General features: G+C 54.7%; 50 protein-coding genes, 1 pseudogene and 1 riboswitch (1 of these 52 cut by a window edge). Of the genes and pseudogenes, 31 read left to right on the forward strand and 20 right to left on the reverse strand.

The features are described 5' to 3' along the window. The 5 genes from C0557_RS27275 to C0557_RS07635 all read right to left on the reverse strand — a co-directional run. On the reverse strand, positions 1-5,533 hold a 5,533-nt coding region (locus C0557_RS27275), incomplete at its 3' end, for a hypothetical protein (RefSeq protein ID WP_217273283.1). Between the two features lie 322 nt (positions 5,534-5,855). Next, positions 5,856-6,197, reverse strand: a complete 342-nt coding sequence (locus C0557_RS07620; RefSeq protein ID WP_074775469.1) for a tryptophan synthase subunit beta — start codon at positions 6,195-6,197, stop codon at positions 5,856-5,858. A gap of 37 nt (positions 6,198-6,234) precedes the next feature. Further along, positions 6,235-8,172 (reverse strand): EAL domain-containing protein, encoded by a 1,938-nt coding sequence (locus C0557_RS07625; RefSeq protein WP_208658038.1) that lies wholly within the window; start codon positions 8,170-8,172, stop codon positions 6,235-6,237. 9 nt (positions 8,173-8,181) lie between these two features. Further along, on the reverse strand, positions 8,182-8,886 hold the full coding sequence (lapG, locus tag C0557_RS07630; protein ID WP_208658039.1) for a cysteine protease LapG: 705 nt from the start codon (positions 8,884-8,886) through the stop codon (positions 8,182-8,184). Positions 8,887-8,895: 9 nt separating this feature from the next. After that, positions 8,896-10,575 carry a Mur ligase gene (locus C0557_RS07635; protein WP_208658040.1) on the reverse strand — a complete coding sequence of 560 codons (1,680 nt, stop codon included), beginning with the start codon at positions 10,573-10,575 and terminating at the stop codon, positions 8,896-8,898. A gap of 104 nt (positions 10,576-10,679) precedes the next feature. Between C0557_RS07635 and C0557_RS07640 the strand changes: the two genes are divergently transcribed. Together C0557_RS07640 and C0557_RS07645 are read left to right on the forward strand one after the other, a co-directional pair. After that, on the forward strand, positions 10,680-11,582 hold the full coding sequence (locus C0557_RS07640; RefSeq protein WP_253073793.1) for a S9 family peptidase: 903 nt from the start codon (positions 10,680-10,682) through the stop codon (positions 11,580-11,582). Further along, on the forward strand, positions 11,536-14,865 hold the full coding sequence (locus C0557_RS07645) for a CapA family protein (protein ID WP_208658041.1): 3,330 nt from the start codon (positions 11,536-11,538) through the stop codon (positions 14,863-14,865). The genes C0557_RS07640 and C0557_RS07645 overlap by 47 nt, the downstream gene beginning before the upstream one ends. A 161-nt stretch (positions 14,866-15,026) precedes the next feature. Here C0557_RS07645 and C0557_RS07650 read toward each other — a convergent pair whose 3' ends face one another. Next, positions 15,027-15,485, reverse strand: a complete 459-nt coding sequence (locus C0557_RS07650; protein WP_208658042.1) for a DUF3828 domain-containing protein — start codon at positions 15,483-15,485, stop codon at positions 15,027-15,029. Further along, complete coding sequence (locus C0557_RS07655) at positions 15,485-15,853, reverse strand: hypothetical protein (protein WP_074775480.1); 369 nt, start codon at positions 15,851-15,853, stop codon at positions 15,485-15,487. The genes C0557_RS07650 and C0557_RS07655 overlap by 1 nt, the downstream gene beginning before the upstream one ends. Before the next feature lie 293 nt (positions 15,854-16,146). Between C0557_RS07655 and C0557_RS07660 the strand changes: the two genes are divergently transcribed. Then, positions 16,147-17,049, forward strand: coding sequence for an alpha/beta hydrolase (locus C0557_RS07660; protein ID WP_208658043.1), 903 nt, complete (start codon positions 16,147-16,149; stop codon positions 17,047-17,049). Between the two features lie 54 nt (positions 17,050-17,103). Here the strand turns inward: C0557_RS07660 and C0557_RS07665 are convergent, their stop codons facing one another. Then, on the reverse strand, positions 17,104-17,697 hold the full coding sequence (locus C0557_RS07665) for a hypothetical protein (RefSeq protein ID WP_208658044.1): 594 nt from the start codon (positions 17,695-17,697) through the stop codon (positions 17,104-17,106). Between the two features lie 206 nt (positions 17,698-17,903). Continuing rightward, positions 17,904-18,527: a glutathione S-transferase family protein gene (locus C0557_RS07670; RefSeq protein ID WP_208658045.1), complete on the reverse strand. Its 624-nt coding sequence runs from the start codon at positions 18,525-18,527 to the stop codon at positions 17,904-17,906. A 221-nt stretch (positions 18,528-18,748) separates the two neighbouring features. After that, positions 18,749-18,847, forward strand: a riboswitch (guanidine-I (ykkC/yxkD leader). 57 nt (positions 18,848-18,904) lie between these two features. Between C0557_RS07670 and C0557_RS07675 the strand changes: the two genes are divergently transcribed. From C0557_RS07675 to C0557_RS07720, 10 genes are all read left to right on the forward strand, one after another. After that, a complete protein-coding gene (locus tag C0557_RS07675) occupies positions 18,905-19,963 on the forward strand; it encodes a putative urea ABC transporter substrate-binding protein (RefSeq protein WP_208658046.1) in 1,059 nt (352 codons plus the stop codon). Positions 19,964-19,981: 18 nt separating this feature from the next. Next, positions 19,982-20,797: an ABC transporter permease gene (locus tag C0557_RS07680; RefSeq protein WP_007374057.1), complete on the forward strand. Its 816-nt coding sequence runs from the start codon at positions 19,982-19,984 to the stop codon at positions 20,795-20,797. Continuing rightward, positions 20,794-21,570: an ABC transporter ATP-binding protein gene (locus tag C0557_RS07685; RefSeq protein WP_208658047.1), complete on the forward strand. Its 777-nt coding sequence runs from the start codon at positions 20,794-20,796 to the stop codon at positions 21,568-21,570. Before C0557_RS07680 ends, C0557_RS07685 begins: the two co-directional genes overlap by 4 nt. 4 nt (positions 21,571-21,574) lie before the next feature. Continuing rightward, on the forward strand, positions 21,575-22,291 hold the full coding sequence (locus tag C0557_RS07690) for an urea amidolyase associated protein UAAP1 (protein ID WP_208658048.1): 717 nt from the start codon (positions 21,575-21,577) through the stop codon (positions 22,289-22,291). Positions 22,292-22,302: 11 nt separating this feature from the next. Beyond that, positions 22,303-22,935: an urea amidolyase associated protein UAAP2 gene (locus C0557_RS07695; RefSeq protein ID WP_007374060.1), complete on the forward strand. Its 633-nt coding sequence runs from the start codon at positions 22,303-22,305 to the stop codon at positions 22,933-22,935. A gap of 152 nt (positions 22,936-23,087) precedes the next feature. Beyond that, on the forward strand, positions 23,088-26,690 hold the full coding sequence (gene uca / locus C0557_RS07700) for an urea carboxylase (RefSeq protein WP_208658049.1): 3,603 nt from the start codon (positions 23,088-23,090) through the stop codon (positions 26,688-26,690). Beyond that, complete coding sequence (gene atzF / locus C0557_RS07705) at positions 26,687-28,486, forward strand: allophanate hydrolase (protein WP_208658050.1); 1,800 nt, start codon at positions 26,687-26,689, stop codon at positions 28,484-28,486. The genes uca and atzF overlap by 4 nt, the downstream gene beginning before the upstream one ends. A gap of 103 nt (positions 28,487-28,589) precedes the next feature. Further along, complete coding sequence (locus tag C0557_RS07710; protein ID WP_007374064.1) at positions 28,590-28,973, forward strand: biofilm formation regulator BssR; 384 nt, start codon at positions 28,590-28,592, stop codon at positions 28,971-28,973. Positions 28,974-29,113: 140 nt separating this feature from the next. Beyond that, a complete protein-coding gene (locus C0557_RS07715) occupies positions 29,114-30,220 on the forward strand; it encodes a PQQ-dependent sugar dehydrogenase (protein ID WP_208658051.1) in 1,107 nt (368 codons plus the stop codon). Positions 30,221-30,456: 236 nt separating this feature from the next. Next, complete coding sequence (locus tag C0557_RS07720; RefSeq protein WP_208658052.1) at positions 30,457-31,074, forward strand: protein phosphatase CheZ; 618 nt, start codon at positions 30,457-30,459, stop codon at positions 31,072-31,074. A gap of 309 nt (positions 31,075-31,383) precedes the next feature. On the opposite strand, the gene C0557_RS07725 is transcribed toward C0557_RS07720, so the two are convergent. Beyond that, on the reverse strand, positions 31,384-32,289 hold the full coding sequence (locus tag C0557_RS07725; protein WP_007374068.1) for a flagellin: 906 nt from the start codon (positions 32,287-32,289) through the stop codon (positions 31,384-31,386). 763 nt (positions 32,290-33,052) lie between these two features. On the opposite strand from C0557_RS07725, the gene C0557_RS07730 reads away from it, so the two are divergent. Together C0557_RS07730 and C0557_RS27390 are read left to right on the forward strand one after the other, a co-directional pair. Further along, on the forward strand, positions 33,053-34,009 hold the full coding sequence (locus C0557_RS07730) for a LysR substrate-binding domain-containing protein (protein WP_253073794.1): 957 nt from the start codon (positions 33,053-33,055) through the stop codon (positions 34,007-34,009). A 291-nt stretch (positions 34,010-34,300) separates the two neighbouring features. After that, entirely contained in the window at positions 34,301-34,654 is a 354-nt protein-coding gene (locus tag C0557_RS27390; protein ID WP_253073795.1) for a hypothetical protein, read from the forward strand. Between the two features lie 42 nt (positions 34,655-34,696). On the opposite strand, the gene C0557_RS07740 is transcribed toward C0557_RS27390, so the two are convergent. Continuing rightward, on the reverse strand, positions 34,697-35,326 hold the full coding sequence (locus tag C0557_RS07740; RefSeq protein ID WP_208658054.1) for a glutathione S-transferase family protein: 630 nt from the start codon (positions 35,324-35,326) through the stop codon (positions 34,697-34,699). 233 nt (positions 35,327-35,559) lie between these two features. Between C0557_RS07740 and dacC the strand changes: the two genes are divergently transcribed. Further along, on the forward strand, positions 35,560-36,762 hold the full coding sequence (dacC, locus tag C0557_RS07745; RefSeq protein ID WP_208658055.1) for a serine-type D-Ala-D-Ala carboxypeptidase: 1,203 nt from the start codon (positions 35,560-35,562) through the stop codon (positions 36,760-36,762). Between the two features lie 30 nt (positions 36,763-36,792). Here the strand turns inward: dacC and deoR are convergent, their stop codons facing one another. Together deoR and ybjG are read right to left on the reverse strand one after the other, a co-directional pair. After that, entirely contained in the window at positions 36,793-37,551 is a 759-nt protein-coding gene (deoR, locus tag C0557_RS07750) for a DNA-binding transcriptional repressor DeoR (protein WP_208658056.1), read from the reverse strand. Positions 37,552-37,616: 65 nt separating this feature from the next. Beyond that, the gene (gene ybjG / locus C0557_RS07755) at positions 37,617-38,225 is read right to left on the reverse strand and encodes an undecaprenyl-diphosphate phosphatase (protein ID WP_074775517.1); all 609 of its coding nucleotides are present in this window, start codon (positions 38,223-38,225) and stop codon (positions 37,617-37,619) included. A gap of 273 nt (positions 38,226-38,498) precedes the next feature. Between ybjG and C0557_RS07760 the strand changes: the two genes are divergently transcribed. Continuing rightward, positions 38,499-39,731 carry an MFS transporter gene (locus C0557_RS07760; protein ID WP_208658057.1) on the forward strand — a complete coding sequence of 411 codons (1,233 nt, stop codon included), beginning with the start codon at positions 38,499-38,501 and terminating at the stop codon, positions 39,729-39,731. A 31-nt stretch (positions 39,732-39,762) separates the two neighbouring features. On the opposite strand, the gene C0557_RS07765 is transcribed toward C0557_RS07760, so the two are convergent. Beyond that, positions 39,763-40,965 carry an MFS transporter gene (locus C0557_RS07765; protein WP_208658058.1) on the reverse strand — a complete coding sequence of 401 codons (1,203 nt, stop codon included), beginning with the start codon at positions 40,963-40,965 and terminating at the stop codon, positions 39,763-39,765. Between the two features lie 80 nt (positions 40,966-41,045). On the opposite strand from C0557_RS07765, the gene C0557_RS07770 reads away from it, so the two are divergent. Next, a complete protein-coding gene (locus C0557_RS07770; RefSeq protein WP_043954092.1) occupies positions 41,046-41,588 on the forward strand; it encodes a TetR/AcrR family transcriptional regulator in 543 nt (180 codons plus the stop codon). Between the two features lie 323 nt (positions 41,589-41,911). Then, complete coding sequence (locus C0557_RS07775) at positions 41,912-42,904, forward strand: alpha/beta hydrolase (protein WP_208658059.1); 993 nt, start codon at positions 41,912-41,914, stop codon at positions 42,902-42,904. A 208-nt stretch (positions 42,905-43,112) separates the two neighbouring features. Here the strand turns inward: C0557_RS07775 and C0557_RS07780 are convergent, their stop codons facing one another. Continuing rightward, positions 43,113-44,798, reverse strand: a complete 1,686-nt coding sequence (locus C0557_RS07780) for an aspartate:alanine antiporter (protein ID WP_074775533.1) — start codon at positions 44,796-44,798, stop codon at positions 43,113-43,115. Positions 44,799-45,072: 274 nt separating this feature from the next. On the opposite strand from C0557_RS07780, the gene ybjM reads away from it, so the two are divergent. Next, complete coding sequence (gene ybjM, locus C0557_RS07785) at positions 45,073-45,432, forward strand: inner membrane protein YbjM (RefSeq protein WP_208658060.1); 360 nt, start codon at positions 45,073-45,075, stop codon at positions 45,430-45,432. 33 nt (positions 45,433-45,465) lie between these two features. Here the strand turns inward: ybjM and C0557_RS07790 are convergent, their stop codons facing one another. Beyond that, positions 45,466-45,729: a GrxA family glutaredoxin gene (locus C0557_RS07790; protein WP_208658061.1), complete on the reverse strand. Its 264-nt coding sequence runs from the start codon at positions 45,727-45,729 to the stop codon at positions 45,466-45,468. 177 nt (positions 45,730-45,906) lie between these two features. On the opposite strand from C0557_RS07790, the gene nfsA reads away from it, so the two are divergent. The 11 genes and pseudogenes from nfsA to C0557_RS07845 all read left to right on the forward strand — a co-directional run bounded on the left by nfsA (position 45,907) and on the right by C0557_RS07845 (position 55,130). Continuing rightward, positions 45,907-46,629 (forward strand): oxygen-insensitive NADPH nitroreductase, encoded by a 723-nt coding sequence (gene nfsA / locus C0557_RS07795; protein ID WP_208658062.1) that lies wholly within the window; start codon positions 45,907-45,909, stop codon positions 46,627-46,629. Between the two features lie 73 nt (positions 46,630-46,702). Beyond that, positions 46,703-47,605, forward strand: coding sequence for a 30S ribosomal protein S6--L-glutamate ligase (rimK, locus tag C0557_RS07800; protein WP_074775539.1), 903 nt, complete (start codon positions 46,703-46,705; stop codon positions 47,603-47,605). An 84-nt stretch (positions 47,606-47,689) separates the two neighbouring features. Next, positions 47,690-48,175: a YbjN domain-containing protein gene (locus C0557_RS07805; protein WP_208658063.1), complete on the forward strand. Its 486-nt coding sequence runs from the start codon at positions 47,690-47,692 to the stop codon at positions 48,173-48,175. 351 nt (positions 48,176-48,526) lie between these two features. Then, positions 48,527-49,639 carry a spermidine/putrescine ABC transporter substrate-binding protein PotF gene (gene potF, locus C0557_RS07810; RefSeq protein WP_043954086.1) on the forward strand — a complete coding sequence of 371 codons (1,113 nt, stop codon included), beginning with the start codon at positions 48,527-48,529 and terminating at the stop codon, positions 49,637-49,639. 140 nt (positions 49,640-49,779) lie between these two features. Continuing rightward, positions 49,780-50,913, forward strand: coding sequence for a putrescine ABC transporter ATP-binding subunit PotG (gene potG, locus C0557_RS07815; RefSeq protein ID WP_208662834.1), 1,134 nt, complete (start codon positions 49,780-49,782; stop codon positions 50,911-50,913). 9 nt (positions 50,914-50,922) lie between these two features. Next, positions 50,923-51,876, forward strand: a complete 954-nt coding sequence (gene potH / locus C0557_RS07820) for a putrescine ABC transporter permease PotH (protein ID WP_074775543.1) — start codon at positions 50,923-50,925, stop codon at positions 51,874-51,876. Continuing rightward, the gene (gene potI, locus C0557_RS07825; RefSeq protein WP_007374092.1) at positions 51,873-52,727 is read left to right on the forward strand and encodes a putrescine ABC transporter permease PotI; all 855 of its coding nucleotides are present in this window, start codon (positions 51,873-51,875) and stop codon (positions 52,725-52,727) included. The genes potH and potI overlap by 4 nt, the downstream gene beginning before the upstream one ends. Before the next feature lie 116 nt (positions 52,728-52,843). Next, positions 52,844-53,263 carry a YbjO family protein gene (locus tag C0557_RS07830; protein WP_208662836.1) on the forward strand — a complete coding sequence of 140 codons (420 nt, stop codon included), beginning with the start codon at positions 52,844-52,846 and terminating at the stop codon, positions 53,261-53,263. A 41-nt stretch (positions 53,264-53,304) separates the two neighbouring features. Continuing rightward, entirely contained in the window at positions 53,305-54,432 is a 1,128-nt protein-coding gene (rlmC, locus tag C0557_RS07835) for a 23S rRNA (uracil(747)-C(5))-methyltransferase RlmC (RefSeq protein WP_208658064.1), read from the forward strand. 65 nt (positions 54,433-54,497) lie between these two features. Next, a pseudogene (locus C0557_RS27580) lies at positions 54,498-54,766 on the forward strand (type II toxin-antitoxin system RelE/ParE family toxin). A gap of 22 nt (positions 54,767-54,788) precedes the next feature. Then, a complete protein-coding gene (locus C0557_RS07845; protein ID WP_208658065.1) occupies positions 54,789-55,130 on the forward strand; it encodes a HigA family addiction module antitoxin in 342 nt (113 codons plus the stop codon). Between the two features lie 50 nt (positions 55,131-55,180). Here the strand turns inward: C0557_RS07845 and artJ are convergent, their stop codons facing one another. From artJ to artI, 4 genes are all read right to left on the reverse strand, one after another. Then, positions 55,181-55,915 carry an arginine ABC transporter substrate-binding protein ArtJ gene (gene artJ / locus C0557_RS07850; RefSeq protein WP_074775551.1) on the reverse strand — a complete coding sequence of 245 codons (735 nt, stop codon included), beginning with the start codon at positions 55,913-55,915 and terminating at the stop codon, positions 55,181-55,183. Between the two features lie 170 nt (positions 55,916-56,085). Then, positions 56,086-56,754 (reverse strand): arginine ABC transporter permease ArtM, encoded by a 669-nt coding sequence (gene artM, locus C0557_RS07855; RefSeq protein WP_208658066.1) that lies wholly within the window; start codon positions 56,752-56,754, stop codon positions 56,086-56,088. Then, positions 56,754-57,470, reverse strand: coding sequence for an arginine ABC transporter permease ArtQ (gene artQ / locus C0557_RS07860; RefSeq protein WP_007374099.1), 717 nt, complete (start codon positions 57,468-57,470; stop codon positions 56,754-56,756). Before artQ ends, artM begins: the two co-directional genes overlap by 1 nt. Positions 57,471-57,476: 6 nt before the next feature. Beyond that, positions 57,477-57,671: the 3' end of an arginine ABC transporter substrate-binding protein ArtI gene (artI, locus tag C0557_RS07865; protein ID WP_035885879.1), read on the reverse strand. The gene runs 537 nt beyond the window's last position; only the last 195 of its 732 coding nucleotides appear in the window; its start codon lies beyond the right edge, outside the window — the gene reads right to left on this strand; the stop codon is at positions 57,477-57,479.

Genomic DNA, 57,671 nt, shown 5'->3' on the forward strand with positions numbered 1-57,671 from the left:
CATCCGCATCCGCATCCGCATCCGCATCCGCATCCGCATCCGCATCCGCATCCGCATCCGCATCCGCATCCGCATCAGCGTCGGCATCCGCATCAGAGTCTGCGTCGGAATCGGCATCCGCGTCAGAATCCGCATCCGCATCGGCATCAGAATCTGCATCCGCATCCGCATCAGAGTCTGCGTCGGAATCGGCATCCGCGTCAGAATCCGCATCCGCATCGGCATCAGAATCTGCATCCGCATCCGCATCAGAGTCAGCGTCGGAATCTGCATCCGCATCGGCATCTGTGTCGGCGTCAGCATCGGCATCTGCGTCGGTATCCGAGTCGGCATCCGCGTCGGAATCCGCATCGGAGTCTGCATCCGAATCAGCATCGGCATCGGCGTCTGCGTCTGCGTCCGAGTCGGAATCTGCATCGGCATCAGCGTCGGAATCGGCATCCGCGTCAGAGTCTGCATCCGCATCCGCATCCGCATCCGCATCGGCATCAGCGTCTGAATCGGCATCGGCATCGGCATCGGCATCCGCGTCGGCATCAGCATCCGCGTCGGCGTCCGAATCCGCATCTGCATCAGCGTCCGCATCGGCATCAGCGTCCGCATCGGCATCAGAGTCTGCATCGGCATCGGCATCGGCATCGGCATCGGCATCGGCATCCGAGTCTGCATCCGAATCGGAATCAGCGTCTGCATCGGCATCGGCATCGGAGTCTGCATCGGCATCCGCGTCGGCGTCCGAATCCGCATCTGAGTCGGAATCTGCATCAGCATCGGAGTCTGCGTCAGAATCGGCATCAGCGTCCGAGTCGGCATCAGAGTCCGCATCGGCATCAGAGTCTGCATCGGCATCGGCATCGGCATCGGCATCGGCATCGGCATCGGCATCCGAGTCTGCATCCGAATCGGAATCAGCGTCTGCATCGGCATCGGAGTCTGCATCGGCATCTGCGTCGGTATCCGAGTCGGCGTCTGCGTCGGCATCCGCATCAGCGTCCGAATCCGCATCAGAGTCCGCGTCGGCATCAGAATCGGAATGTTGATCAGAATCTGAGTCCGCATCTGCATCGGCGTCAGAGTCTGCATCTGCATCAGAATCTGCATCCGCATCCGCATCCGCATCCGCATCGGAATCAGCGTCCGCGTCGGCATCTGCATCTGCGTCTGCGTCGGCATCTGCATCTGCGTCTGCGTCGGCATCTGCATCCGCATCCGAGTCCGCATCCGCATCGGCATCGGCATCAGAATCCGCATCGGCATCGGCATCAGAATCCGCATCAGCATCGGCATCCGCGTCGGAATCTGCATCCGCGTCCGCATCTGCATCTGCGTCGGCGTCTGCATCGGCGTCCGAATCAGCATCTGCGTCCGAATCGGCATCGGGATCAGCGTCCGCGTCTGCGTCGGCATCTGCATCTGAGTCGGCATCTGCATCGGAATCAGCATCCGCATCGGCATCCGCGTCGGCATCTGAATCCGCATCAGCGTCGGAATCGGCATCAGCATCAGCATCAGCATCGGCATCGGAGTCCGCATCAGCATCCGCATCCGCATCCGCATCAGCGTCGGAATCAGCATCCGCATCGGAGTCTGCATCCGCATCAGCGTCTGAATCCGCGTCGGAATCTGCATCTGCGTCGGAATCCGCATCCGCATCGGTATCAGAGTCTGCATCTGCGTCCGCATCAGCGTCGGAATCTGCATCAGCATCGGCATCCGCATCAGCGTCCGCGTCGGAATCGGCGTCTGCATCGGAATCCGCATCTGAATCGGCATCGGAGTCCGCATCGGCGTCCGAGTCCGCATCGGAGTCCGCATCGGCGTCCGAGTCCGCATCCGAGTCCGCATCTGCGTCCGCATCCGAGTCCGCATCTGCGTCCGCATCCGCGTCCGCATCGGCGTCGGAATCCGCATCCGCGTCCGCGTCGGCATCAGAGTCAGCATCCGCATCAGAATCCGCGTCGGAATCTGCATCCGCGTCGGAGTCTGCGTCCGCATCCGAGTCGGCATCCGCATCAGCATCAGCGTCGGAGTCTGCATCCGCATCCGCATCGGAATCTGCATCCGCATCCGCATCCGCATCGGCGTCAGAGTCTGCGTCGGCATCCGAATCTGTGTCTGCGTCTGCATCGGCGTCTGCATCGGAATCTGCATCCGCATCCGCATCAGCGTCCGAATCGGCATCGGCGTCCGAATCGGCGTCGGAATCGGCATCTGCATCTGCATCGGAGTCTGCATCGGCATCTGCGTCGGTATCCGAGTCGGCATCTGCGTCGGTATCCGAGTCGGCGTCTGCGTCGGCATCCGCATCAGCGTCCGAATCCGCATCAGAGTCCGCGTCGGCATCAGAATCGGAATGTTGATCAGAATCTGAGTCCGCATCTGCATCCGCGTCCGCGTCCGCATCGGCGTCAGAGTCCGCATCGGCATCCGCATCGGCGTCAGAGTCAGCATCAGCGTCAGAATCGGCATCGGCGTCCGCGTCCGAGTCAGCATCCGCATCGGCGTCTGAATCGGCATCTGCATCAGCGTCAGCGTCGGAATCTGCATCCGAATCCGCATCGGCATCGGCGTCCGAATCGGAATCTGCATCGGCATCCGAGTCGGCATCGGCGTCGGCATCGGCATCGGCATCCGAGTCTGCGTCTGAATCGGCATCGGCATCCGAGTCCGCATCCGCATCCGCATCGGCGTCTGCATCCGCATCAGCGTCGGCATCGGAATCAGCATCAGCGTCGGCATCGGCATCAGCATCCGCGTCGGCATCTGCATCGGAATCTGCGTCCGAGTCCGAATCTGCGTCCGCATCCGCATCCGCATCCGAGTCGGCATCGGCATCAGCATCCGAGTCTGTATCAGCATCAGCATCGGCGTCAGAGTCTGCATCTGCGTCTGAATCGGCATCAGAATCCGCATCAGCGTCAGCATTGGCGTCCGCATCTGCATCTGCGTCGGCGTCTGCATCGGCGTCCGAATCAGCATCTGCGTCCGAATCGGCATCGGAATCAGCGTCCGCGTCTGCGTCGGCATCGGAGTCCGCGTCAGCATCAGCATCCGCATCCGCATCAGCGTCGGAATCTGCATCAGCATCGGCGTCCGAATCGGAATCAGCATCGGAATCAGCGTCGGCATCGGCATCCGAGTCTGTATCGGCATCCGCATCCGCATCGGCGTCCGAATCGGCATCAGCGTCCGCGTCTGCGTCGGCATCGGAGTCCGCGTCAGCATCCGCATCCGCATCAGCGTCGGAATCTGCATCAGCATCGGCGTCCGAATCGGAATCAGCATCGGAATCAGCGTCGGCATCGGCATCCGAGTCTGTATCGGCATCCGCATCCGCATCGGCGTCCGAATCGGCATCAGCATCCGCGTCGGAGTCTGCATCCGCATCTGCATCTGCATCTGCATCCGAATCGGAATCTGCATCGGCATCGGCATCGGCATCGGCATCGGCATCCGCATCAGCGTCCGCGTCGGAATCGGCGTCTGCATCGGAATCCGCATCTGAATCGGCATCGGAGTCCGCATCGGCGTCGGCATCGGTATCAGAGTCTGCATCCGCATCAGCATCTGCGTCCGAATCTGCGTCGGCATCTGCATCGGAGTCTGCATCGGAATCTGCATCAGCATCAGCATCGGCATCCGCATCAGCGTCCGCGTCGGAATCGGCGTCTGCATCGGAATCCGCATCTGAATCGGCATCGGAGTCCGCATCGGCATCGGCGTCGGCATCAGAATCAGCATCAGCATCGGCATCGGCATCCGCATCGGAATCCGCATCCGAATCGGCATCCGCGTCCGAATCGGCATCCGCATCGGCATCCGAATCGGCGTCTGCATCGGAATCTGCATCCGCGTCGGAGTCGGAATCCGCATCCGCGTCGGCATCCGCATCGGAGTCTGCATCCGAATCTGCGTCCGCATCGGCATCGGCGTCGGAATCCGCATCCGCATCCGCATCCGCATCAGCGTCTGAATCCGCGTCGGAATCCGCATCTGCGTCGGAATCCGCATCCGCATCGGTATCAGAGTCTGCATCTGCATCTGCGTCCGCATCTGCATCGGAATCAGCATCCGCATCGGCATCCGCGTCGGCATCTGAATCCGCATCCGCATCGGCATCCGCATCGGCATCCGCGTCGGCATCTGAATCCGCATCAGCGTCAGAGTCTGCATCCGCATCCGCGTCGGCATCTGAATCCGCATCTGCATCGGCGTCGGAATCGGCATCGGAGTCAGCATCCGCATCCGCATCAGCATCGGCATCAGCGTCTGCATCCGAATCGGCATCCGCGTCCGCATCGGCATCCGCGTCAGAATCCGCATCCGCATCGGAGTCAGCATCCGAATCTGCATCCGCATCAGCATCCGCGTCCGCGTCCGCGTCGGCATCAGCATCAGAGTCCGCATCGGCATCTGTGTCGGCATCAGCATCAGAGTCCGCGTCTGCATCAGAATCCGCGTCCGAGTCGGCATCAGCATCAGAGTCCGCGTCCGCATCCGCATCCGCGTCGGAATCTGCATCCGCATCCGCGTCAGAGTCCGCATCCGCATCCGCATCGGAGTCCGAATCAGCATCGGAGTCTGTATCAGCATCAGCATCAGCATCGGCGTCGGAATCGGCATCGGAGTCAGCATCGGCATCTGCATCTGCATCTGCGTCCGCATCCGCGTCCGAGTCGGAATCTGCATCCGAGTCGGCATCTGCGTCGGCGTCCGAATCTGCGTCTGCGTCCGCATCTGCATCTGAGTCGGCATCTGCATCGGAATCAGCATCCGCATCCGCATCGGCATCGGCATCGGCGTCGGCATCCGCATCTGCATCCGCGTCGGAGTCTGCGTCGGCATCCGCGTCCGCGTCCGAGTCGGCATCCGCATCCGCATCTGCGTCTGCATCAGCGTCCGAATCCGCATCCGCATCCGCATCGGCATCGGCATCAGAATCCGCATCGGCGTCGGAATCTGCATCGGCATCCGCATCAGCGTCGGCATCAGAATCGGCATCAGAATCCGCATCCGCATTCGCGCCAGCGATTTCGAGGCCTTGTTCGGATGCAGGAAGGCCTAATTCTTCACGCTGGTCGCCATCGGGATTATCAATTCCGGCAGTGGGGTATCCGGCGGTGGGATCGAGGATCTCGCCGGTAAGATCGAGAATGACGTGAGTATGGCTACCGCCTTCCTCGCCGCCATCCGGCGTGGCGGGTGTGGCATTGGCATTCGGGCCTGCGGCAGGTGCTTCAAGGGTTTGCGTCGGGTCCTGCCCGGCGGCAATCGCCTGCTGGATGGCTCCAACGTCTGTGGATGGGGCGTCGGATTCAGCGGTTAAAGCAACGTCATGGCTGTCCCAATGGGTATCACGGCCTAAATCGAGGGTTTTTCCATCGGATAAGGTAATCGAAATGGCGCCTTCGGCACCCGTATCTATTTGCTCTCCTTCCTGGATTGTGTCGCCTTCAACCAGCAGATGTCTGCTTCCGTCAGGGGAGGTCGCAAAGACTTGTCCTATAACTGTTTTTACGACCCCGACACTCATATAAATTAACCTCTTAAATACGTCAGATCTTTGCCGCTGAATAATCAGAAATGCATTTGTTAAATTAAATAGTCGATGCCCGAATAATTATATTCGGTATCGAAGTCATTATTTCTAAAGCGTTGTTTTAAAGGTGGTGATTTTTCCTAAAATAAAATCAATGAGATTTATAAGGAAATGTGATTTTTCCTAAGGTCATCTTATTTTAAGGCTGGAGATTATTCCTAAGATAAAAAATAAATGTTATTTAAAAGTTATGTGATTTGTCCTAAAAAATAGTATTTATTATAAGTTGATGATTATTCTGAAAGTGAAAAGTAATTCAAAAGATCCCCTCATCTTCATCATCGATTAAACGTTCCAGCCCGCTGAGTGTAAGTCGCGCTTGCGAGCGATTAATCAGTTTGCTTTGCGCGGCTTGCGGCAGGTCGGTAATACTAATAATTCCTTTACTCATCAATACTTCAATAAGATCCTCCAGTACACGAACCATTTCAAGATCGCTTTGCTGGAGCCGTTTAAGCGTCTCCTGATGCATGGCATGTATACGAATCCATTCGGTGATTTCTTGCGTATCTTCTTCGTGCTGTTCCACCATCCCCGCAAATGGCGTGGATTCTACTCGTGTAATGCGTCCTTCAGCATCGCGTTCAATGTAATGCATGCTTAACTCCTGTTGTAGTTATGATGTGACTATTAACTTATTGTTTCGACAATAAACCTGGCTCGCCAAAGTAACGACCCATTGCCCCATAGAGACCTATTTTATTGAGTATCGCTAATTCTCCGGATGTTTCCACTCGTTCAGCAATAAGCGGAAGATCGATTTGCCGGGTCGCCCAGTACATCGCTTCAATAAAAATTCTCTTGTCTTCTTCTGTATCAATAAGATGAATATAGGCACCGTCCACTTTTATCCAGGCCAGTCCCCATTGCGGTAAATTACCTATCAAATTGAATCTACCGCCAAAATGCTGAATACCCAGATGGCAACCCACGGCTTTAAGTTTATTAACCAGTTCATTGACGCGTTCGGCATGGGGTAATTCATTTTCATCCAGTTCAAGTGTTAAGCGACTGGCCTGATTCGGCGCATTTTTTAACAGCTGTAATATCGCATCCAGTTTTTCGTCATTCGCTACGCTTTCACCGCTAATGCTCAGCGCTAAAGGGTAGGGGATATTTGTCATTTCACGTAATATTTGCTTAAGCATGACTAAATCCATGCGAAAGCTCAGTGAAAACCGATGAATCCAGGGCATAAAGTGCCCGGCAGGCGTTAATTCTCCATTATCCTCTTTTATTCGCGCCAGCACTTTATAGTGCAAAATGCGCTGTTGATCGTGACAGGAAAATACCGGCTGCGCGAAAAGGATAAACTTTTCCGCACTCAATACTCTTTCGAGTTTGCTAAGCCACTGGTGATGGTTCTCCTCACCGTAACCCGTTGCTGTTATCCACGGGTCCGCTGCGAAATGTTTCTCCGTTTCGGCCTCCGCCAGCGCGTGGTCGGCCTGTGCCAGCACCGCCTGTGGCGTGTCACCCGCGCGAAACGTGATATGCGTGAAATAGGCCACGGGCGAGGTATCGCTCATCCCCGTATCGTTAAGCGCTTTCAGCCGCCGGGACAACGCGTTTTCCAGTTCTGGCGGGAGAAACTCGCCGGTCAGGAGAGCAAATTCACTGCCGCGGATGCGGGCGAGAAAACCCTCGTTGCGCAGGAAGCGTTTCTGCAGTTCGCGCAAAATAGTGGCAATGGATTTCAGTAGTTCATCGGCTTTTTCTGCGCCGACGCGCTGATTCAACCCGATAAGATCCTGCACCCGCAGCAAAATAAGGTTTCCCTCTTTGCTCTCTTCGTCGCTCAGCAGTGATTGCAGTTTGATATCAAACGTGCGCCGGTTATTGAGTTCCGTCAGGCTATCGCGATAGGCGGCTTCGCGCAGGGATTCAGTGCGTTCTGCTTGCTCATGAAACAGGGCTTTCAGTTGCGAAACCATCATATTGCTGGCTTCGACAACGCGCATCAGTTCCGGCGTTTTAGGCACATCGGTGACTTTACGAAACTCACGGTGGCAGATGGAGCGAGCCTGCTCAACAACGTTATTCAAAGGGCGCAGGCTGCGATGCAACATGAACATCGCGCACAGGATGCACAGCAAACTGCACAGGCCCAACCACAGGAAACTGGCGACCATGTTGTTCCATAATCGGGCCACCGAAAACATCTGGTGGCTGACCACTTCAACACGCGCTGCCTGAATCCAGCCATCCATCACGATGGCATCGCCCACGCCTGGCCGCAGTCTCACCAGATGAGTGAACCACCGCGGAACATTGGCGCTTTGCGGCGTGCCTTTTCGTTCAATTAACGTCTTCCCACTCTTCACATCGACCAGGCGAATACTGTAGAAATAACCGCTGTCAAAAATGGAATCGACCATCAGCTCAATCACTGCCGGGTCGTCAATATGGCCCGTCAGCGCAACGCCCAGCGCGGTCGCGGCATCCTGAGCGTGCGAGTTCAGCTGATTGCTGTACTGCTCACGTGAGCTTTCAAGCGTGATTACGTAATTTCCGCATAAAAGAACCAATGTAAACAGACAGATGCCGATCAGCAGCTGCTTATACAATGACATGGCAATCTCCTATTCTTGAATGACAAATCCTTCCGCACGCATTCTTGTGAGAAGATCCTGCCAGCGGGATAACCGCTTACTGTCGCCGACACGTTTATTTCCCCCGGCTCCCGGCAGCCATAACCCCTCGCCGTTAAATGCATAAACCGGCAGAAGATCCGGACGCTGCGTGGCGGGTAAAATCGTGGTATTCAAATTATCCAGCACCAGCGGAATCGCATCCGGCTTGGCATACCACGTCACGACCATATGCGCCTGGTTCAGTTTTATTGCTTTGACGTAGGTGATGCGTAACTGGCTGGCAGGTACGCCAATTTCCCGCAATGTGAAATATTTGGCTAACGCATAATCCTCGCAATCGCCTTCACCTTTACGTAAAAATTCAATCGGTGTTGCCCAGTAGTCTTCCTTTCCCCAGACCAGTTTGTCATCGCGAAACAGCATGCGTTGATTAAAAAACTGGTTCACACGATTCAACTTTTCTTTAATCGATTCCTGTGGCGGGTTATTCACCAATATCGCCCATTGATCAATTCGTTGCTGAGCCGCGGGCGTCGTTGCGCCATATAACTGCCGGGTGCGGGAATTAATGGCATTGAAATCCCATCCGGCCGCCAATCCGCCGGGAGAAAACAGAAACACAAGCAACAACCAGAAGCACAAATATCGCTGCCTGCCGTGGCCTGCGCTGGTTGAGTAGGGGCGCCCGTTCATAAGTCACTACTAAGGGGCAGAATGTTGTTCAGTATGATGCGCGGCTTGTTGTTGCCAGTATTTTCGATAGGCGATGTAACCTGAAAGATAGTGTTCGACATCATCAATCCTGACCCGATAGCTGTGGTGGCGAATAAAAAAACTGCCAACGATACGCGATGGATTTTTAAAAAACATCGCCAGTTCCGGCCAAAAAAAACCATTAGCCAGATAGCGGGCGCGAGTTTCCAGTGCCAGAGAGAATTTTTCAGGATCGTGTTCGTTTAACAAATGCCGGTGCTCAGATTCCGCCAGCCGGGCAATCATTTTTGCCGCAGCCATCATCAGTTCCAGCAGTGTTGGATAGGTTGTGATCCGGTTCAGTACAAAATCAAGATGACCATGTACGTTGTCAAGGCCAAACTGGTAATAACGTTCAAGCGGACGGTAGAGTGTCAGCTCATTCACGCAGTAGCTTAACCAGTGATCGTGTGCCTGCCAGTGCCGCTGCGCGATAAAATAGTCCATCGCCCGTTCAACGCAGGAAAGCCAGCGCGGCTCGCGGGTAATTCCGTACAGGCGCATCAGCGCAAAGGCGGCTTCGCCATCATAATAGATAATGCGATGCTCAGCTTTTAGTGATAAATCAGAGGCATGCAAGACATGTACAAAAGCGCCGGTTTGCGGATCCTGCATATAACAAATGCCATTCGCCAGCCGGTTCATCTGCGCAAGATAACGATTGTCGGCGGTGAGTTCGGTATATTTTGCCATCGCCAGGATACAAACCGCGTTACCGCCCAGCTTGATTTCATTACCGCTGTCGACAAGAAAATCCGCGCTGCTGCCATCGGGCAGTTGATAGTTTTGAATCAGTTCATCGCTCAGGTTTTTCAGGGCGCGTTCGATAGCCATTCGCTGATCATCGTTGCGGCTCACTTCCCAGCCCTCGAGCAAGGCATAGGTCGAACTGGCGTGGCGTAACGTGTTGTAGGTGGGGATCCGGCGATCAAAACAGGGAAACCAGCCATATTCATACTGGCCGTCAGGTTTTATCTGGCGCGCCAGATAATCGGTGGCCGACAGGATCATCATCTCCAGTTCATCCTGCCAGTGCGTTAGTTGACGATACCCTGAGTTTCGCCCCTGAGATTCAATGGGCAGTAGCGTTTTGCCGTCGGAAAAAAGCGCTCTGGTTTTGAAGCGCCAGATCGGCCGATCCGCCTCCTGCGGCCAATCGAATCGCGCGCCAAAACGCCGCCGGGTAAAGTGCGCCAGATTGGCACTATTGGGCGTCGCGACACCCTGTTTTCCGTTATACAGCAGCGCGTTGGCAGCAATTTCTTGTTCCAGAACGGCATAGTTAAAGGCGGGATCGAAACTTAAACCCCAGCGAAAATAGTTACGTTTGGTCGCCGCCAGCTTCTCCTGCAATTTATCCCAACGCAGTTTTTCAACCTGTTCAACAATATCAACGCGCAGCCAGGTCATGTCTGCTTCCCGGATACCACATAAATGTTGCAATGCAGCGGCTCCGCTCTGCCACGCTTCATCGAAACGCTGGCCACGCCCGCACGCAACCTGCGCACGGCTTTTACCCTCGCTGGCGCTGAAAAAAATAACCCAGCCAGGTGAGGGGGAGGAAAGCGTGCTAATATCCAGTTGTTCTGCGGCGGGCTGTATATGTGTAAGTAATTGATGAAGCGACATTTGGCTCCCCGTTAATTTTTAGCGCCAGCAACATCTATTCTTAATAATTTCAGGTTTATACCCTGCAATTGTAGCAGCCTATTGTTCTGGTTCTGGGGACAAATATGTCATTTCAACTGCGTATCGGAATAATCACATTATTTTTTTTATCCGTTTCTGTTTATGCAGATATACCCTTGTTATGGAATCAAAAAGCCATTAGCAGTCATTGTCCCATTACCGCTGATGAAGTCTGGGTAAAATATGATGGCGGAGTTGACTGCATCCGCTATTTTGCAGGTGGAAATATGCAGAATGCACCGCTGGTTGTGGTGGTATTTCTGGGCGATCGCGTGCCTTTTATCAAGCGCGATCCTGAAACTATTCCGGCAAATACCGCAACGGCACAACGAAAAATTGCACAAAAATTCAGTATACGAACCGGCTTACCGGTCGTTATTGTTGCCAGACCAGGAACATACGGTTCCAGCGGTAATCATTATAACCGTCGGCAACGTGCTGAATTTCTGGCGTTAAACGCCACGCTGGACAGGCTGCGCCAACAATACAACATCGGGCAGTTTATTTTGACTGGCCATAGTGGCGGCGCAACTGCGGCTTCAGCATTATTAACGCTCGGGCGTAATGATATTCGCTGTGCAATTTTAACTTCAGGGGCATGGGATCTTCTTAATCGGGCAGAAGTGCTGCGTAAAGAACGTGGTGAGCGCAGCGATGCGGGGAAGGATATTACCGGCCTGGTTAATCCTTATGATCCGCTCTATCACATTGATAATATTCCTCCTGACCCGCAGCGTCAGATTCTGATCATTGGCAATCTTCAGGATCAAATCACCCCCTTTGAACTTCAGGTTAAATTTGCACGCGCATTGCGTGATAAACATCATCGCGTCGCTTTAATCGAATCGCCTGCATATCCCCCTGAATATCATAATCTTAAAGGCAATCAAGAGCTAAAGTATGTTAAACAATGCAAATCAGCGGGGATGGCAAAGCGCGGAGCTTGAGCGTTTGCTTGGCAGTAAATGGCACGTGCAGCCTGGCGCAGAGTGGCGGGCAGATAATATTGCGCTGACCATGGTTGATACCAAAAAAAATAACGGTAAATGTTTATTTATCGCGATGGATGAAAAAACCTGGCATGCCGGTTCCGGTAATACCGGTATTTATGCGGGCTGGAAAGATACTCATGAAGTATTAAAAAATAATTATCATCACTTCTGTGGCGCAATTGTTCAGCATCATCTTGCGGAACTTCCTGACGGGTTTCCGCAAATGGTTGTGGAAAATACCTATGATGTATTACCGATTCTCGCCGATGAAGCACGCCGTCGGATGAACGGCAAAATTATCGCTATCACCGGTACAGTAGGGAAATCATCGACGAAAGATTTATTACATATGTTGCTGGCGGAGGAGGGTTCCACGATTGCGACACAAGGAAACCATAATACCCGAACCGGAACGATGGTAAGCCTTGCACGCTGTATTACCGATCCGCAATATGTGGTGCTGGAAGTGGCTATTTCCGCATTATGGATGCAGTCTGGCGGCGCGGGTACGCGAATCAAACCCCATCTTGTTATCATCACGGAAATAGGTATGACGCAGGTGGGCCGTAATGTGAAAACACTGCGTGATACTGCACGTTTTAAAACACGGTTATGCAATGCGATTTTACCTGGCGGCTACGCGATATTAAACCGTGATATGGATGAATATGATTTTGTGGCTCAGGACGCTATTCGCTACGGCGCCCGCGTAATCAGTTATGGTTTTCATCCGCAGGCGGATGTTCCTGTCACGGATTATGCAGCGGAAACGGACCACTCAATAATAGAAATTTTATTCAACGGCACGGCAATTAAATATCAACTGAATGTGCCGGGAAAAGGCATGGCGAGAAATTCTGTGGCTGCGCTGATTGCCATTCATTTGTCAGGCGGCGATATCAATAAAGCGGCCGGGCGTATTGCAGATTACCGTAATCATAAAAATAAATTACAAACCGGGACAATGGCGCTGCCCGGCGGCGGTTCGGTGACGCTGATTGATGACAACTATAACGCCACGCTGACCTCAATGTGCAATGCCTTTGAGGTCGCCTCCCTGTATCAAATGCGTCCTGGGCAACGGCGTGTTGCGGTTCTCGGGCGGCTGGCAACCCTCGGCGAACTGGCTAAAGAGAGCCATATTGCGCTGGCGGAACCTCTGCTGCAGGCCGGTTTTGATCGGGTCTGGCTGCATGGCGAAGAGATGCGGGATTTGATGGCAGCGTTGCCTGCCGGACGGGTCAGCGGCCATTTTACCCAGGTTGACGAAATGGCGGAAAGCGTGATGGCCGGGCTGAAGGCGGGGGACGTGGTTCTGGTCAAAGGCAGCGTCAGCGATTCTGATTTCCATCATATTGTCAGCCGCATGAAAAGTATCAGCCGTCGTGCAGCGCCAGCGTTAAAGGCAGGCCAGACGGCGGGTTTGTTGATCAATCTTTCCCGCGGTGAGCAGGTTGTGTCGCGCCATGCTGATGCGGTTTTCGAACCCTTACATTTAAGTCATCTGTTACTCATTACGCAACTTGCTGCCCGGCAGAACAAAGACAACGGCGCGCTGACCACCCCCATCACCGCGAAAACGGTGCCTGCCGGTATTTTGCAAAAAGGCCCGGCATTGGGGCTGGAAGCGGGGCAGGAGTACAGCGTGAAATGTCTGCTTCAGGCGATGATCATTCACAACGCCAGAGATGCCGCCGTTAACCTGGCGCATTACCTGGCTGGCGATACGGCGGCGGCGCTTTCGCGTGTGCAGGCGCAGATCAAGGCGCTGGGGATGGCGCAGACGCAAATCAGTAATGTGTCGGGGCGGTTGTGGCGGCAGCAGCAAACAACGGTGCAGGATATCGCCCGGCTGGTCCGCCATTTTTACCAATATTTTCCTCATTTTCTGCACTGGTTTGCTGAAAGCGAAATGGTGTCTGGCGAGCGCCTGTACCGCAAGAGCAGCAATATTCAGGCCGCTGGCCGCGCCAGCTACAGCTATAGCTCCGGCGGCACGCCGCGCTGGGGATTTGCCATTCATCGGCACGGCGGAGAGTTATGGCTGGCCTGTGCTGCCGGTGCAGAGGATGCTTTTCATCTCGACTATTTGTTGGATGAATTGCTGGTGCAGGCGGAAGGAGAGACAACGGCGGTTAATGATCAGCAGATCATCACCTTCGGTAAAGACGACATTACCGTGGCGCTGCTGGGCGACACCTATTGTGGCGAGTGGTACACGCGCCAGCGTCAGCGCCGCGGTATCGATGATGGGCTACAACGTTATGGTTACGATCACGCGTTCCTCGGCATCGCGCCGCTACTGGCGGGGAGCGACCTGACGATCGCGAATTTTGAAGCGGCGCTCACCGAGAGCGCACAGGGCTCGCTGGCGGGGCGTAAACCCTTTTGTCTGACCGGCGATCCGCTCGCGACAACGGCGACCTTAAAAAATCACGGCATTGATGCCGTGACGCTGGCAAACAATCATGCGATGGACGCCGGGATCGCCGGGCTACGCCGCACACTGGATGCCTTTTCGCAGCAGGGCATATCGACGTTTGGCGCGGGAATGAATGCCGCACAAGCGCATGCGCCATTAACGCTGGCGATCAACGGCAGGCGTTTTAAATTTTTCAGCGCTTACTGGTTTCGGCAATACATGGAACAGGATTGCGCTTTCTATGCGCAGCCGCGCCGCGCGGGCGTTGCCTGTATCAGTGGCGGATTAACGGAAAAGCTGCGCGAGGAAAAATGCAGCGACGATCCGGCAACGCTGATTGTGCTGGCTCACTGGGGACAAGATTATCAATGGACACGCCCACAGCAGCGCCAGCTTGCACAGCGGCTGATGGATGCCGGCGCCGATCTGATTATTGGCTCCGGCCCGCATATTCCCGGCGATATCGTGCGCACAGCGCAAGGCTGGGTGCTCTACAGCATTGGTAATGGCGTGTTCAACAGCAACGGAGAGTATCAGTCGCGCGGAATGCCGCCGTACGGTTTTATCGTGCGCTTGTCCTTAGGCGGTGCGCAGCCTGCGCTGGAATTACAGCCCATGTTTACCGATAACCAGCAAACATTCTGGCAGCCCCGGCCAGTGAGTGAAACTGAGTTCGAAGATCTCATTACGATTTTGCGCGAACAGGGAACGCTCATTACAGAACAACCACAGCAAGAGGGCGCGTGGATTAAACGCCAGAAAAATACTCGCCCGGTAATTGTGCTGCCGCTGGATGCCCGATTCGCCGGACGTTAATAACAAGCCTGGCGAAGAAGAGGGGGAAAAGAGGTCGATCACAATTAAGACGGGAGCGAATATCGAATAACGTGGCGTGGAGAAGCAAATAAACACCCGTCGGTATTAAAGCGGTGTTTTGAAGCAGAAATAAAACCCGTGTTTCCACGGGCGAAGCCGATTTAATACAATTTTTGTTCGATATGTTCCCCGGCATCAATAACCCGGAAGATTTTCCATTGCCCGTCTTCCTTGCATGTCCAGACTTGCAGATGCGCCAGCTTGTTATCTTCTATACCCAACCAGACATCGAGCTTCAGATTATCCCCATCAGGGTACGCCGGAGAAACTTTCAGGCGCGGGATCCACGCCGGATTATAATCCTGGCTGTAGGTGAAATAGTCGGCCCCCAGCAACTCCTGTTCAGGCATATTATAGATGGCTGCAATGCGGGCCAGTAATTTACCGGAGACCCACTTGTGCATTTTCTCCATTTTGACCATTTCATCCGGCGGTGTTTTATCTAATTCATGCAGATAAAAGGTATAGAATTCCGTAATATTTTTCTGCACGTCGGTGGCAGTATTTGCGCTGGCGAAGGGCAGATAACACGCGAGCAATAATGAGATTATTAAACGCATCAGTTCTTCCTGTAGATAGTATAAGAAGGGTGAAGTCTGCGATAACCCGGCCCCGGATACATGTCTCGTTGTTTAAAATCTGAGTACCATGTTTTACCATCAAACATGGTCATATGTCCGATACCGTTCCCCCCAATATAGGGTTGAATGATGGCAACATCGCCTTTCTCTGGTGTTGCCGTTTGCGGTAAGGCGACAAATCCAGCTTTCAGCAATGAGTCGCCATAATCTTTCGCATACCGCGTTTGTATAAGGTTGATGCCGCCAGCGGCTATCGCCAGTCGAGTGTATTTTGCACATTCAGACCGGGATTTTGTGCCTGCATGCTTAACCAGATAATCCACTGCAGCAGATTTATCCCATCCCATAAAATTCCCTTTGAAAAAATGAAAACCACAAGATAACAAGGCGTTGTCATGCTACATCGGGCTATTTTTCGCGGAATAAGATTTATCCTGGTTGAGAAGGAGAGAGGCAGGAAAAACGCCTGGTGTTCTGCGTTGTTCGGTCGTGGAAGGATGGCGAGCCAGGTTTGTTCAGGTAAGAGGTAAATGCGTAATTATTGCAATCAAGAATAATTCCTATTAACGTTTGTCCCGTTCATTTGACCTTTCAGCCTGGCAGCGAAGACTGCGGTGCTGAAGCACAGGGAGTATGCGTAATGCATCGTCGTTTTTATGCCGCGCGCCTGGCGGCGCTGATCGTGCTGCTGCTTTGTTCGAAAACCGTTTTTTCACGACCGGATATGACCCCGCTCGGGCCGAATATCGCCGATAAGGGTTCGGCGTTTTACCATTTTGCGGTCAATACTTTTGATTCCGCCGACGGCAAGCGGCATTACAAAGTGTGGACCGCGATACCGAAAAAAAATCCTCCTGCGGCCGGTTATCCGGTGCTGTATCTGCTGGATGGCAATGCAGTAATGGACAGGCTTTCGGAGCCGTTGTTACAGAAATTGTCAGAACGCGATCCGTCGGTGCTGGTGGCTGTCGGTTATCAAACCGATCTGCCTTTTGATCTGGCAGCCAGGACCTACGATTACATACCTGCCGCAAAAGGGGAGCCGCAAAATCTGCGTGGCCGCCAGGGCGGCGGCAGCGCGCTTTTCCGTCAGTTGCTGGAAACCACCATCGCACCGCAGGCCGAAAAAGACATTGCGGTAAATCCGCAGAAACGGGCACTGTGGGGGCACTCTTACGGCGGATTATTGGTGCTGGAGAGTTATCTCACGTCGGGATTTTTTAACGCTTATTACTTGGCTGTACCTTCACTGGAGCGAAACAACTTTATGTTGCTCAACGCGATGGACGCGTTGCCAAAAGCGACATTCAGCCATAAATCGCTGTGGTTTCTCGAAGGTGATGGCGACCGCAAGGCCAATGATGAAAACGCCACTTCCGGTGTGCTGAACGCTATACAACATAGGGTTTCCCGCCTGCGTGCTGACGGTTTGCCGGTTACGTATTTGCTCTATCCGGGGCTGACGCACGGCGCGATGTTTGACACGTCGATGAAGGCGGCAATATGGCATCTGTCCGGGGAGGCGCTGCCTGCATCGCATTAAAAAAGGCCGCACCTGCGGCCTTCGCTGCTCTATTTTCTTTAAATATTGCAGGATTTACGCACTGCAACCAATAATCACCACGCCCACTTTATGGCACGTTTCGTCATGGTTTTTACCGCGACATTTGCAGATCCAGACCGGTTCATGGTGAATGGAGTAAAAGGGTGAATAATGTTGATCAAGCGCGTCGCCTGCCCGTTTAACGCTGAGCGGGCTGAAGTCCCGGTAAAACCCGATGCTCCAGACAGAACGCTGTTTTTGGCCGGTTTTCTTGAAGTGAGAACTGACGATTTCATCGTTTTTCAGTAAATCCTTCCACATATTATTGATGAGCGCAGTGGGCCTTTTATTGAGTTTGAATTCCAGATAGATAAATTTATCCAGTCGCGTTCGTTGTTTGCGAAAAATCAAATCAACAAACATGTGCTGACGCCCCGTTTGATATCGTTGATCCGCCGTGGCTCTGACTTCTCGCCTGGCTTTATACTTTAAAATATGTTCGAGATAATACTCAAATTCAATTTGAAACCACTTTTCCCAGTCATTAGTGCCTTTATCTAATATATGTGAAAGTTTTGTTTTTGTATTTTTATCGGTGAGGAAAGCCTGAAGAGATTCTTTCACCGTATTGAAATCGTTGCTGCTCACAGACGCATTCCTTTAGCGACAAAAAATAAATGTGGAAAATTATAAGGTAGCGTGAAAAATTTACAATACACCCAATTATGGCGGGGGATATCCGCCGTTAATTTTAATTAAGTCGGCATTTTTATGCTGAGGGAATTAAACCGGCTGAAGAAAGATGAGCAGGGTAATTCCCCTGCATTACCAGCCATATTCCGAATTCTGCTTTCCTACACCATCCCATTATTACCATGGCGCAAAAACGCCGGGCGCTGATTCAGCCGCGCAAACCACGCGTCGATAGCCGGAACCTCCGGATGTTCAAACGGCGTCATTTTCCAGCGGTTCACCGACAGCCCCAGCACGACATCCGCCAGCGTGAAAGTATCGCCTGCGGCAAAGGCGCCGGTGCGTTGCAGTTGCTGCTCCAGAATGGAGATGCAGTGGTTCCACTCTTTGATACCTGCCTCAATGGCTTTTGCATCGTTAAAGGCCGGGTTTTTGCGCGCCAGCGCCGGGAAGACATAGCGCCAGGCGTTGTTAAACTCGGTGGCCTGCCAGTCCATCCAGTGCTCTACAATGGCGCAGGCCTGCGGTTCGGCAGGCAACAGATCGCTGCGCCCCGTTTTACGCGCCAGGTAGCGGCAAATCGAGTTCGATTCCCACAGCACAAACTCATCATCCAGCAGGACGGGCACCATGGCGTTCGGGTTCAGTGCGCGGAAGGCGTCGGTCTCAGTCGAGGCAAAACCGCTGCCGTAATCTTCCTGTAAATAATCCAGCCCCGCTTCCTCGCAGGTCCACAACACTTTACGCACATTGATAGAAGAGGTTTTGCCAAGGATTTTGAGCATATACAAACATCCGTTTGCGTGATTAATCGTTTAAAAACAATACACCAGCCGAATGCATTTCCGCCACTGGCGCCGCAGCACCAGCGTGGTGCAGTGCCTTGTTGTAGCTCACCAAAACAGGGATAGCGTAACGCAACAAATCGCTAACGTTATGACGATAAAGCAAAAACAATCTGGCACAGTGCTTGCAAAAGCGAGAGGGCAGTGCAACACACAATTTGAAAATAGCTGGCTAGGGTTCCGATTCACTTCGGTGGATGTCTGGTCCAAGAGCTGGCGACCTCTGCGAGGTTACACGGCGGGACAAAAACCCGGGAGACAGCAGCACCAATGGGTGTCGCGCTGCCCCCTAACTTTGTGCCAATCAGAGGTCAAGAATGAAGAAATCTCCATTGTTCCGCTCTCTTGTGTTGTCGCTGGCGATGCTGGTCAGTCTCCCCACCTTTGCCGCCGTGAAAAAAGAGTTTAACGTCTGCTGGACTATCTACGCCGGATGGATGCCGTGGGGCACCATCAGCAGTAGCAAAATCATTGATAAATGGGCCAGCAAATACGGTATCAAGATCAATGTCGTGCAACTGAACGACTATATCGAATCCATCAACCAGTACACCGCCGGCCAGTTTGATGGCTGCACCATGACCAATATGGATGCACTGACCATTCCGGCTGCGGGCGGCGTCGACAGTACGGCGCTGATCCTCGGCAGTTACTCCGAAGGCAACGACGGCGTCGTGCTGAAAGGCGAGGGCAAAACCCTCAACGATTTGAAAGGGATGAAAGTCTACCTGCCAGAACTCTCCGTTTCCCACTATCTGCTGGTGCGCGGGCTGGAAAAAGCCGGGCTGGCGGAGAAAGACGTCACCGTGGTGAACACCTCCGATGCGGATATTGTCTCGGCGTTTGGTACGCCAAACGTGCAGGCTGCTGTCGCCTGGAACCCGCAGCTTTCCGTGATTAAAGCCACGCCGAAAACCACCGAAGTCTTTAGCTCCTCGCAGGTGCCGGGCGAGTTGATCGACATGATGGTGGTCAACAGCGCCACCCTGAAAGATAACCCGGCGCTGGGTAAAGCGCTGACCGGCGCATGGTACGAAATGATGGGGCTGATGAAAGCGCAGGACGCCACGGCGCTCAATTCGATGGCCGCCGCTTCCGGCACCGATCTGGCCGGTTACAAGGCGCAACTGAAAACCACTCACCTGTTCTACACCCCGGCGGACAACATTGCTTTTGTGACGTCAGCGGAGCTGGCGAAAACCATGCAGCGCGTTGCGTCATTCTCCTTTGAAAAAGGCCTGCTCGGCGATGGTGCGCAGAGCGCGGATTTTATCGGTATGACCTTCCCCGGCAATGTTACGCAGGGCGATGCGAATAACGTGAAACTGCGCTTTGACGACAGCTTCGTGAAGATGGCCGCTGCCGGCAAGCTGTGATAACTGACGGAGTTCGCCATGCGACAAATTAATCGCCATCCCACCTCTGGCATGCGGACACTGCTGATCCTGCTGCCTTTTGTCCTGCTGCTGGCCGCCTATTTTATGGGCTCGGCAGTACGGCTGGAGGCCAACCCGCAGGACAAGCTGCTGCCCGGCTTGCAACAGATGCTGGACGCACTCTCACGGATGGCGTTTACCCCGGATAAACGCAGCGGCGAATACCTGTTCTGGATGGACACGCTGGTGAGCCTTGGCCGCTTGCTGATGGGCCTGGCTATCGCCTCGGTGATTGGTCTGTGCATCGGCATCACCGCCGGTGTTTTCCCGCTGTGGCGGGCGTCGTTGTCGCCGCTAATGACGGTGCTGTCGATGATCCCGCCGCTGGCGATTTTACCGGTGCTGTTTATCGTTTTTGGCCTCGATGAGCTGTCGAAAGTGATGCTGATTGTCATTGGTATCACGCCGATGCTGGCCCGCGATCTGGAGCAGCGCGCCTGTGAAATCCCGGCGGAGATCCTGATCAAAGCGCAAACCCTCGGCGCCAATAGCTGGACGCTGGTGCTGCGGGTGGTGCTACCGCAGTTGCTGTCGCGCTTGCTGATGTCGCTGCGTCTGCTGCTGGGTTCGGCGTGGCTGTTTCTCATCTCGGCGGAGGCGATTTCCTCAACCGCCGGGCTGGGCTACCGCATTTTCCTTGTCCGTCGCTATATGGCGATGGACGTCATCATCCCGTACGTCCTGTGGATCACGTTGCTGGCATGGCTGATGGATCTGGCGCTGCGTCAGTTACACAAAACCTGTTTTCCCTGGGCGGAAGGAGGGAAGGCATGAGCTTTATCACTATCGACAATATCTGGCAGGAGTACGGCGACCATGTGGTGCTGGAGCGCCTGAACTTGCAGGTGAAAGAGGGGGAGTTTTGCTCGATGGTCGGCGCGTCCGGCTGCGGCAAATCAACCTTTCTGCGCCTGCTGCTCGGCCAGGAAAAACCGAGCCGCGGCGTTATCACGCTGGAGGGAAAACCGCTGAGCGCCGAGCCGGACAGCAGCCGTGGCGTGGTGTTTCAGCGCTACTCGGTGTTCCCGCACCTCACGGTGCTGGATAACGTCGCCATTGGCCTCGAACTGCCGCAATCCCCGTTCTTTGGTCGGCTCTTTGGCGCGAAAAAACGCGCCGCCCGCGAGCAGGCCAGAGAATTGCTGGAAAAAGTCGGTCTTGGTCACGCGCTGAAGAAATATCCGGCGCAGCTCTCCGGCGGTATGCAACAGCGTTTAGCCATCGCTCAGGCTTTCATTATGCAACCGCGCGTCCTGCTGCTGGATGAGCCGTTTGGCGCGCTTGACCCCGGGATCCGTAAAGAGATGCATGCGCTGCTGCTGCAACTGTGGAGTGAAACCCGCATGACGGTCTTTATGGTGACCCACGATCTTTCGGAAGGCTTCAATCTCGGCACCCGCCTGCTGGTGTTCGACAAGGTGCGTATTGATCCGCAGGCGCCAAATGCCTTCGGCGCACGCATCACTTATGACATCCCGCTCAACGAAACGCGGCTCTCCGCGATGAGCGGCGCGAAGCCCGATAACGTCTACGCATTAAGGAGATAATCCTGTGAACCCAACTTCTGTTCTTCGCGACGAGATCCTGCCTGGCGGCGGCCATCTCTCCTTTATTCTCAAACGCGGGCAGATCCTGCGCATGACCGACATCGAAGGCGGCGCAAACGTCAGCCTGATGATGCTCAACGCCCATGAAAAAAGTGAGCGACTGAACCTGCCGGATACCCTGAAAGGCCAGCACACCGCGCGTCTGACGGCCGGGCACTGTTTCTACTCCGATATGGGGCGCGTGCTGGCGGGCATCACCGCCGATACCAGCGGCTGGCACGATCCCTTTGGCGGTGTGCTGAACGCCGCCGAAGTGGCGGAAAAGTACGGCCAGGGGCGCTACCAGGAGCTGCGCAACGGCTTCTTCCGTAACGGTGCGGATAATCTGCTGGTGGAGATGGGCAAATGGGATCTCAACCTCGAAGATCTGCTGATGGTGGTTAACTTCTTCAGCAAAGTGTCGGTCGATGACAACGGCCAGTTCACCTTCCACAGCGGGCATTCTCAGCCGGGAAGCTATGTTGAACTGTTTGCGCCGATGGATGTGCTGGTGGTGCTGACTGCGCTGCAACATCCGATGGACCCTTCCCGCGAGTTTGCGCCGCGCCCGGTACAACTGAGCTGGCGGCAGGCCGAGGATGAGCAGGCGATGATCAATACCCTGCTGACGCGCCCGGAAAACAGCCGCGCCTTTACTAATACCCAACTTTTCGCCCTGTAAGGAGCCGCACGATGACTGTTGCCAGCGAAAAACAAGCCCAGCATGCCGTTTTCCGTCATGTGATCCCGGCGGGCGAACCGTATCTGTTTGAAGTGAAAAAAGGCCAGACGCTGCGCCTGCTGGATCTGGAAGGAAACCAGGCCATTGATACGCTGTTCTACAACGCGCAGAACCCGCGCGAACGCTACGATGCCCAGCGCACGCTGCGTCGGCAGAACAACGCCTATCTCACCAGCGGCAGCGTACTGTACTCCAACCTTGGCAACCCGCTGCTGACCATTGTCGCCGATACCTGCGGTCGCCACGACACCCTCGGCGGCGCCTGCGCGCAGGAGAGCAACACCGTGCGTTATGCGCTGGATAAACGACACATGCACAGTTGCCGCGATAATTTCCTCTGCGCCTGCCTGCACGATGGCCGCCTGCAAAAGCGCGACATTGGCGCAAACATCAACTTCTTTATGAACGTGCCGGTAACGCCGCAGGGCGGGCTGACGTTTGAAGATGGCATCTCCGCGCCGGGAAAATATGTCGAACTGCGCGCCGAGTGCGATGTGATTGTGCTGATCTCCAACTGCCCGCAGCTCAACAATCCATGCAATGGCTGGAACCCGACGCCTGCGGAGGTGCTGGTATGGAACTGACGCCAACTCGCTGGCAGCGCCTGCGCCTGGCGCTTTACCACCTCTACGCGGTACGCGCCGGACGCATCCTGCTGTAATTGCCTTTTCCCCATGGACGACCATGCGGTGAGCCAATGTTCGGCGGGACGACCCGCCACGATTGAGTCTGACCTATGTTTACGAAACTCCTGATCGCCAACCGCGGGGCGATTGCCTGCCGCATCCTGCGCACCTTGCGTGCCATGAATATTGGCGGCGTTGCCGTCTATTCCGATGCCGATATCAGCAGCCTGCATATCCGCGAGGCCGACGAAGCGATTAGCCTTGGCGACGGCCCGGCTGCCGGTACCTATCTGGTGACGGAAAAAATCATTGCCGCTGCCCGTGAGAGCGGGGCACAGGCTATTCATCCTGGCTATGGTTTCCTCTCTGAAAACGCGGCCTTTGCCGAAGCCTGTGAAGCAGCAGGCATTGCCTTTGTTGGCCCGACCCCTGCGCAACTGCGCGTTTTCGGCCTGAAACATACCGCCCGCGCGCTGGCGAAAAAACAGGGCGTGCCAATGCTGGAAGGCACCGAACTGCTGGCGGATGTGGAGGAAGCGCTGCGCGCCGCAGAAATCGTCGGTTACCCGGTGATGCTGAAAAGCACGGCGGGCGGCGGTGGCATTGGGATGCGTGTCTGCACGACGGCGACCGAATTACACGACGCATTTGACGCGGTGGTGCGGCTGGGGAAAAACAACTTTAGCGACGCGGGCGTATTTATTGAGAAGTACATCGCCCGCGCCCGCCATCTGGAAGTGCAAATCTTCGGCGATGGTGCAGGCGAGGTGATTGCCCTTGGCGTGCGCGATTGTTCCGTGCAGCGCCGCAACCAGAAAGTGCTGGAAGAGACGCCTGCGCCAAACCTGCCTGCGGGCATGGAAGACGCGCTGTGCAGCGCGGCCATTAAGCTCGGCAAAGCGGTCAACTACCGCAGCGCGGGCACGGTGGAGTTTGTCTACGACAGCGAAGCCAAACGGTTTTACTTCCTCGAAGTGAACACCCGTTTGCAGGTTGAGCACGGCGTGACTGAGCAGGTGTGGGGCGTCGATCTGGTGGGCTGGATGATTGCGCTCACCGCCGGAGAACTGCCGCCGCTGGCGCAGCTTCGCGACAGTCTGACACCCAGCGGCCACGCGATTCAGGCGCGGGTTTATGCGGAAGATCCTGGCCGCCAGTTCCAGCCATCCCCCGGTTTACTGACTGACGTGGCATTTCCGGCGGACGATCGCCGGACATTGCGTATCGATAGCTGGGTGGAATCCGGCTGTGAAGTGCCGCCATTCTTCGACCCGATGCTGGCGAAAATCATCGCCTGGCAGCCAACGCGTGAGGCGGCGGTGCATGCGCTGCACGACGCGCTGGGCGCCACCCGTTTATACGGCGTGGAGACCAACCGCAGCTATTTACAGCAGATCTTAACCTTTGCCCCGTTTGCCAACGGTGAACCCTGGACGCGCTGTCTCGAAGGGCTGACGTATCAGGCGCACACGCTGGAGGTGCTGAGCGTCGGGACGCAAACCACCGTGCAGGATCATCCCGGGCGCGTGGGCTACTGGGCGGTGGGCGTGCCGCCATCCGGGCCGATGGACAACCGTGCGCTGCGTCTTGGCAACCGTCTGCTGGGCAATGATGACAACGCGGCGGCGCTGGAGATCACCCTGAGCGGCCCGACGCTGAAATTTAACTGCGATGCACAGGCGGTTGTTACCGGGGCGGATATTGCGCTGACGCTCGATGGTGAGCCGCTGGCGATGAACCGTATCTTCACGCTGCGGGCGGGGATGACGCTGCACATCGGCGATATCTGCGGTGACGGTGTGCGCAGCTACCTCTGCCTGCGCGGGGGATTCCAGGTACCGGAGTACCTGGGCAGTAAAAGCACCTTCACGCTGGGGCAGTTTGGCGGCCATGCCGGGCGCGCGCTGCGTACCGGCGACGTGCTGCATCTGGTGCCGTTAACGGCACCGTGCCGCGAAACGGCGCTGCCGCAGGCGCTGCATATGCAGCTTTCCCCGGTACGTGAGCTGCGGGTGATTTACGGCCCGCACGGCGCGCCGGAGTACTTCACCCCGGCGTATATGGCGACCTTTTTGGCGACCGACTGGGAAGTGCATTTCAACTCCAGCCGCACCGGCGTGCGCCTGATCGGCCCGAAACCGGAGTGGGTGCGCGACAGCGGCGGCGAAGCCGGGCTGCATCCCTCCAATATTCACGACAACCCGTATGCCATCGGCGCGGTGGATTTTACCGGCGACATGCCGGTAATTCTCGGCCCGGACGGCCCGAGCCTCGGCGGCTTTGTTTGCCCGGTGACCATTATCGAAGCGGATTTACCGGCCGTCGGCCAGCTGAAAGCGGGCGATAAAGTGCGTTTTATCCCGGTGGATATCGCCACTGCGCGCCGTCTGGCGCAGGCGCAGGAAGCGCAAATCGCCAGCCTCACGCCGCAGGCGGTGGCGTGGCAACCGGTGGCGTTGGCTTCGCCGATCGTCCTGAGCTGCGGTGAGGCGGATAAGCGCCTGGTGGCGCGGCTTTCCGGCGATACGCATTTGCTGCTGGAGATCGGCGAGCCGGAGCTGGATCTGGTGCTGCGTTTTCGCGCCCATGCCTTAATGCAGGCGCTGGAAGCCCTGGCGCTGCCGGGAGTTATCGATCTGACGCCGGGCATTCGCTCGCTGCAAATTCACTACCAGCCGGAAGCGCTGGGGCTGGCGCAACTGCTGGAGACGGTGGCCGGGCTATGGCAGGGCGTGTGTGAGCGCCAGGATCTGGATGTGCCGTCGCGCATTGTCTGGCTGCCGCTCTCGTGGGACGACCCGGCGTGCCAGAAAGCCATCGACAAATATATGACCACCGTGCGCCGCGATGCGCCGTGGTGCCCGAGCAACCTGGAATTTATCCGCCGCATTAACGATCTGGCGAATATCGATGAAGTCTACAAAACAGTATTTGACGCCAGCTATCTGGTGATGGGGCTGGGCGATGTCTACCTTGGCGCGCCAGTGGCGACACCGCTCGATCCGCGCCATCGGCTGGTCACCACCAAGTACAACCCGGCGCGCACCTGGACGGCGGAAAACTCGGTCGGTATTGGCGGCGCGTACCTTTGCGTGTATGGCATGGAAGGGCCGGGCGGCTACCAGTTTGTCGGGCGGACGCTGCAAATGTGGAATCGCTACCATACGGTGGCGGATTTTGCCGGCAAACCGTGGCTGCTGCGCTTCTTCGATCAGATCCGTTTTTATCCGGTTTCTGCCGATGAATTGTTAACCATTCGTCGCGACTTCCCGCTCGGGCGTTATCCGCTGCGCATTGAGCACACCACGCTGAAGCTGGCGGAGTATCAGCAGTTTCTCGCCGATGAAGCGCCTGGTATTGCTGCTTTCCGCGCGCATCAGCAGGGCGCTTTCGCCGCCGAACGCGATCGCTGGATTGCCAGCGGCCAGGCGCATTTCGACAGCAGTGAAGCGCTGGCGGAAGAGGGCGAAGATGCGCCATTACAGCCGGGGCAACAGGGCGTTGACAGCCCGATCTCCGGCAACTTGTGGCAGGTGAATGTCACGCCGGGCAGCCAGGTTCGCGCAGGCGATGTGCTGGTGGTGCTGGAGTCGATGAAGATGGAGATCCCGCTGTTTGCCGCCCATGACGGCGTGGTAAGCCAGGTGCGCGTGCAGCCGGGTAGTTCGGTGCGCGCGGGTCAGTGTGTGGTGGTTCTGGAGAAAACAGCATGATGCAGCCGTTTGATTTACGCCTTGATGTCTTGGCGCAGGCTTACCGCGACGGCCATTTAACGCCGCGCGACGTGATAGCGACGCTGCGCGCGCGGGCGCTGGCGTTGAACCCGGAATTCAATACCTTTATTTATCTTCTCAGCGCGGCGGAACTGGAGCCGTATCTGGCGGCGCTGGACAACGTGCCGCCTCAGTCGCTGCCGCTGTATGGCGTGCCGTTCGCCATCAAAGACAATATCGATCTGGCTGGCATTCCGACCACCGCTGCCTGCCCGGCATTTGCGTATACCGCAGAACAGGATGCGACCATCGTCGCACAACTGATTGCGCTGGGCGCGGTGCCGCTGGGAAAAACCAATCTCGATCAGTTCGCCACCGGGCTGAACGGCACGCGATCACCGTATGGCGCCTGCCGTAACAGCGTACATGCCGATTATCCGGCGGGCGGCTCCAGTGCCGGATCGTCGCTGGCGGTGGCGCTTGGTCTGGCAAGCTTTGCACTCGGCACGGATACCGCAGGCAGCGGGCGTGTTCCGGCGTCGCTCAATAATCTGGTTGGCCTGAAAGCGACCAAGGGGTTGATCTCCACGGCGGGTGTGGTGCCTGCTTGCCGCACGCTCGATTGCGTGACCTTTTTTACCGCTACCGCCGCCGAAGCCAGCCGTTTGCTGGCGCTAACGGCAGTGAAAGATGTGCGCGATGCGTACAGCCGTAGTAACCCGGCGTGGAACGGTGCGCAGGCTTTTGGCACGCCGCAGCCGGGTTTCCGTTTTGGCGTTCCGGCTACGCTGGAATTCCTCGGCTGTGCAGAGAGTGAAGCGCTGTTTTATGCGGCAAAAGCGCGGCTGGAGTCGCTGGGCGGCGTGCCGGTGACGCTTGATTTCACTCCATTTCTTGCCGCTGCGCGCCTGCTGTATGAAGGGCCGTGGGTGGCGGAGCGTTACCACGTCGTCGGGCCGCTGATTGAAAAACAGCCGGATGCGGTGCTGCCGGTGATCAAAGCCGTTCTGAGCAAAGCGCCCTCCACCGATGCAGTGGCGACCTTTGACGCACAATACCGCTTACAGGCCTACAAAGCGCAGTGCGACGCGCTGCTCAGCGATCTGGACTGCGTGCTGACGCCGACCTATCCACGCCCGGTGACGCTGGCGGAGCTGGCCGAGGAGCCGGTAAAACGCAATGCCGATCTCGGTTACTACACCAATTTTATGAACCTGCTGGATTACGCCGCTGTTGCGGTGCCAAACGGCATGATGGCGAACGGCTTGCCTTCCGGCGTTACGCTGTTTGGCCGCGCGTTTACCGATCAGTATCTGCTGAGCCTTGCCGATGCGATGCAGCGCAACGCGTCGCTGGCCTTGCCAGGCGGGCGGAAAATGGCGGCTGCTGTTCCGGCAAATGCCGCGAGCCACGATCGGCTGGCGCTGGTGGTGTGTGGCGCGCATCTGGACGGGCTGGCGCTTAACGGGCAGTTGCGTCAGCGGGGTGCGACGTTACTTAGCGCCACCCGCAGCGCGCCGCATTATCGGTTATATGCGCTGGCCGACGGTAAACGGCCAGGCATGGTGCGCGATGAGCAGCAGGGCGCGGCGATTGCCGTGGAAGTGTGGGAACTGCCGCACAGCGAAGTCGGCTCTTTCCTTGCCGGTATTCCGGCGCCGCTTGGCTTGGGTAAGGTCGAGCTGGAAGATGGCCGCTGGTTGAGTGGATTCATTTGTGAAAATTATGGCTTGCAGGGGGCGCAGGAGATTACGTCTTACGGAGGATGGCGCGCCTGGCTGGCGTCCGGTTTGTAAAGGATTGTCAATATCGATTAATTATTGACCGCGTGCATGAATTTGTGCAAATAGCAGCCATACTATTAACTTACCCCATTGGCTGACAAGGGAGGAAATAGGTATGAGCTTTGATGAACTTGTTCGTCGCTTGTTGACGAAGTTGACTGCTGCCAGAGCGGACCTTGCGGCCTACACCCAGATGAGGAAGGCGAAAGGTTATATGTCGGTCAGCGAAAACGATCGTCTGCGTGAACGTCTGTTTGCCCTGGCGCTTGAGATTCGTGACAAAGGGGAACGGCTGAATGAAATGCCGGATCGCGAATCGCGGGGTGCGTTGTACCGCGCCGAAGAGGCTCTCTCTTCAGCGGCGGTTTGCCTGATGAGCGGGCGACAGGATTGTCCAACGTATATCTCTGTGAATGCCGACAAACTCGAACGTTCACTGAATGTGCTTGATCACGCCATTCTCTACCTTAACGAGCATTCACCGCTCGAAGAGGCCTAAGCGCAAGGGGGAGGGAACTCCCCCTTTTTGTCTGCCCGTTTTCTTTCATGCCGAATGTATAAATTCTGTAAACCTGCGTTTCATTTCTGCGCCCCGGTCTACCCTTTACTCTGTGAAGCTGCTGAATAAAGGAGAACCCGATGCGCCGTCTTCCTCTGTTGCTGCTGTTTCTTTCCGCCCCGGTATTGGCTGAGCCTGCGGCGGTGAAGGTTGATGTTCTGCAAAGCAAACTTGATCACCCCTGGTCGCTGGCATTTTTGCCCGACAATCACGGCATGTTAATCACTTTGCGCGGCGGGCAACTGCGTTTGTGGCAGGCCGGTAAGGGGCTTTCCGACCCAATAAGCGGCGTGCCGAAAGTGTGGGCGCACGGGCAGGGCGGCTTGCTGGATGTGGTGCTGGCGCCTGATTTCGCCCAGTCGCGCCGGGTGTGGTTAAGCTATGCGGAAGCGGACAACGAGGGCAAAGCCGGTACGGCAGTCGGTTATGGCCGCCTGAGCGAGGATTTCACCCATCTGGAGGCGTTTCAGACGGTGTTCCGCCAGCAGCCGAAACTCTCAACCGGCAACCACTTTGGCGGTCGGCTGGTGTTTGACGGCAAAGGCTATCTGTGGATTGCACTGGGCGAGAACAACCAGCGCCCGACGGCGCAGGATCTGGATAAATTGCAGGGCAAACTGGTAAGGCTGACCGATCAGGGGAAAGTACCGGATGACAACCCATTTGTCGGGCGCAAAGATGCCCGTCCGCAGATCTGGTCATATGGCATTCGTAACCCGCAAGGAATGGCGATAAACCCGTGGAGCCACGCACTGTGGTGGCACGAACACGGGCCGCGCGGCGGTGATGAAATTAATATTGCGCAAAAAGGCAAAAATTACGGCTGGCCGATCGCCACCTGGGGTATTAACTACAGCGGGCTGAAAATCCCCGAAGCGCAAGGGCAGATTGTGCCTGGCACCGAACAGCCGATCTTCTACTGGCAGAAATCCCCGGCGATAAGCGGCATGGCATTCTATAACGCCGACACGTTCCCGCAGTGGAAAAACAAACTCTTTATTGGCGCGCTTAAAGATGAAGATGTCATCGTGATGAGCGTTAATGGCGACAAAGTTGCAGAAGATGGTCGCATTCTTACCGATCGTAAACAGCGTATCCGCGATGTGCGCGTCGGGCCGGATGGTTACCTTTACGTGCTGACGGATTCATCAGACGGCGAACTGTGGAAAGTGCGTCCGGCTTCGTGAAGAAGGGGGCATTCCCCCTTTCGCTCTTTCCCGGTGAAAGCGTGGTATTAACGATGCAAGATAATAACTATATTTCAGCGTTCTATAATGCCTGCCTTTTATAATTATTAAAATAAACTTTTACGTCTTTTCGTATTTATATAGTGGTTGGCTATCTGGCGCCTTTTATTTAAGTGTGCGGATACATTGCCGATAACTGAATATCTGAGAAAAGATGGCGTAAAGGAGAGGTAATAATGAATGTGCATGCTGTTCCGCATGCGGCAACCGATATTTATGAATTGATTGCCCGCATTGGCAATGTGACCCGGATGTTAAGAACCAGCCTGCGTGAGCTGGGGCACGATATTACTATTGCTGAGATCGCCCACGCTATTCCCGATGCACGCAGCCGTTTGCAATATGTTGTCGATTTGACGGCGCAGGCCTCCGGTAAAACGCTTAATTTGATTGAACAGACGCAGCCGTTGCAGGAGCGGCTCAGCAAAGAAGCCAGCCAGCTACTGTCGCAATGGGATGATATTAAAGAGAGCGATGGCATTGATGGCATGATGGCGCTTGCCCGCGCAACGCGCGGCTGGCTTGGCGCGGTGCCGCTTTCTACCGATGCCACTAAGAAATCTCTGTGCGATATTATGCTGGCGCAGGATTTTCCGGATACCACCGCGCGCATTATTGTGCGCATGATGGCGCTGCTGGAGAATTTAGAAAAACAATTCCTCGCAGTCTTATTAGACAGCGTACCGCAGGAAAGCCGGGCGGCTTTGACCAGAGAGAAAGAACACGCCGCACATTTGCCTGAGTCCTCCCCACAAGATGATATTGATGAGTTACTGGATAGCCTTGGTTTATAATCGGCAATTGTGCTGCACGATGAACACCCTCAGGTGATGTAAAAGCTGTTTTACTTGCTGTTATTTATTCTGGATGCAATGGTTCATTGCATCCTTTTTTTATTTGGCAGAGATAATAACTCCGTGCGCAGGGGACGAATAAAACAAGCGAAAAAAATCCCGCAATGCCATCTAACATTGCGGGATAAAAATATTTCTCAATAGACAGTTATGCTGAATCACCCGCCCTCATGGCAAAGCGGGGATGTGTTACCTGAAATAACGTTTAAAACGATCCGCTATGAAGGAGGGTAACGGACCTTAGCCTGCTTAACGCAGCAGCGACAACATGGTTTGCGGAACCTGGTTCGCCTGCGCCAGTACCGAGCTGCCGGCTTGTTGCAGGATCTGTGCGCGTGACATGTTGGACACTTCGGTCGCGTAATCGGAATCCTGAATACGGCTGCGCGCGGCAGAGAGGTTGTTGGTGGTGTTATTCAGGTTAGAGATGGTGGATTCAAAACGGTTTTGGGAAGCACCCAACAGGCTACGCTCGCTGTCCACTGCTTTGATGGCGGTATCCAGATCCGCCAGCGGGTTACCGTTTGTGCCGCCGGTAGCATCAACCACGCCCTGCAATACATCGAAGCCGTGCGCGTCAGTGGCACGCGCGCTGCCGTTGACAATTTGCCCGGTGGTGGAAGCCGTTGCGCCGGTGGTGCTGTAGAGGTTGAAGGCATCGCTGCTGCTGACGGTAATGCTGATGGTTTCGCCATCTTTCGCGCCAACCTGGAAGTTATACACGCTGTCGCCGGAACCGGTGTTCAGCACTTTCAGACCGTTGAAGTCGGTCTGCGTGGTGATGCGGTTGATCTCTTCCATGCGCTGGTTGACTTCAGCCTGGATGGAGTCAACGTCAGACGCGGAGTTTGAACCGTTTTGCGCCTGTACAGTCAGGTCACGAATACGTTGCAGGTTGTTGTTGACTTCGCTCAGTGCGCCTTCAGTGGTTTGCGCCAGTGAGATCCCGTCATTGGCGTTACGCGCGGCAACAGACAGACCATTAATATTTGATGTAAAGCGGTTTGCAATTGCCTGACCAGCAGCATCATCTTTTGCGCTATTAATACGCAGACCGGATGACAGACGCTCAATGGAGGTGCCTAATGAAGATTGAGATTTGCTCAGGTTATTTTGGGTCGTTAAAGACAAGGTGTTGGTATTAATAACAGCCATTTTATTTCTCCAGGAATATAGAATTAATCTATTAGTGATGCCCTTATAATATTGCCGGGCTTCAATCATATCGGATGGGATTAATAAAACTTTAAATTTAAATGGAGAATATTTTTATTTTATAAATGTCATCGTTCAACATAATGATTTTATAGCTAATAGGTAATTTTAATATGTTGATTCTGACAACGGTTAATTCTATTTGCAGATCTTCTATAGGCCATTGTAATTATGATTTTGCCTAAGGATGAAATATTGGTTAGTCTGCGTTTAATTTAATGTAGTGTTGCTTAATAATCAATTAAGCAACGGTTATGATTTTATTGTTTGTTTATGCAGAGAGCTGAAGACAGACTATAAATTAGCTTTGCTTAACTGTTCGATGCTGTTAGTCTGATATTTGAATATGTGTTCTGCTATCAGAATTCTCCGCTTAAAAGAAATCGGCGAGTAAGTTTCTCAGTTCTTGCTGTTCATTAATGCGATGATTATAAAACAGGTGAAATAGTAGTCATAAAAGCACCACTAAAAGCAAATTTTCTATTTTTACATCGTTACATTCTATTGTGTTTTTGACGATATAAATTACCGATTAAAGTTTTTACCTCTGCCAGCGATTATTGATACGTGTAAATTTAGATCTGTGTATAAAACAAATAATTGATGAGAAGTGCTTTTTAGGTCCTTAAATTAAATTACGCATAAGAATTTACTTAAATGCCATCGGCAGGTTGTTTGTGTCGCTGGAAACATAAAAAACCTTATGCTCTGTAGTGTTTTGTTCTTTATTTTTTCTACACACGGGAGAGTTGACAATATGAGAACCCAGGACCTGGAGTATTTTGTATCGTTGGTACAACATATGAATTTCCAGAAAGCTGCCGAGGCGTGTGATGTTTCACAACCGACCCTCAGCATACAAATCAAGAAGCTGGAGGAGGAGTTAGGCATTCCTCTGCTGCACCGCAAAGGTAAAGGTTTTAGCCTGTCGCCAACCGGCCTGCATCTGTTGCCGCTGATCGAAAATATTCTCCGTGAAGTTCATAACCTTCAGGAAATGGCGCGCTGGCTACGTTTTCAGCCGGTTGGCGTTATTAATATCGGCATTACCCCGACGCTGGGTTCCTACATTCATGAAGATTTATTTAGCGTATTTAAAGAGAAATTTCCCGATAATGAAATCAAGCTGCATGAGGTCAATGAAGATAATTTATTGAGCATGCTGGATAAAGGACAATTGCAACTGGGTTTGCTGATTGGCCCGATTGATAACGAACGTTTCCTCGAAGCCCAGCTTTATGAAGAGCACTTTGTTCTGGGGGTGAATATCAGCCATCCGTTATCCAGCTATGAAGCTATTGAACTCAAAGATTTGAAGAAGCATAAACTCATTATGACCAAGTCGATGCCAGAACATTTACATCTTGAGCCAGGTAGTGAGGAGATTCTCAATCATGCGCGCAGTATTTCAAACGACCTGGAAACCATCAGGTATATGGTGAGAAATTCCGATAATGTCTCTTTCTTCCCGAAACTGTCAACGCTGGGAAATGAGCAAAGCAGCATCAAATATATCAATATCAAGGATAATAACTTATCCCGCAAAGTATTTTTGATGATGCGCGAGGGCGATATCATGAAAGAAAAATATTACAGTTTCGGCAACGATGTCGCAGGCAGGATCAGCGCCCGGCTTTGCCCTGTGCGCCAGGGAATGTAGCGATTATTTCTGCGCACCGACGTGCGTTTAAATTTGAGGATCAATGTGTTGAGATGCAAACGTTTAAAAACGGCATAGCGTTTGTTTCTCAGCAATGCTGCTCTCTTTTCAGCACTCTTTCATATCGCATGCAGAAAAATATTCAGCTACCGCCATGAGTTTTGTATATCACTTTGTGAGATTGAGATGATGGATATTGTAGTCACTGAACAGTTGGATCTTTCGTTAGAACGGGCAAGTTTTCTCAAAAAACGTTCGCAGTTATTTTTGGCCGTTGCCAGGACATCTGCGTTGTCGGATAACGCGGGCGATGAATTCGATGACGCATTGAGTGATGATCATGCTGCTGCGATTTCCGGTATGGGGCTCGGCGAAGAAGTGAGCCTGGTGCTGGAGAGTTTACACAATATTGAATTGGCGATGACGAAACTCGAGGCGCTTGATAATGGCGAGCTTGCCGCTGCGGACATCACACTCTGCTGGCAGGATGCGATCGCGTTGCTGGATGAAGCCGAAGAAGTGCTGGAAGAGTGCTGCGGCATTGATCCGGTGCATTACGCCAGCGAGGAGATCGAATGGGAGGAGAGCAACCCGTTCAAAGAAGATGACGCGCTGTTTGCCGATGACGAAGGCGGCGAGGAGTAGGGCGCGAGTTTGCCGGGCTTCCCTGCCCGGTAACGTCGGGTATCAGGTTACCGGAATCATCACGGTTGTGCGGAACCCCGGACGTTCACACAGTTGTGCGTACCAGCGCTGCAGATTGGCGCGCGGCGCCCAGCTTAAGCCAGGAATAGCAAACAGGTTGTAGATAAACGGACCAACGGCAATGTCTCCGCAGCCGAAGGCCTCGCCGGAAAACCAGCTCTGTTTTGCCAGTGCGTTATCGAGAATATCCAGCATGCCTTCAAGCGCTTGTATGGCGGCAGCAATCACGGCGTTATCCCGCTGCTCTGGCGGCGTGCGCACCAGCCCAATCAGCACCTGGCTATGTTTCGGTGCCAGGCTGCCAAGCGCCCAGTCCATCCACTTTTCCCCTTCTGCACGCGCGGCGGGAGCTTCAATCCACAGGCGGCCCTGACCGTATTGGGCGGCAAGATAACGCACGATGGTGTTTGATTCCCACAGCACAACGCCGGTTTCATCGTCACGCAGTAACGGTACCAGCCCGTTCGGGTTCATCGCCAGATATTCGGCATCGTGATTCAGGCCAAATTGCCCGCCTGCCAGAATGTGCTCGTACGGCAACTCCAGTTCTTCCAGCAGCCAGCGAACTTTTTTGACATTAGTTGAGTTATTCCTGCCCCATAGCGTTATCATTTTTACCCCTTTGAAGTGGATCTCTGTCTGGGATTCATGGTGGGGGAAAGTTAACGTTCTGGCAACGACTTAGAAAAAGATCGCACAAAGTGAGCGCAACACCCTGTTATTGCATAAACTTTAATAACTTTACTCACCGACGGTTTTTTTCGCTCCGTTTGTGCGCTATTACTCACCGTTTGTTGCGGTACGTGTTGTGACGTTTGATTGAATGGATACTCGGGTGGCCATCTATGACGCATTTCTCTTTATCCCTTCGCAGCCTGGCTGCGGGCTCCGCGCTGTTATTTCTCTTTTCGCCTTCTCTCTATGCGGTTGAGCAAAACCCGGCCGCGCCGCCGGTTGACGCACGCGCATGGATCCTGATGGATTACGCCAGCGGCAAAGTGCTGGCGGAAGGTAATGCCGACGAGAAACTCGATCCCGCCAGCCTCACCAAACTGATGACCAGCTACGTGGTGGGCCAGGCGCTGAAAGCCGGAAAAATTCATCTCACCGATACGGTAACCGTCGGTAAAGATGCCTGGGCGACCGGCAACCCGGTACTGCGAGGTTCCTCGCTGATGTTCCTGAAACCGGGCGATCAGGTGTCGGTAGCGGATTTGAATAAAGGGGTCATTATTCAGTCCGGCAACGATGCCAGCATCGCCATTGCCGACTATGTTGCCGGGAGCCAGGATTCATTCGTCAGCCTGATGAACAGCTATTCGCAGAAACTGGGGCTGACCAATACCACCTTTAAAACCGTGCACGGGCTGGATGCGCCGGGCCAGTTCAGTACCGCGCGCGATATGGCGCTGCTCGGCAAAGCCTTAATTCATGATGTGCCCGATGAGTACGCCATTCACAAGGAAAAAGAGTTCACCTTTAATAAGATCCGCCAGCCGAACCGTAACCGGCTGCTGTGGAACACCAGCATGAACGTGGACGGCATGAAAACCGGCACCACCGATGGCGCCGGTTACAACCTGGTGGCTTCCGCGACGCAGGGTGATATGCGCCTGATCTCGGTGGTGCTGGGCGCGAAAACCGACCGCATCCGCTTTAATGAATCCGAGAAACTCCTCAACTGGGGTTTCCGCTTCTTCGATACCGTAACGCCCATCAAACCCGATGCCACTTTTGTTACTCAGCGCGTCTGGTTTGGCGACAGCAGCGAAGCGAAGCTCGGCGCGGGCGAGGCGGGCTCGATCACTATCCCGAAAGGGCAGCTTAATAATTTGAAAGCGAGCTACACGCTGACGCAGCCGGAACTGCAAGCGCCGCTGAGCAAAGGCCAGGTCGTGGGGACAATCGATTTTCAGCTGAACGGTAAAACCATCGAACAGCGTCCGCTGGTGGTGATGGAAGCGGTGCAAGAGGCCGGGTTTATCGGCCGGATGTGGGATTTTGTGCTGCTGAAATTCCACCAGTGGTTTGGCGGCTGGTTCTCCTGATGCTAACAGGCCGTGCCCCGGCGGGCACGGTCAGTACATCAATGTAATTTGCTGCTGTTTTGCGAACTGCACCAGGCTGTCATCCGGACAGCAGTCGCTGGTAATCACGTCAAACTGGCTGAGTGCGCCCATGCAGGCCGGGCGCACTTTACCGAATTTGCTGTGATCCACTACCAGCACATGGTATTGCGCACTCTCCATCGCCCAGTGTTTCACCGGCAACTCTTCGAGATTAAAACAGGTCGCGCCCTGTTGCACATGCACGCCCGCCGCCGAATAGAAGGCGATATCCGGGCACAGATTTTTCAGCGTCTCATTAAAATTCAGCGGCTTGAAAATCGCGTTGCTGGCATGAAATTCGCCGCCGCAGAGGATCGCGCGGCACTGCGGTTTTTCCTGTAAAGCCAGAAAAGTATTCAGGGAGTAGCAAACGCCGATAAACGGTAAATCGTCAGGAATGGCGTCAATCACCCACGGCATGGTGGTGCCGCAATCGAAGAAGGCCATCTGATGCGCGCGCAACAGCGCGGCCGCCTGCTTTGCGGCGCGGCGTTTCTCTTCGACCAGCCGGGTTTTTTGATCGCTTAACAGATAGTGGCTGGCCGCGCGCGGCTCCAGCACGATATAACCGCCCAGCAGAACCACCGGAGCGCTGTTGGCGCTGAGATCGCGGCGAATGGTCATCTCTGAAACGCCAAGCAGCGTTGCCGCCTCTTTCAGATGCAGCTTGTCACTGTGCCTGAGCGCCGTCAGTAGCTGGCTAATCCGTTCGTCACGTCTTGTTTCCATATTTCCCCTGAATAAAAGAAAGCCCTGCATTGAGCAGGGCGTTCATCTTACCTTTGGCGCTGGGCTTAGTCACGTACCCAGCCACGGCGAATCAGCGTTGCAAAGCAGAACCGATAAATCTGTTGAATGATACGATAGAGCGTCGGACCAAAACCTTGCCACAGGATTTGCGCGCTCAGGCAGCCGCTGATACCGACTAACAGCGCGCCGAACATGTCCAGCGGCCAGTGGACGCCAAGATAGACGCGGGACCAGGCGATCGCCAGACCCACCGCCATCAGCACGGCGCCCGACCACAGGCGGTGCCAGGCGAGGAACGCCACGGCAAAAGTAAAGATGACCGTACCGTGGTCGCTCGGGAAAGAACTGTCTGGCGCATGCGGCAGGAAGTTATAGCCGATATGATCGGCAAAGGGACGATCGTGCGGCAAGAAGTGGCCTAATAACAGCGAGATGCACATGCTGACTACGATCGCCATCGACACTTTAATCACCAGCTGGCGCTGGGCGCTAACCTGATGGCGCGGGCCCCACAGCCAAAGCCCTGCCGCCAGCAGCGGCACAATACTGATGAGATCGCTGGCGCTAAATTCGGCCAGCGCAATTAACCAGTGGGGGGAGTCGGGCGTTGCGTTAATCCAGTAGAACAGCGTGTGATTGAGGCTCTCTAGCATAGGTTTGTTACTCTTTGATTAAACGACCACATTTGCGCGAAAGCGCCCACCTTAAAAGTGCGTCGGCAAACGGTAAAGGGGTTTTATCTTACTCCCCGGAGAGTTAGACGATTCTTAAACAAAACGGTAATAATGCGTACGCTACGCCCAGGCGATTAAGAAAACCTTAATTAGCCGAAAAGCGCTAAATTTAGGCAATGGCTATAAATTCGCTATCACAGCCGGACGGCTTTTATTACACTCTGCGCGATTTTTCATAGATGAAGAGACAGCATGCAAAACCATTCCTTATCTGGCCAACGTCTGGGACGACGGGCGCTACTATTTCCCCTCTGCCTGGTGCTTTACGAATTCTCGACCTATATCGGCAATGACATGATCCAACCCGGCATGCTGGCGGTGGTGGAGCAGTACAACGCCGGGATCGAATGGGTGCCAACGTCCATGACCGCTTACCTGGCGGGCGGCATGTTTTTACAGTGGCTACTCGGGCCGCTGTCGGATCGCATTGGTCGCCGTCCAGTGATGCTTACCGGCGTGGTGTGGTTCATTTTGACCTGCCTTGCCACGCTGCTGGCGCAAAATATCGAACAATTCACGCTGCTGCGTTTTTTACAGGGCATCAGCCTGTGCTTTATTGGTGCGGTGGGCTACGCCGCGATTCAGGAATCGTTTGAAGAGGCCGTGTGTATCAAAATCACTGCGCTGATGGCCAACGTGGCGCTGATTGCGCCGCTGCTTGGCCCGTTGGTGGGTGCAGCCTGGGTGCATGCCGCGCCGTGGCAGGGGATGTTTGTGCTGTTCGCGCTGCTGGCGGCATTCTCCTTTTTTGGTCTGCAAAAGGCGATGCCGGAAACGGCGACCCGCCTTGGCGAGCCACTTTCACTGAAGGCGTTGTGGCGCGATTATGCTGAGGTCATGAAAAACCTGCGTTTTGTCGCCGGCGCGCTGGCGACCGGGTTTGTCAGCCTGCCATTACTGGCGTGGATCGCCCAGTCGCCGATCATCATCATTAGCGGTGAGCAACTCAGCAGCTATCAGTACGGGCTGTTGCAGGTGCCGGTTTTCGGCGCGTTGATTCTCGGTAACCTGGCGCTGGCGCGTCTGACATCGCGGCGCACCGTACGGGCGCTGATCATGATGGGCGGCTGGCCGATTGCTGCCGGTTTGCTGCTGGCGGCCGTCGCGACGCTGGTCTCTTCTCATGCGTATTTGTGGATGACTGCCGGGTTGAGCCTTTACGCTTTTGGCATTGGGCTGGCGAATGCCGGGCTGGTACGGCTGACGCTGTTCGCCAGCGAAATGAGTAAGGGCACGGTGTCAGCGGCGATGGGCATGTTGCAAATGTTCATCTTTACCGTCGGTATCGAAATCAGCAAACATGCCTGGCTGGCGGGCGGCAACGGTCTGTTCAGCCTCTTCAACCTGGCAAATGGCGTGTTGTGGATCGGCCTGATGGTGGTGTTTCTGCGCGATAAACGCGTGGGGAATTCGCTGGAAGGTTAAGGCGGCGGCGCGTCTGCGCGCCGCCTTGCGGTTAACAGGTTTCCGCTTGTGCTTCCGGGGCCGGTTTTGCCACGGCGCGAGCGACCAGCGCGGCGATCAGCACCAGACTGAGTACCACCAACATGGCGCTGCGCAGGCCGTAGTGTTCGCCGAGAAAACCGAGCAGCGGCGGGCCGACGAGAAAGGCCAGGTAACCGGTAGTCGCCACTACGCTAACGCGGGTAGGGGCGTCCGGGCCGGTATCGCTGGCGGCTGAGATAGTCAGCGGGAAGCCCAGCGACGCGCCAAGCCCCCACAAAATCACCGACACGCCAGCCACCCAGGCGCTGTCGACAAAGATAATCAAACCAATCCCGAGCGCGCCCATTAATGCACTGGCGCGAACCACCGTAACGCGGCTGTAGCGGTCGATAAACCAGCCGCCGGTAAAACGGCCAACGGTCATACCGAGGGTGAAACCGGCGTAGATCAGTGAGCCGGAAGTGGGGCTAAAACCGTGACCGTCCACCATCAGCAGCGGCAACCAGTCGTTGGCGGAGCCTTCGGCAAATGCCATCGCCAGCACCACCACACCAATCAGCAACAACTGGCTATCGCGCCAGAAGGGCATTCCTTTTTTCCCCTGCGCGTTCTCTTCTGCGGAGTTTTTGCCGGTGCCATCCGGAATGGCGGCAATCGCCAGGATAATCGGCACAATCGCCACCAGCGCCGCCAGCAGAATATGCACATTGGCGGTGAGGCCGAGCGCGGTTAACGTCATGCCAATCCCCGCGCCGACCAGTGTGCCGAAGCTGTAAAAACCGTGCATCATCGGCAGCACGGTTTTATTCATTTCGCGTTCAACTACCGCGCCTTCAATATTCAACGCCACTTCGCCCGCGCCGAGGCTGCCGCCGAACACGGCCAGCCCGAGGGCAAACAGCAGCGGTGAAGCGACCCACAATGCGAGGCTGAGGATCATCATGCCGAGCACGGAAAAGGACATACTGGCGCGGATCACTTTGCGCGCGCCGAAGCGTTTAACCAGCCACGCGGAAGAGAGAATGCCACTCATCGAACCGATCGACAGGCCAAACAGCACGCCGCCCATTTCCGCCGTCGAGACGGACAAAATATCGCGGATTGCAGGCGTACGCGTGGCCCAGGAGGCCATCAGTAATCCGGGCAGAAAAAAGAAAGTAAACAGCGCCCATAGGCGGTTGCGCAGGGCATTGCGGGAGGCAGTTATTGTCATAACTTCTCGTTGGAAAAGGAAAAGGTGAGACAACACTAGCAAGGAAGTGTACATTTGTACATAAATCAGTGAGAGGATCTATGGCACGACGACCGAATGACCCGCAGCGGCGCGACCGCATTCTTGAAGCGACGCTGGACACTATCGCCGAATGCGGCATCCAGGCGGTGACCCACCGCAAAATCGCCAGCTGTGCGGACGTGCCGCTCGGCTCGATGACCTACTACTTTTCCGGCATCGACGCGCTGCTGGAAGAGGCATTCAGCCGTTTTACCGGGCAGATGTCGGCACAGTACGCCGCTTTCTTTGACGGTGTTGACAGCCCGGCGCGGGCCTGTGATGCGGTCACGGATCTGATCTACGGCGCGCAGGTTACTACCGCGCGCAATATGGAATTGATGTACCAGCTTTACGCTTTTATGAGCCGCCAGCCAGTGCTGAAAAGCGTGATGCAAAACTGGATGCGCTCCAGCCAGACAACCCTTGAACGCTGGTTTGATCCGATCACGGCGCGCGCGCTGGATGCCTTTATCGAAGGGATGACGCTGCACTTTGTGACCGACAGGCAGCCGCTGAGCCGCGAAGAGATCCGCCTAATGATTGGCCGTATCGCCGGGCTCTGAGCGGTATGCGTTATCCTGCAACCGGCAGTCGCGTTTGGTTGAACCAGGCGTTGCTCATTGGGGGGCCTCTATTAGTTGTCGTCCGGTAATAAAGCAGAATAGCGCGATGAAAAACAATCCACTGGCGATTTCTCTGTAAAAGAGTTTGCATATATTCATCTAAAATTCAGATGAATTTCATCCGCTTATTGGATTTGACGTTAAAAAAATCGCTGGTAACGTTTGTGACGACCATTCCCGCCTTGCCCACCCTCGCATATTTTTTAATGAGAATGGAGAGGTGCATAATGCGAGGTCGATTCACGATAGCGGGGTGGTTTCTGATGGCGAGTATTTCGGGTTCGGCATTGGCTGCCACCCATGAGCTGGCGGGCAATACGCCCGGCGCGGAGGTCATTAACGTTGAAAAATCCCGCGGGCAGATCGATTTACTGAGCAATATCGTTTACAGCCAGATTCGGAATGTGCGTTCCGTTCGCCAGTTAAACATGTCGCTACTGGTTCCGCGCACCAGCGCGCTGAAACCGGCCATCGTCTACTTCCCAGGAGGCGGTTTTACTTCCGCCGATTACGACAAATTTATTGAAATGCGTATGGCGCTGGCGGAAGCGGGATTTGTTGTCGCCGCGGCGGAATACCGTGTTGTGCCGAATACCTTCCCGGCGCCGCTGGAGGATGGTAAAGCCGCAGTGCGCTATTTGCGCGCGCATGCGAAGGAGTACAACATCGATCCGCAACGAATCGGTGTGTTGGGGGATTCTGCTGGTGGCTGGATGGCCCAGATGCTCGGCACAACCAACAATATAAAAACCTTCGATACTGGCGACAACACCGATCAATCGTCGGCAGTGCAGGCGGTTGCAACGTTATATGGTATTTCAAACTTGCTGAATATCGGCGAAGGATTCCCGCAAGAGATCCAGCAGGTGCATCGCTCCCCGGCGGTCACCGAATCGCTGTTGGTAAACGGCGCAGCTTTCAGGAATTTCCCCGGTGCGACCATCGACAGCGATAAACAAAAAGCGCTGAATGCCAGCCCGATGGGGCATATCAGCGGTAATGAGCCACCGTTCCTTATCATGCACGGCAGCGCCGACACGCTGGTGTCGCCGGTGCAGAGCGCGCAGCTTTTCAATGCGCTGAAAGAGAAACATGACAAGGTAAAATACATCTTGGTTAAAGGCGCAGAGCATGGCGATATTTCCTGGTTCCAGCCTGCGGTGATCAATACGGTGGTCGAGTGGTTCAAGCAGACCCTGGGCGCGCCCGTTAACGGTGAGGGCAAAGCGGCAAGCGGTAAAGACGGCAACCTGTAAGCGGAGTAATAAAGGCCACCAGAGCGCGTTGAGTAATTCCTTGAGGAGTGAATTTCGGGCAACAAAAAACCCATCAACCTTGAACCAAAATGGCGGGGTTGATGGGCTCCACAAAATGGGGACATCAAAGAAAAGCAGTGGCACTAGTTATGACTGACACCCCAGAAAAAAGTTCTGCGCATAACTGAAATATTTTTCAGCTTAGGAGTTATCCGAGTCCCGGCCAGATGATGATGATCAGCGTCCCCGCCAGGGTTAACAATACGTTGGCGATCGCGTAGGTTCCGGCGTAGCCCAGCGCCGGGATATTGCTGCGCGCGGTATCGCTGATGATCTCCATGGCGGGCGCGCAGGTACGTGCGCCCATCATCGCGCCAAAGAGCAGGGCGCGGTTCATTTTCAGCACGTACGCGCCGAACAGGAAACAGATCAGCACCGGAACGAGGCTGACGATCAACCCGGCGATCAGCATCTGCCCGCCGACGGCGCCCAGACCATGACCAATGCCGCTACCGGCGCTTAAGCCGACACCGGCCATAAATACCATCAGGCCAAACTCTTTCACCATCATCAGCGCACCCTGCGGGATATAGCCGAACGTCGGGTGGTTCGCCCGCAGGAAGCCAAGCATGATACCGGCGAACAGCAGACCGGCGGCATTACCGACGCCAAAACTGAACGAGCTGAACTGGAAGGTGATCATGCCGATCATCAGGCCAACAATAAAGAAGGCGCAGAAGGCGAGCAGATCGGTCACCTGGCTGTGAATCGAGATAAAACCGATGCGGTCGGCAATGGTTTTCACCCGGCGGGCATCGCCGCTGATTTGCAGCACGTCGCCTTTATTGAGCACGATATTGTCGTCGATCGGCATCTCAATCTGGCTACGGATCACGCGGTTAAGAAAACAACCGTGATCGGTCAGTTTCAACTGCGCGAGACGGCGGCCAACCACATTGTGGTTCTTCACCACAACTTCTTCCGTCACGATGCGCATATCCAGCAGATCGCGATCGAACACCTCTTTACCGTTGCGGAAACTGGGATCGAGGCGCGCATGCGCGTCCGGGTAACCGACCAGCGAGATCTCATCGCCCATTTGCAGCACCGCGTCACCGTCCGGGCTGGCGAGAATACCGTTGCGGCGAATACGCTCAATATAACAACCGGTCTGGCGATAGATCCCCAGCTCGCGCAGGTTCTTGCCGTCGGCCCAGGCCACCAGCTCCGGCCCGACACGGTAAGCGCGGATCACCGGCAGATAAACTTTGCGATGGGCATCGGTATCGAGGCCGCGTTCGCGAGCGATCTGTTGGGCGCTGGTTTGCAGATCCTGGTGTTGCAGCTTCGGCAAATAACGCGCGCCGAAAATCAGGCTGACCAGACCAATCAGGTAGGTTAACGCGTAGCCAAGGCTGAGATTATCCAGCGCGCTGGCAAGATGGCCGCTCTCCATTGAGGCATGACGCAGCGTATCGCCAGCGCCAACCAGAACGGGGGTTGAGGTCATCGAACCTGCCAGCATCCCGGCGGTGAGGCCAATATCCCAGCCGAACAATTTTCCCAGCCCTAAGGCAATTAATAGCGCGCTGCCAACTAATACCAGCGCGAGCATCAGATAATTCTTACCGTCGCGAAAAAAAATCGAAAAAAAGTTGGGGCCAGCTTCAACACCTACACAAAAAATAAACAGCATAAAACCAAGATTTAATGCATCTGTGTTTATGCTGAAATGCTGCTGACCTAATAATAACGAAACGACTAAAACGCCAATGGAATTACCGAGTTGTACCGAACCCAGACGTAATTTACCCAGACAAAGGCCGAGTGCCAGTACCACAAACAATAACAGTATGTAATTCCCGTTTAACAAATCTGCGACGTTTATATTCACGGAGGCTAACTTCTTGTTTACTTGTAAGTTGTTGAAAGGAATGGTTATTTGAGCTAGTGTTTTGAACGTGCGCTGGCAAAAAAAAGCGGTGTTGCACCATGCATTCTTCGCAAAACAAAAACAGGGCGATAGTTTAATCGGATTAGATTACAACGGCTAGTGAGAATCGCGTGTTTACGGCCAGGCCATTTCAGGTATGGATTGCCGTCACCCTTTATCTGTCCGGACATTCTTTTGAACAAACGGGTATGTGATAGAGAGTCAGGAGGATTGTTTGAAGCTCAGGCGACGTCGGCTCGGTGTTATTTGCAGTTTTCTACTCTTTATTGCGGTATGCCTTTCTTTGGTCGTTAGCATGAAAGGGGATTTACCCGGCTCTGGTAAACCCGCAACAGGTTTGTTGTTTTTTATATTGCCCGGTATTGCCAGCGGCCTTGTTGCTCGCCGTCGCCGAGTGGTGATTGCGCTGCTGGGGGCGCTGCTGGCGCTACCGTTCTGCTATGTACTGATTCATCTGTTTCTGCTGCCGTCGCGATCGGTCTGGCAGGAGCTGGCCTGGCTGTTCAGCGCGATGTTCTGGTGTGGGATTGGCGGTCTGGCGTGTCTGTTTGTGGGCAGGGTGTTCAGGCACTAAACGCCCCCGGAAATGGGGGCGGGCGTCGGGCCGTTATGCAAACAGGCCGAAATGCTGTTTGGCCCAGGCTTCAAAATCAGTGCAGCCGCCAATGTGTTGCTGGTCGAGGAAAATCTGCGGTACGGTTTCTACCGGTTTGCCGACGGTTTTTTCCAGATCGGCTTTCGTAATCCCTTCCGCGTGAATATCGACATAGCGATAGTTGAAATCATCACGTTCAGCGGTCAGTTTTTCTGCCAGCTCTTTTGCGCGCACGCAGTACGGGCAGCCCGGGCGGCCAAAAATTACAGCAAACATACTCTCTCCTTAAACCTGAAGGTTAATGGCCGCTATCATGACCAAACCCTGGCCTGATGGAAAGCAGGTTCTGCCTGTTGCATTAATCTCTGCAACCTTTCAGGACAATTTCGGTTTACTGCGATCCTGCATCTCTGTCCTATACTCGGGGTCTTGTTTCTACGGGGATTATTCATCATGACACCAACGATTGACTTGCTGTGCGCCCATCGTTCCATTCGCCACTTTACCGATCAACCTGTCACGCAGGAGCAGCGTGACGCGATCATCGCCAGCGCGCAGGCGACCTCCAGCTCCAGCTTTTTACAGTGCAGCTCGATTATTCGCATAACCGATAGGGCGATGCGTGAACAACTGGTGGCATTGACCGGCGGGCAGCAGCATGTCGCTCAGGCGGCTGAGTTCTGGGTGTTCTGCGCGGATTTCCATCGTAACTTTGAAATCAGCCCGGAAGCGAAACCCGGTCTTGCGGAACAACTGCTGCTGGGTGTGGTAGATACCGCGCTGATGGCGCAAAACGCCTTTACGGCGGCGGAATCTCTGGGGCTCGGCGGTGTTTATATCGGCGGTATTCGTAACAATATTGAAGCAGTGGGTGAACTGTTACAGGTGCCAAAACATGTGCTGCCGCTGTTTGGCCTGTGCCTTGGTTGGCCGGCGGACGACCCGGGTTTAAAACCGCGGATGCCGGCATCGCTGCTGGTGCATGAAAACTATTATCAGCCGCTGGATCGCGATGTGCTGGCGCAGTATGACGAAGAGATCGCTAACTACTATCTGACGCGTGGCAGCAATACGCGCCGCGATACGTGGAGCGATCATATCCGTCGCACGCTGATTAAAGAGAATCGTCCTTTTATTCTCGACTATTTGCATAAACAGGGATGGGCAACACGCTAATTCCCGTTCATCCTGCTCTTTGCTGCGTGTATGATACGCGGGCTTTAACGGCTCTTTTTTAGCGAGGTGCAGGGTGAGAATTGCCATATTGTCCCGGGACGGAACGCTCTATTCATGTAAACGCCTGCGCGAAGCGGCAACGCAGCGCGGCCATCTGGTCGAAATTTTCGATCCACTCTCCTGTTACATGAATATCAGCCCTGCGGCATCGTCCATTCACTATAAAGGCCGTCAGCTCCCGCATTTTGATGCGGTGATCCCACGCATTGGCTCCGCCATTACCTTTTACGGTACGGCTGCGTTGCGCCAGTTTGAAATTCTGGGCAGCTATCCGCTCAATGAATCCGTCGCCATTACCCGCGCCAGAGATAAACTGCGCTCACTGCAACTGCTGGCGCGCCAGGGGATCGATTTACCGGTGACCGGCATTGCGCATTCGCCGGATGACACCAGCGATCTGATCGATATGGTCGGCGGCGCGCCGCTGGTGGTCAAGCTGGTGGAGGGCACGCAGGGAATCGGCGTGGTGCTGGCGGAAACTCGCCAGGCGGCAGAAAGCGTGATTGACGCGTTTCGCGGCCTGAATGCGCATATCCTGGTGCAGGAGTTTATCGCCGAAGCCAAAGGGTGCGATGTCCGCTGTCTTGTTGTCGGCAATGAAGTGGTTGCGGCCATTGAACGCCGGGCGAAAGAGGGGGATTTTCGCTCCAACCTGCACCGCGGCGGGCAGGCGACTGTCGCCAACATTACGCCGCGCGAACGCGAAATCGCGCTGGCGGCTGCGCATACGCTGGGGCTGGATGTGGCGGGCGTGGATATTCTGCGCGCCAATCGCGGGCCGCTGGTGATGGAAGTGAACGCGTCGCCGGGGCTGGAAGGCATCGAAAAGGCTACCGGCATCGATATTGCCGGGCGGATGATCCAGTGGATTGAGCGTCAGGCAACCCCTGGATTTAGCCTGAAAACAGGCGGCTAGGGCATTTTCCTGCGCTATTAATGGTGCCTGCCGTGCTTTTTGCGTAAGCTATGGACAATTTTTTCAGTAAGAGAGTATTACGTTATGGATTCACTCGTCGTTCCTGGTCTGGACACGCTTCGTCACTGGCTCGACGAACTGGGCATCACTTTTTTTGAGTGTGATAACTGTCAGGCGCTGCACCTGCCGCATATGCAAAATTTTGATGGCGTGTTCGATGCGAAACTCGACCTGGTTAATGACATCATGCTGTTTACGGCGATGGCGGAAGTTAAACCTTCGGCGCTGCTGGCGCTGGCAGCGGATCTCTCTGCCATTAACGCCAGTTCGTTGACCGTAAAAGCGTTTCTCGATATTCAGGATGATAATCTGCCGAAGCTGGTGGTATGCCAGTCTTTATGCGTTGGGCCGGGCGTCACCTTCGAGCAGTTCGCCTGGTTTATGCGCCAGAGCGAGGAGCAGATTTCCATGGTGATTATGGAAGCCAACGCGCACCAGCTGCTGTTTCTTGCGACAGAAGGCGAGGAAGAGTCCGTCGAGGGTGACGCAACGCGCAATTTTCTCCACTGACTCTTTGCCGCAATTCATGCAGTCGCTGCCAGCGCGGCTGCAAAATAAATATTTTTATTCTGCTTTTAACCTTTCTTTAAAGAACTATTCACCGCAATTCCGGCGGTGAAGGCTTATCCCATAGACAGATCCTGCATAAAAAATTGATAAACCGCGTTTTTTAATCTGACCTATAGCCTCAAACCCTGGCTACAGTTATTCTTGCGCTGCTTACAACAGCATGCGGTGTCTGCCGGAAGAGTTTTCTCCTCCGAGGCTGTGCAGAGTGACAAAATATGCATGATTCTTGCATACCTTAAAATGCGTACATTTGGTTCGTATGTTAACGGGCTTTTCCAGAAGGAATGAGATATGACCGCCTTGAGCAAAAAATGGGTATCAGGTCTTGTCGCGGGTGCGTTGATGGCTGTCTCTGCCAGCACGCTCGCAGCCGAGCAAAAGACGCTGCATGTTTACAACTGGTCTGATTATATTGCGCCGGACACCGTCGCAAATTTCGAAAAAGAAACCGGTATTAAAGTCGTTTATGACGTGTTTGACTCCAACGAAGTGCTGGAAGGCAAACTGATGGCGGGCAGCACCGGCTTCGACCTGGTGGTGCCGTCGGCAAGCTTCCTTGAGCGCCAGCTGGCTGCCGGTGTGTTTCAGCCGCTGGATAAGAGCAAGCTGCCAAACTGGAAAAACCTCGATCCGGACGTGCTGAAGATGGTTGCCAAGCATGACCCGGACAACAAATACGCCATGCCGTACCTGTGGGCGACCACCGGTATTGGTTATAACATCGATAAAGTTAAAGCCGCACTGGGCAAAGACGCGCCGGTGAACAGTTGGGATCTGGTGCTGAAGCCGGAAAACCTGGAAAAACTGAAAAGCTGCGGCGTCTCTTTCCTCGATGCGCCGGAAGAGATTTTTGCCACCGTGCTGAACTACCTCGGCAAAGATCCGAACAGCAACAAAGCGGATGATTACACCGGCCCGGCAACGGATTTGCTGCTGAAGCTGCGTCCGAATATCCGTTATTTCCACTCTTCGCAGTACATCAACGATCTGGCTAACGGCGACATCTGCGTGGCGATTGGTTGGGCTGGGGACGTATGGCAGGCCGCTAACCGCGCGAAAGAAGCGAAAAACGGCGTCAACGTGACCTACACCATTCCGAAAGAGGGTGCGCTGGCGTTCTTTGACGTCTTCGCGATGCCTGCCGATGCGAAAAATAAAGATGAGGCTTATCAGTTCCTTAACTATCTGATGCGCCCGGATGTGATTGCCCATATCAGCGATCACGTGTTCTACGCGAACGGCAACAAAGCCTCTGTTCCACTGATCAGCGAAGAAGTGCGTAACAACCCGGCAATCTTCCCGCCGCCGGATGTCTTCGCCAAGCTGTTTACGCTGAAAGTCCAGGATCCGAAGATTGACCGCGTAAGAACCCGCGCATGGACTAAAGTTAAAAGCGGCAAGTAAATCAATTACCTGACTGGTGATTAGAGCGCACCAATATGGTGCAATTGCCCCAAAGCTGAACAGAGGTACTGCGCCTCTGTTCAGCCATTTGTAAGTCAACCTGTTGAAACAGGGTGATGTTTATGCCGGAGAGCACTGGATTGAACGACGCTATTCCCCGCCCACAGGCGAAGAGCCGCAAGGATCTGACGCCGCTGCTTGAAATCCGCAATCTGACCAAATCGTTTGACGGCCAGCATGCCGTTGATGATGTCAGCCTCACTATTTACAAAGGCGAAATTTTTGCTCTGCTCGGCGCGTCCGGCTGCGGCAAATCGACCTTGCTGCGTATGCTGGCCGGTTTTGAGCAGCCAACGCAGGGGCAAATTATGCTCGACGGCGTCGATCTGGCGCACGTGCCGCCGTATCTGCGCCCCATCAATATGATGTTTCAGTCTTATGCCCTGTTCCCGCACATGACGGTTGAACAGAATATCGCGTTTGGACTGAAACAGGACAAGTTGCCGAAAGCGGAAATTGCCAGCCGCGTGGCGGAGATGCTCAATCTGGTGCATATGAGCGAGTTCGCCAAACGTAAGCCTCATCAGCTTTCCGGCGGGCAACGTCAGCGCGTGGCGCTGGCGCGCAGCCTGGCGAAACGCCCGAAACTGCTGCTGCTGGATGAACCGATGGGCGCACTGGATAAAAAACTGCGTGACCGTATGCAACTGGAAGTGGTGGATATCCTCGAGCGCGTCGGCGTGACCTGCGTGATGGTCACGCACGATCAGGAAGAGGCGATGACCATGGCTGGCCGTATCGCCATCATGAACCGCGGTAAATTTGTGCAAATTGGCGAGCCGGAAGAGATTTACGAGCATCCGACCACCCGCTACAGCGCTGAATTTATCGGCTCGGTCAATGTCTTCGAAGGGCTGCTGAAAGCGCGTCAGGATGATGGCCTGGTGATCGAGTCTCCGGGGCTGGTGCATCCGCTGAAGGTCGATGCGGATGCTTCGGTGGTGGACAACGTGCCGGTGTACGTGGCGCTGCGCCCGGAAAAAATCATGCTCTGCGATGAGCCGCCAGCCGATGGCTACAACTTTGCCGTCGGCGAAGTGGTGCATATTGCCTACCTTGGCGACCTCTCTATTTATCACGTGCGTGTGCAAAGCGGGCAGATGATCAGCGCCCAGTTGCAAAACGCGCATCGCTACCGTAAAGGCGCGCCAACCTGGGGCGACGAAGTTCGTCTCTGTTGGGATGCCGATAGTTGTGTGGTTCTGACGGTTTAAGGAGCGGTGATGAGTACACTGGAGCCGCCGGCCCGCGTTGAAAAACCGGGCGGTATAACACTGTGGCTGGCGCGTATGCAGATGCGTCACGGGCGCAAGCTGGTGATTGCGCTGCCCTATATCTGGCTTATTTTGCTGTTTCTGCTGCCGTTTTTGATTGTCTTCAAAATCAGCCTTGCGGAGATGGCGCGCCAGATCCCGCCGTATACCGATCTGATTGAGTGGGCCGACAGCCAGCTTACGGTCACGCTGAATATCGGCAACTTCCTGCAACTGACCGACGATCCGCTCTATATCGAGGCGTATCTGCAATCGCTGGAAGTGGCGGCGATTTCCACGCTGTGCTGTTTGCTGCTCGGCTATCCGCTGGCCTGGGCAGTGGCGCACAGTAAGCCGTCAACGCGCAATATTCTGCTGTTGTTGGTGATTCTGCCGTCGTGGACGTCGTTTCTGATCCGCGTGTACGCGTGGATGGGCATTTTGAAAAGCAACGGCGTGCTGAATAACGTCCTGATGTGGCTGGGCGTTATCGATCAGCCGCTGAACATTCTGCACACCAACCTGGCGGTCTATATTGGCATCGTTTACGCCTATCTGCCGTTTATGGTGCTGCCGATTTATACCGCGTTAACGCGTATCGACTATTCGCTGGTGGAAGCCTCGCTGGATCTCGGCGCGCGGCCGCTGAAAACCTTCTTCAGTGTGATTGTGCCGCTGACCAAAGGCGGGATTATCGCCGGGTCGATGCTGGTGTTTATCCCGGCGGTAGGGGAGTTTGTGATCCCGGAACTGCTTGGCGGCCCGGACAGCATCATGATTGGGCGCGTGCTGTGGCAGGAGTTCTTTAATAACCGCGACTGGCCGGTGGCCTCTGCGGTGGCGGTGATCATGCTGTTGTTGCTGATTGTGCCGATCATGTGGTTCCACAAACATCAGCAGAAACAGGCGGAGGATCACGCATGAACAACTTACCGGTAGTGCGATCGCCGTGGCGCATCCTGATCCTGGTGCTCGGGTTCTCATTCCTGTATGCGCCGATGCTGATGCTGGTGATCTACTCGTTCAACAGTTCGAAGCTGGTCACGGTATGGGCAGGCTGGTCAACGCGCTGGTACGGCGAACTGTTCCACGATGATGCGATGATGAGCGCGGTGGGCTTAAGCCTGACCATTGCCGCCTGTGCTGCCACGATGGCGGCGATCCTCGGCACCATCGCCGCTGTTGTGATGGTGCGTTTTGGCCGCTTCCGTGGCTCCAACGGTTTCGCCTTTATGATCACCGCACCGCTGGTGATGCCGGATGTGATTACCGGTCTGTCGCTGCTGCTGCTGTTTGTCGCGCTCGGGCATGCGATTGGCTGGCCTTCGGATCGCGGGATGTTAACCATCTGGCTGGCGCACGTCACGTTCTGTACGGCTTATGTGGCGGTGGTGATCTCCTCTCGCCTGCGTGAACTCGATCGCTCGATTGAAGAGGCGGCGATGGATCTGGGCGCCACGCCGCTGAAAGTCTTCTTTGTCATTACGTTGCCGATGATCATGCCTGCGGTGATTTCCGGCTGGCTACTGGCCTTTACGCTGTCGCTGGATGATCTGGTGATCGCCAGTTTTGTCTCCGGACCGGGCGCAACGACGCTGCCGATGCTGGTCTTCTCCAGCGTGCGTATGGGGGTGAACCCCGAAATCAACGCACTGGCGACGCTGATCCTCGGCGTGGTCGGGATTGTTGGTTTAATCGCCTGGTATCTGATGGCGCGCACGGAAAAGCAGCGGATTCGTGATATCCAGCGTGCAAGACAAGATCATTCTCATTAAAATCGGAAAATTGTGTCGCTGATGCCGCGCTTGTCGCGGCATTTTTTCACAGGGAAATCACCGGATTGGGCTTCTTTAAGAAAACCACTCATCACGCGAAACCGAATGTACCCGCGATGGTGCAGGTGGCGGCTATTGCCATCATCACTATTCGCTGTGTCGATGTGCTGATGGTGCTCAATGTACTGGGCGGGCGCGGTATTATCGATTTTGTCCAGCGCAGCGCACAGACCTGGGCGCTGACGCTGATTTTTCTCGGCAGCCTGTTGCTGGTATTTATCGAGATCCTCTGTGCGTTTTCGGTGGTGAAAGGCCACAACTGGGCGCGCTGGCTCTATCTTCTGACGCAGCTTATTGCCACCGGCTATTTGTGGGCCGCCTCGCTTGGTTATGGTTATCCGGAGCTGTTCAGTATTGCCGGTGGTTCGCGCCGGGAGATTTTCCATTCGCTGATGCTGCAAAAACTGCCCGATATGCTGGTGCTGTTCCTGCTGTTTATCCCCGCACCCAGCCGACGCTTTTTCCGCCTGCAATAACGGTGGTACAATCCCGGCCCCGCAAAACGAAAGGCTTTATTATGCAGTGCGCTCTCTACGATGCTGGTCGCTGTCGCTCCTGTCAGTGGATCGAACAACCGCTTGCCACCCAGCTTACCGCGAAGATGGACGATCTCCATCACCTGCTGGCGGGGTTGCCGGTTGCAGAGTGGCGCACGCCGGTGAGCGGCCCGGAACAGGGGTTTCGCAATAAAGCCAAAATGGTGGTCAGCGGCAGCGTAGAAAAACCGCTGCTTGGTATGCTGCATCGTGACGGTACGCCGGAGGATCTCACTGATTGCCCACTCTATCCCGACGCTTTTGCCCCGGTTTTTGCTGCGCTTAAACCCTTTATTGCCCGCGCGGGGTTGACGCCTTACAACGTGGCGCGCAAGCGCGGCGAACTGAAATACCTGCTGCTGACCGAAAGCCAGCAGGATGGCGGCATGATGCTGCGTTTTGTATTGCGTTCCGAAGCCAAACTGGCGCAACTGCGCGCCGCGCTGCCGTGGTTGCAGGCGCAATTACCGCAGCTAAAGGTCATTTCGGTAAATATCCAGCCGGTGCATATGGCGATCATGGAAGGGGAGACGGAGATTTTCCTCACCGAACAGCAGGCGCTGGCGGAAAATTTCAATGGTGTGCCGCTGTGGATCCGCCCGCAAAGTTTCTTCCAGACCAATCCGGTTGTCGCCAGCGCGCTGTACGCCACTGCCCGTGACTGGGTACGCGCTTTACCGGTCGCGCATATGTGGGATCTGTTCTGCGGCGTCGGTGGTTTTGGTCTGCACTGCGCTACACCTGAAATGCGGCTGACCGGCATTGAGATTGCCCCGGAAGCGATCGCCTGCGCAACGCAGTCGGCGCAGGTGCTGGGATTGCACAATCTGCATTTTCAGGCGCTCGATTCCACGCAGTTCGCCACTGCGCAACAGGACGTGCCGGATCTGGTGCTGGTTAACCCACCGCGACGCGGCATCGGGGCGGAATTATGCAACTACTTAAGCCGTATGGCGCCGCCTTTTATCGTCTATTCAAGCTGTAATGCACAGTCGATGGCGAAAGATATTCGACAGCTTCCAGGCTATCGCATCGAACGCGTGCAATTGTTTGATATGTTCCCGCACACCGCGCATTACGAGGTGTTGACGCTGTTGGTTAAAATGTAAAAGCACTTGTGCACAGTGCGGGTGTGCAATAGTATCATTGGTATGAACGCGGCAGGGAGGCTGCAATGCCAAAGAAAATAAGCATCAGATATTTTCGGGATGCATGGCTTGATGAATTCTTTCATCACACCACGCCGCACCGGAAAATTCCGGCCGATATTCACACTACGCTGGCCCGCAAGCTGGATACCATTAATGCCGCGACGTCGCACCGTGATCTTCGTTCGCCACCGGGCAATCGCTATGAAGAGTTGTCGGGGAAACTGCTCGGTTAATTTTCAGATGGGTTAACGGAAAGGCGGATGACCTCTATCTGGATCCGCACATCTATTGAGCCATAACGCTAAGGATTTAACATGAAACAGGCGACCAGAAAGCCAACAACGGTGGGCGACATCCTGCTGTATGAGTACCTGGAACCTCTGGAGCTCAGGATTAACGAGCTGGCGGAGATATTGCATGTGCATCGTAACTCCGTCAGTGCGTTGGTTAATAACAACCGGCGGCTGACGGCGGAGATGGCCTTTCGTCTCGCCAAAGCGTTTGACACATCCGCTGATTTCTGGCTCAACCTGCAAGCGGCCGTCGATTTATGGGAAGTAGAGAACGATATGCGAGCCCAGGAAGAGCTGAGCCGGATTGAATCGGCGGCGAGTTTTATTGCTCGCCGTGAGGCAGGGACAAAAAAAGTCGCATAAGCGACTTTTTTATCGCCCGGTAAGCGCAACGCTACCGGACAAGGCTGCATTTACTGCGGGAACCACTGGTCGCTGATTTTCTGGTACGTACCGTCAGCTTTGATCGCTTTCAGGGCGGTATTCAGTTTTTCCAGCAGCGCCTTGTTTTCCGGGCGAACCGCGATGCCGAGACCGGTGCCGAAATATTGCGGATCGGTCACTTTCGGCGTTGCAATGCCAAGCTGCGGATTGGTTTTCAGCCACTCATTAACCACGGCGGTATCACCAAATACGCCGTCGATACGGCCATTTTTCAGGTCGATAATCGCGTTCTGGTAGCTGTCATAAGCCACGGTTTTCACTTCCGGGTGCTTATCCTGCAAATATTTCTGATGTGTGGTGCCGTTTTCCATGCCGATGCGTTTGCCTTTCAAATCGTCGAAAGATTTAAACGCGTCTTTTTTCGCAATTACCACGGCGGAGTTTGCGTAGTACGGATCGGTGAAAGAGACCTGTTTGGCGCGCTCTGGCGTAATATCCATACCGGAGATCACCGCATCATATTTTCTGAATTTCAGCGACGGGATCAGGCTGTCAAACGCGTGGTTGGTGAAGGTGCAATCTGCCTGCATCTGTTTGCACAGCGCATTTGCCAGGTCGATATCAAAACCGACGATTTTATTGTTCGCGTCCAGCGATTCAAACGGCGGGTAGGTGGCGGAAACGCCGAAATTGATTTTATCAGCAGCAGAGGCGCTCGCAGCGAAAGTCGCGATCAGGGCGGCGGCCAGCATCAGTTTTTTCATTTTCGAACTCCTGTCGATCAATCTTATTGTTGTTGCCGTGTCTTCAGCATGGCGTTCACGATGCCACTAATTGAATTTATATGCAATAAAAATGCTTAAATATATTTTATTGAATATAAAAAAGGCGAGAAATTAAAGCATTATCTCGCCGTTGATTATTATTTATGCAATTAGCTGCGGCGTTCGAAAGCCAGCGCTTTGCGTTCAATCAGACGCATCATGAGCGTTAACAGACCGTTCACCACCAGATAAATCAACCCGGCTGCGCCAAACACCATTACGTCATAGGTGCGGCCGTACAGCAGCTGGCCGTGTCCCATCACCTCCATCAGCGTGATGGTGTAAGCCAGCGATGTACTTTTAAACACCAGCACCACTTCGTTGGAATAGGACGAAAGGGCGCGTTTAAAAGCGTAAGGCAGCAGGATCGCCAGCGTGTCTTTCTTGCTCATGCCCAGCGCGCCGCAGGATTGCCATTGGCCTTGCGGAATCGCGCGGATCGCGCCGTAAAACAGCTGCGTGGTATATGCCGCGCTGTTCAGCGACAGCGCCAGCAGCGCGCACAGCCACGGCTGCGACAGCAGATGCCAGATAAACGGATAGTTCTGCAACGACGGAAACTGACCGGGGCCGTAGTAAATCAGGAAGATCTGCACCAGCAGCGGCGTACCGGTAAACAGCGTGATATAGGCGCGTACGATGTGCGTCAGCACCGGCGTTTTCAACGTCAGAATGACAGTAAACAGCAGCGACAGAATCAGCGCCACAATCAGTGACGCGATGGTCAGCGTCAGGCTGGTGTGCAGGCCTTTAAACAGCTCTGGTAAATAGGCAAGCATTATCCCGGCCTCCGTTCAAAGCGCGTTGCACGCAGGTCAATGCGTTTGAGGATCCACTGGCTGAACAGGGTGATCACCAGGTAAATCGCCGCCGCCACAATGTACCAGGTGAAAGGCTCCTGGGTACGGGTAGCAATGCTTTTGGTTTGCAGCATCAGATCGTTAACGCTGATCAGCGACACCAGCGCGGTATCTTTCAACAGTACCAGCCACTGGTTACCCAGACCCGGTAGCGCATGGCGCCACATTTGCGGCATCACCAGACGGAAGAAGATCGCCCCTTTCGACAGACCGAGCGCCTGGCCGGATTCGCGCTGACCATCCGGCACCGCTTTTAACGCACCGCGCAGGGTTTGCGAAGCGTAAGCCGAATAGAGCAAAGAGAGCGCGATCACGCCGCACAGGAACGGGCTGACATCGAAGTTTTCAATCTGTACCTGCACCGGGATCTGCACCACGCCCAGATTGATGGTGAAACCATCAGAGAGCGTCAGTAGCAGTTGCGAGGCGCCGAAATAGATAAACAGCACCACGAGGATTTCTGGCAGGCCGCGCAGCAGCGTGACCAGCGCGGTACCGATCCATGCAATGGGACGCCACTTAACGGACTCCCATACGGCAAAGATCATCGCCAGCACCAGGCCGATGAGCAGCGCACAAACGGCAAGGCCGACGGTCATCCCGGCGGCGCTTGCTAATGGAAACATTTCGTTCATTAAGGATTACTTCTGGAACCATTTGCTGTAGATGGCCTGGTAAGTCCCATCTTTCTTCACTTTTTCCAGCGCAGCGTTGAATTTCTGCTGCAACTCCGTGTTGCCCTGGCGCACGGCGATACCCAGACCGGTACCGAAGTACTCTTTGTCCGTCACTTTATCGCCTACCGCTGCCAGTTTGGCATCGGCTTTCAGCCATTC

Origin of the sequence: Kosakonia sp. MUSA4, from assembly GCF_013085925.1 — a bacterium.
Lineage (GTDB): Bacteria > Pseudomonadota > Gammaproteobacteria > Enterobacterales > Enterobacteriaceae > Kosakonia > Kosakonia sacchari_B.

What these genes read in the sequence shown, in the direction of transcription:
- C0557_RS07640 (WP_253073793.1), top strand. Translation starts at nt 10,680, where the DNA reads ATGTCATTTCAACTGCGTATCGGAATAATCACATTATTTTTTTTATCC.
- dacC (WP_208658055.1), top strand. Translation starts at nt 35,560, where the DNA reads ATGACGCATTTCTCTTTATCCCTTCGCAGCCTGGCTGCGGGCTCCGCG.
- C0557_RS07660 (WP_208658043.1), top strand. Translation starts at nt 16,147, where the DNA reads ATGCATCGTCGTTTTTATGCCGCGCGCCTGGCGGCGCTGATCGTGCTG.
- nfsA (WP_208658062.1), top strand. Translation starts at nt 45,907, where the DNA reads ATGACACCAACGATTGACTTGCTGTGCGCCCATCGTTCCATTCGCCAC.
- C0557_RS07715 (WP_208658051.1), top strand. Translation starts at nt 29,114, where the DNA reads ATGCGCCGTCTTCCTCTGTTGCTGCTGTTTCTTTCCGCCCCGGTATTG.
- C0557_RS07695 (WP_007374060.1), top strand. Translation starts at nt 22,303, where the DNA reads ATGACTGTTGCCAGCGAAAAACAAGCCCAGCATGCCGTTTTCCGTCAT.
- C0557_RS07720 (WP_208658052.1), top strand. Translation starts at nt 30,457, where the DNA reads ATGAATGTGCATGCTGTTCCGCATGCGGCAACCGATATTTATGAATTG.
- potH (WP_074775543.1), top strand. Translation starts at nt 50,923, where the DNA reads ATGAGTACACTGGAGCCGCCGGCCCGCGTTGAAAAACCGGGCGGTATA.
- artM (WP_208658066.1), bottom strand. Translation starts at nt 56,754, where the DNA reads ATGCTTGCCTATTTACCAGAGCTGTTTAAAGGCCTGCACACCAGCCTG.
- C0557_RS07645 (WP_208658041.1), top strand. Translation starts at nt 11,536, where the DNA reads ATGTTAAACAATGCAAATCAGCGGGGATGGCAAAGCGCGGAGCTTGAG.
- C0557_RS07760 (WP_208658057.1), top strand. Translation starts at nt 38,499, where the DNA reads ATGCAAAACCATTCCTTATCTGGCCAACGTCTGGGACGACGGGCGCTA.
- uca (WP_208658049.1), top strand. Translation starts at nt 23,088, where the DNA reads ATGTTTACGAAACTCCTGATCGCCAACCGCGGGGCGATTGCCTGCCGC.
- atzF (WP_208658050.1), top strand. Translation starts at nt 26,687, where the DNA reads ATGATGCAGCCGTTTGATTTACGCCTTGATGTCTTGGCGCAGGCTTAC.
- C0557_RS07710 (WP_007374064.1), top strand. Translation starts at nt 28,590, where the DNA reads ATGAGCTTTGATGAACTTGTTCGTCGCTTGTTGACGAAGTTGACTGCT.
- C0557_RS07685 (WP_208658047.1), top strand. Translation starts at nt 20,794, where the DNA reads ATGAGCTTTATCACTATCGACAATATCTGGCAGGAGTACGGCGACCAT.
- C0557_RS07655 (WP_074775480.1), bottom strand. Translation starts at nt 15,853, where the DNA reads ATGGGATGGGATAAATCTGCTGCAGTGGATTATCTGGTTAAGCATGCA.
- C0557_RS07740 (WP_208658054.1), bottom strand. Translation starts at nt 35,326, where the DNA reads ATGATAACGCTATGGGGCAGGAATAACTCAACTAATGTCAAAAAAGTT.
- deoR (WP_208658056.1), bottom strand. Translation starts at nt 37,551, where the DNA reads ATGGAAACAAGACGTGACGAACGGATTAGCCAGCTACTGACGGCGCTC.
- C0557_RS07790 (WP_208658061.1), bottom strand. Translation starts at nt 45,729, where the DNA reads ATGTTTGCTGTAATTTTTGGCCGCCCGGGCTGCCCGTACTGCGTGCGC.
- ybjG (WP_074775517.1), bottom strand. Translation starts at nt 38,225, where the DNA reads ATGCTAGAGAGCCTCAATCACACGCTGTTCTACTGGATTAACGCAACG.
- C0557_RS07675 (WP_208658046.1), top strand. Translation starts at nt 18,905, where the DNA reads ATGAAGAAATCTCCATTGTTCCGCTCTCTTGTGTTGTCGCTGGCGATG.
- C0557_RS07830 (WP_208662836.1), top strand. Translation starts at nt 52,844, where the DNA reads ATGGTGCAGGTGGCGGCTATTGCCATCATCACTATTCGCTGTGTCGAT.
- C0557_RS07680 (WP_007374057.1), top strand. Translation starts at nt 19,982, where the DNA reads ATGCGACAAATTAATCGCCATCCCACCTCTGGCATGCGGACACTGCTG.
- artJ (WP_074775551.1), bottom strand. Translation starts at nt 55,915, where the DNA reads ATGAAAAAACTGATGCTGGCCGCCGCCCTGATCGCGACTTTCGCTGCG.
- C0557_RS07650 (WP_208658042.1), bottom strand. Translation starts at nt 15,485, where the DNA reads ATGCGTTTAATAATCTCATTATTGCTCGCGTGTTATCTGCCCTTCGCC.
- C0557_RS07770 (WP_043954092.1), top strand. Translation starts at nt 41,046, where the DNA reads ATGGCACGACGACCGAATGACCCGCAGCGGCGCGACCGCATTCTTGAA.
- C0557_RS07635 (WP_208658040.1), bottom strand. Translation starts at nt 10,575, where the DNA reads ATGTCGCTTCATCAATTACTTACACATATACAGCCCGCCGCAGAACAA.
- rlmC (WP_208658064.1), top strand. Translation starts at nt 53,305, where the DNA reads ATGCAGTGCGCTCTCTACGATGCTGGTCGCTGTCGCTCCTGTCAGTGG.
- potF (WP_043954086.1), top strand. Translation starts at nt 48,527, where the DNA reads ATGACCGCCTTGAGCAAAAAATGGGTATCAGGTCTTGTCGCGGGTGCG.
- C0557_RS07765 (WP_208658058.1), bottom strand. Translation starts at nt 40,965, where the DNA reads ATGACAATAACTGCCTCCCGCAATGCCCTGCGCAACCGCCTATGGGCG.
- C0557_RS07620 (WP_074775469.1), bottom strand. Translation starts at nt 6,197, where the DNA reads ATGCATTACATTGAACGCGATGCTGAAGGACGCATTACACGAGTAGAA.
- C0557_RS07845 (WP_208658065.1), top strand. Translation starts at nt 54,789, where the DNA reads ATGAAACAGGCGACCAGAAAGCCAACAACGGTGGGCGACATCCTGCTG.
- lapG (WP_208658039.1), bottom strand. Translation starts at nt 8,886, where the DNA reads ATGAACGGGCGCCCCTACTCAACCAGCGCAGGCCACGGCAGGCAGCGA.
- C0557_RS07725 (WP_007374068.1), bottom strand. Translation starts at nt 32,289, where the DNA reads ATGGCTGTTATTAATACCAACACCTTGTCTTTAACGACCCAAAATAAC.
- artQ (WP_007374099.1), bottom strand. Translation starts at nt 57,470, where the DNA reads ATGAACGAAATGTTTCCATTAGCAAGCGCCGCCGGGATGACCGTCGGC.
- C0557_RS07775 (WP_208658059.1), top strand. Translation starts at nt 41,912, where the DNA reads ATGGCGAGTATTTCGGGTTCGGCATTGGCTGCCACCCATGAGCTGGCG.
- C0557_RS07805 (WP_208658063.1), top strand. Translation starts at nt 47,690, where the DNA reads ATGGATTCACTCGTCGTTCCTGGTCTGGACACGCTTCGTCACTGGCTC.
- potI (WP_007374092.1), top strand. Translation starts at nt 51,873, where the DNA reads ATGAACAACTTACCGGTAGTGCGATCGCCGTGGCGCATCCTGATCCTG.
- C0557_RS07625 (WP_208658038.1), bottom strand. Translation starts at nt 8,172, where the DNA reads ATGTCATTGTATAAGCAGCTGCTGATCGGCATCTGTCTGTTTACATTG.
- C0557_RS07730 (WP_253073794.1), top strand. Translation starts at nt 33,053, where the DNA reads ATGCTCTGTAGTGTTTTGTTCTTTATTTTTTCTACACACGGGAGAGTT.
- C0557_RS07670 (WP_208658045.1), bottom strand. Translation starts at nt 18,527, where the DNA reads ATGCTCAAAATCCTTGGCAAAACCTCTTCTATCAATGTGCGTAAAGTG.